Source organism: Pseudomonas sp. LRF_L74, assembly GCF_965644255.1.
Taxonomy (GTDB): domain Bacteria; phylum Pseudomonadota; class Gammaproteobacteria; order Pseudomonadales; family Pseudomonadaceae; genus Aquipseudomonas.
Genome location: NZ_CBFFRH010000009.1, coordinates 1 through 56,880, shown reverse-complemented (window position 1 = coordinate 56,880; position 56,880 = coordinate 1). Strand labels below are relative to the sequence as shown.

53 protein-coding genes and 1 other RNA gene (1 of these 54 only partly in view) are annotated in these 56,880 nt (G+C 62.9%); 18 read left to right on the top strand and 36 right to left on the bottom strand.

Annotated features, from left to right (window positions below):
* The 4 genes from ACSZPK_RS21125 to ACSZPK_RS21110 form a co-directional block, all read left to right on the top strand.
* Positions 1–481 carry the final stretch of an imelysin family protein gene (locus ACSZPK_RS21125; RefSeq protein ID WP_437883517.1) on the top strand. Its footprint begins 869 nt before the window's first position, so 481 of the gene's 1,350 nt are visible here — the last part of the coding sequence; the start codon falls outside the window, past its left edge; its stop codon occupies positions 479–481.
* Positions 482–654: 173 nt separating this feature from the next.
* Complete coding sequence (locus ACSZPK_RS21120) at positions 655–2,067, top strand: di-heme oxidoredictase family protein (protein WP_437883516.1); 1,413 nt, start codon at positions 655–657, stop codon at positions 2,065–2,067.
* An 11-nt stretch (positions 2,068–2,078) separates the two neighbouring features.
* Complete coding sequence (locus ACSZPK_RS21115; protein ID WP_437883515.1) at positions 2,079–3,140, top strand: imelysin family protein; 1,062 nt, start codon at positions 2,079–2,081, stop codon at positions 3,138–3,140.
* A gap of 1 nt (position 3,141) precedes the next feature.
* Positions 3,142–4,215 (top strand): DUF1513 domain-containing protein, encoded by a 1,074-nt coding sequence (locus ACSZPK_RS21110; RefSeq protein ID WP_437883514.1) that lies wholly within the window; start codon positions 3,142–3,144, stop codon positions 4,213–4,215.
* A gap of 81 nt (positions 4,216–4,296) precedes the next feature.
* Here the strand turns inward: ACSZPK_RS21110 and ACSZPK_RS21105 are convergent, their stop codons facing one another.
* The 3 genes from ACSZPK_RS21105 to ACSZPK_RS21095 all read right to left on the bottom strand — a co-directional run bounded on the left by ACSZPK_RS21105 (position 4,297) and on the right by ACSZPK_RS21095 (position 6,562).
* Positions 4,297–4,509, bottom strand: coding sequence for a hypothetical protein (locus tag ACSZPK_RS21105; RefSeq protein WP_437883513.1), 213 nt, complete (start codon positions 4,507–4,509; stop codon positions 4,297–4,299).
* A 69-nt stretch (positions 4,510–4,578) separates the two neighbouring features.
* A complete protein-coding gene (locus ACSZPK_RS21100; RefSeq protein WP_437883512.1) occupies positions 4,579–5,889 on the bottom strand; it encodes a sensor histidine kinase in 1,311 nt (436 codons plus the stop codon).
* The gene (locus tag ACSZPK_RS21095; RefSeq protein ID WP_437883511.1) at positions 5,879–6,562 is read right to left on the bottom strand and encodes a response regulator transcription factor; all 684 of its coding nucleotides are present in this window, start codon (positions 6,560–6,562) and stop codon (positions 5,879–5,881) included. The genes ACSZPK_RS21100 and ACSZPK_RS21095 overlap by 11 nt, the downstream gene beginning before the upstream one ends.
* 147 nt (positions 6,563–6,709) lie before the next feature.
* Between ACSZPK_RS21095 and ACSZPK_RS21090 the strand changes: the two genes are divergently transcribed.
* Both ACSZPK_RS21090 and ACSZPK_RS21085 read left to right on the top strand, forming a co-directional pair.
* Positions 6,710–8,650 (top strand): LTA synthase family protein, encoded by a 1,941-nt coding sequence (locus ACSZPK_RS21090; protein WP_437883510.1) that lies wholly within the window; start codon positions 6,710–6,712, stop codon positions 8,648–8,650.
* A gap of 10 nt (positions 8,651–8,660) precedes the next feature.
* A complete protein-coding gene (locus ACSZPK_RS21085) occupies positions 8,661–9,389 on the top strand; it encodes a phosphatase PAP2 family protein (RefSeq protein WP_437883509.1) in 729 nt (242 codons plus the stop codon).
* A 318-nt stretch (positions 9,390–9,707) separates the two neighbouring features.
* Here ACSZPK_RS21085 and groL read toward each other — a convergent pair whose 3' ends face one another.
* From groL to ACSZPK_RS21065, 4 genes are all read right to left on the bottom strand, one after another.
* Complete coding sequence (gene groL / locus ACSZPK_RS21080) at positions 9,708–11,348, bottom strand: chaperonin GroEL (protein WP_437883508.1); 1,641 nt, start codon at positions 11,346–11,348, stop codon at positions 9,708–9,710.
* 47 nt (positions 11,349–11,395) lie between these two features.
* Entirely contained in the window at positions 11,396–11,689 is a 294-nt protein-coding gene (locus tag ACSZPK_RS21075; protein WP_437883507.1) for a co-chaperone GroES, read from the bottom strand.
* 203 nt (positions 11,690–11,892) lie between these two features.
* A complete protein-coding gene (locus ACSZPK_RS21070; RefSeq protein WP_437883707.1) occupies positions 11,893–12,348 on the bottom strand; it encodes an FxsA family protein in 456 nt (151 codons plus the stop codon).
* A 90-nt stretch (positions 12,349–12,438) separates the two neighbouring features.
* The gene (locus ACSZPK_RS21065; RefSeq protein WP_437883506.1) at positions 12,439–13,194 is read right to left on the bottom strand and encodes a HugZ family protein; all 756 of its coding nucleotides are present in this window, start codon (positions 13,192–13,194) and stop codon (positions 12,439–12,441) included.
* Between the two features lie 62 nt (positions 13,195–13,256).
* On the opposite strand from ACSZPK_RS21065, the gene ACSZPK_RS21060 reads away from it, so the two are divergent.
* The gene (locus ACSZPK_RS21060) at positions 13,257–14,015 is read left to right on the top strand and encodes an SDR family oxidoreductase (protein WP_437883505.1); all 759 of its coding nucleotides are present in this window, start codon (positions 13,257–13,259) and stop codon (positions 14,013–14,015) included.
* Between the two features lie 62 nt (positions 14,016–14,077).
* Here ACSZPK_RS21060 and ACSZPK_RS21055 read toward each other — a convergent pair whose 3' ends face one another.
* Complete coding sequence (locus ACSZPK_RS21055) at positions 14,078–15,082, bottom strand: DUF481 domain-containing protein (protein WP_437883504.1); 1,005 nt, start codon at positions 15,080–15,082, stop codon at positions 14,078–14,080.
* Positions 15,083–15,245: 163 nt separating this feature from the next.
* Here ACSZPK_RS21055 and ACSZPK_RS21050 point away from each other — a divergent pair, with 163 nt between their 5' ends.
* Both ACSZPK_RS21050 and ACSZPK_RS21045 read left to right on the top strand, forming a co-directional pair.
* Positions 15,246–15,596, top strand: a complete 351-nt coding sequence (locus ACSZPK_RS21050) for an MGMT family protein (protein ID WP_437883503.1) — start codon at positions 15,246–15,248, stop codon at positions 15,594–15,596.
* Positions 15,597–15,665: 69 nt separating this feature from the next.
* A complete protein-coding gene (locus ACSZPK_RS21045; protein ID WP_437883502.1) occupies positions 15,666–17,381 on the top strand; it encodes an AmpG family muropeptide MFS transporter in 1,716 nt (571 codons plus the stop codon).
* Between the two features lie 118 nt (positions 17,382–17,499).
* Here ACSZPK_RS21045 and ACSZPK_RS21040 read toward each other — a convergent pair whose 3' ends face one another.
* Positions 17,500–18,345, bottom strand: coding sequence for a mechanosensitive ion channel family protein (locus ACSZPK_RS21040; protein WP_437883501.1), 846 nt, complete (start codon positions 18,343–18,345; stop codon positions 17,500–17,502).
* A gap of 113 nt (positions 18,346–18,458) precedes the next feature.
* Positions 18,459–18,938: a YajQ family cyclic di-GMP-binding protein gene (locus tag ACSZPK_RS21035; RefSeq protein ID WP_437883500.1), complete on the bottom strand. Its 480-nt coding sequence runs from the start codon at positions 18,936–18,938 to the stop codon at positions 18,459–18,461.
* 160 nt (positions 18,939–19,098) lie between these two features.
* Here ACSZPK_RS21035 and ACSZPK_RS21030 point away from each other — a divergent pair, with 160 nt between their 5' ends.
* From ACSZPK_RS21030 to ACSZPK_RS21015, 4 genes are read left to right on the top strand one after another with little or no spacing between them, the layout of a single operon-like run.
* Positions 19,099–20,061 carry a response regulator gene (locus tag ACSZPK_RS21030; RefSeq protein WP_437883499.1) on the top strand — a complete coding sequence of 321 codons (963 nt, stop codon included), beginning with the start codon at positions 19,099–19,101 and terminating at the stop codon, positions 20,059–20,061.
* Positions 20,058–20,969 (top strand): putative 2-dehydropantoate 2-reductase, encoded by a 912-nt coding sequence (locus ACSZPK_RS21025; protein WP_437883498.1) that lies wholly within the window; start codon positions 20,058–20,060, stop codon positions 20,967–20,969. Before ACSZPK_RS21030 ends, ACSZPK_RS21025 begins: the two co-directional genes overlap by 4 nt.
* A gap of 53 nt (positions 20,970–21,022) precedes the next feature.
* Positions 21,023–23,035: an ATP-binding protein gene (locus tag ACSZPK_RS21020; RefSeq protein ID WP_437883706.1), complete on the top strand. Its 2,013-nt coding sequence runs from the start codon at positions 21,023–21,025 to the stop codon at positions 23,033–23,035.
* 3 nt (positions 23,036–23,038) lie between these two features.
* The gene (locus tag ACSZPK_RS21015; RefSeq protein WP_437883497.1) at positions 23,039–23,629 is read left to right on the top strand and encodes a cob(I)yrinic acid a,c-diamide adenosyltransferase; all 591 of its coding nucleotides are present in this window, start codon (positions 23,039–23,041) and stop codon (positions 23,627–23,629) included.
* Positions 23,630–23,843: 214 nt separating this feature from the next.
* Here ACSZPK_RS21015 and ACSZPK_RS21010 read toward each other — a convergent pair whose 3' ends face one another.
* From ACSZPK_RS21010 to secA, 3 genes are all read right to left on the bottom strand, one after another.
* Positions 23,844–24,794, bottom strand: coding sequence for a Nudix family hydrolase (locus tag ACSZPK_RS21010; protein ID WP_437883496.1), 951 nt, complete (start codon positions 24,792–24,794; stop codon positions 23,844–23,846).
* Between the two features lie 76 nt (positions 24,795–24,870).
* Positions 24,871–26,088 (bottom strand): bifunctional glutamate N-acetyltransferase/amino-acid acetyltransferase ArgJ, encoded by a 1,218-nt coding sequence (argJ, locus tag ACSZPK_RS21005; protein ID WP_437883495.1) that lies wholly within the window; start codon positions 26,086–26,088, stop codon positions 24,871–24,873.
* A gap of 110 nt (positions 26,089–26,198) precedes the next feature.
* Complete coding sequence (gene secA / locus ACSZPK_RS21000) at positions 26,199–28,940, bottom strand: preprotein translocase subunit SecA (protein ID WP_437883493.1); 2,742 nt, start codon at positions 28,938–28,940, stop codon at positions 26,199–26,201.
* Between the two features lie 231 nt (positions 28,941–29,171).
* Here secA and ACSZPK_RS20995 point away from each other — a divergent pair, with 231 nt between their 5' ends.
* The gene (locus tag ACSZPK_RS20995; protein ID WP_437883492.1) at positions 29,172–29,627 is read left to right on the top strand and encodes a DUF721 domain-containing protein; all 456 of its coding nucleotides are present in this window, start codon (positions 29,172–29,174) and stop codon (positions 29,625–29,627) included.
* Positions 29,628–29,733: 106 nt separating this feature from the next.
* On the opposite strand, the gene lpxC is transcribed toward ACSZPK_RS20995, so the two are convergent.
* The 18 genes from lpxC to rsmI form a co-directional block, all read right to left on the bottom strand.
* Positions 29,734–30,645 carry a UDP-3-O-acyl-N-acetylglucosamine deacetylase gene (gene lpxC / locus ACSZPK_RS20990; protein WP_437883491.1) on the bottom strand — a complete coding sequence of 304 codons (912 nt, stop codon included), beginning with the start codon at positions 30,643–30,645 and terminating at the stop codon, positions 29,734–29,736.
* A gap of 106 nt (positions 30,646–30,751) precedes the next feature.
* On the bottom strand, positions 30,752–31,948 hold the full coding sequence (ftsZ, locus tag ACSZPK_RS20985; protein WP_437883490.1) for a cell division protein FtsZ: 1,197 nt from the start codon (positions 31,946–31,948) through the stop codon (positions 30,752–30,754).
* 51 nt (positions 31,949–31,999) lie between these two features.
* Positions 32,000–33,247: a cell division protein FtsA gene (gene ftsA, locus ACSZPK_RS20980; protein ID WP_437883488.1), complete on the bottom strand. Its 1,248-nt coding sequence runs from the start codon at positions 33,245–33,247 to the stop codon at positions 32,000–32,002.
* Positions 33,248–33,269: 22 nt separating this feature from the next.
* The gene (locus tag ACSZPK_RS20975) at positions 33,270–34,133 is read right to left on the bottom strand and encodes a cell division protein FtsQ/DivIB (RefSeq protein ID WP_437883705.1); all 864 of its coding nucleotides are present in this window, start codon (positions 34,131–34,133) and stop codon (positions 33,270–33,272) included.
* Positions 34,134–35,075: a D-alanine--D-alanine ligase gene (locus ACSZPK_RS20970; protein ID WP_437883486.1), complete on the bottom strand. Its 942-nt coding sequence runs from the start codon at positions 35,073–35,075 to the stop codon at positions 34,134–34,136.
* Positions 35,072–36,529 carry a UDP-N-acetylmuramate--L-alanine ligase gene (gene murC, locus ACSZPK_RS20965; protein ID WP_437883484.1) on the bottom strand — a complete coding sequence of 486 codons (1,458 nt, stop codon included), beginning with the start codon at positions 36,527–36,529 and terminating at the stop codon, positions 35,072–35,074. Before murC ends, ACSZPK_RS20970 begins: the two co-directional genes overlap by 4 nt.
* Positions 36,522–37,592 carry an undecaprenyldiphospho-muramoylpentapeptide beta-N-acetylglucosaminyltransferase gene (murG, locus tag ACSZPK_RS20960; RefSeq protein ID WP_437883483.1) on the bottom strand — a complete coding sequence of 357 codons (1,071 nt, stop codon included), beginning with the start codon at positions 37,590–37,592 and terminating at the stop codon, positions 36,522–36,524. The genes murC and murG overlap by 8 nt, the downstream gene beginning before the upstream one ends.
* Entirely contained in the window at positions 37,582–38,805 is a 1,224-nt protein-coding gene (gene ftsW, locus ACSZPK_RS20955; RefSeq protein WP_437883482.1) for a putative lipid II flippase FtsW, read from the bottom strand. Before ftsW ends, murG begins: the two co-directional genes overlap by 11 nt.
* On the bottom strand, positions 38,802–40,148 hold the full coding sequence (gene murD / locus ACSZPK_RS20950) for a UDP-N-acetylmuramoyl-L-alanine--D-glutamate ligase (RefSeq protein ID WP_437883480.1): 1,347 nt from the start codon (positions 40,146–40,148) through the stop codon (positions 38,802–38,804). The genes ftsW and murD overlap by 4 nt, the downstream gene beginning before the upstream one ends.
* Positions 40,149–40,154: 6 nt before the next feature.
* Positions 40,155–41,237 carry a phospho-N-acetylmuramoyl-pentapeptide-transferase gene (gene mraY, locus ACSZPK_RS20945; protein ID WP_437883479.1) on the bottom strand — a complete coding sequence of 361 codons (1,083 nt, stop codon included), beginning with the start codon at positions 41,235–41,237 and terminating at the stop codon, positions 40,155–40,157.
* Entirely contained in the window at positions 41,237–42,604 is a 1,368-nt protein-coding gene (locus ACSZPK_RS20940) for a UDP-N-acetylmuramoyl-tripeptide--D-alanyl-D-alanine ligase (RefSeq protein ID WP_437883477.1), read from the bottom strand. The genes mraY and ACSZPK_RS20940 overlap by 1 nt, the downstream gene beginning before the upstream one ends.
* A complete protein-coding gene (locus ACSZPK_RS20935) occupies positions 42,597–44,060 on the bottom strand; it encodes a UDP-N-acetylmuramoyl-L-alanyl-D-glutamate--2,6-diaminopimelate ligase (protein ID WP_437883475.1) in 1,464 nt (487 codons plus the stop codon). The genes ACSZPK_RS20940 and ACSZPK_RS20935 overlap by 8 nt, the downstream gene beginning before the upstream one ends.
* Positions 44,060–45,805, bottom strand: a complete 1,746-nt coding sequence (locus ACSZPK_RS20930) for a peptidoglycan D,D-transpeptidase FtsI family protein (protein WP_437883473.1) — start codon at positions 45,803–45,805, stop codon at positions 44,060–44,062. Before ACSZPK_RS20930 ends, ACSZPK_RS20935 begins: the two co-directional genes overlap by 1 nt.
* Entirely contained in the window at positions 45,802–46,095 is a 294-nt protein-coding gene (ftsL, locus tag ACSZPK_RS20925) for a cell division protein FtsL (RefSeq protein ID WP_437883472.1), read from the bottom strand. The genes ACSZPK_RS20930 and ftsL overlap by 4 nt, the downstream gene beginning before the upstream one ends.
* The gene (rsmH, locus tag ACSZPK_RS20920) at positions 46,092–47,033 is read right to left on the bottom strand and encodes a 16S rRNA (cytosine(1402)-N(4))-methyltransferase RsmH (protein ID WP_437883471.1); all 942 of its coding nucleotides are present in this window, start codon (positions 47,031–47,033) and stop codon (positions 46,092–46,094) included. Before rsmH ends, ftsL begins: the two co-directional genes overlap by 4 nt.
* Positions 47,034–47,035: 2 nt before the next feature.
* Positions 47,036–47,491, bottom strand: a complete 456-nt coding sequence (mraZ, locus tag ACSZPK_RS20915; protein WP_437883470.1) for a division/cell wall cluster transcriptional repressor MraZ — start codon at positions 47,489–47,491, stop codon at positions 47,036–47,038.
* A 295-nt stretch (positions 47,492–47,786) separates the two neighbouring features.
* An RNA gene (gene rnpB, locus ACSZPK_RS20910) (RNase P RNA component class A) lies at positions 47,787–48,136 on the bottom strand.
* Between the two features lie 52 nt (positions 48,137–48,188).
* Positions 48,189–49,052: a 16S rRNA (cytidine(1402)-2'-O)-methyltransferase gene (rsmI, locus tag ACSZPK_RS20905; protein WP_437883469.1), complete on the bottom strand. Its 864-nt coding sequence runs from the start codon at positions 49,050–49,052 to the stop codon at positions 48,189–48,191.
* A 389-nt stretch (positions 49,053–49,441) separates the two neighbouring features.
* Between rsmI and ACSZPK_RS20900 the strand changes: the two genes are divergently transcribed.
* The 4 genes from ACSZPK_RS20900 (at position 49,442) to ACSZPK_RS20885 (ending at position 52,832) form a co-directional block, all read left to right on the top strand.
* Positions 49,442–51,238: a penicillin-binding protein activator gene (locus tag ACSZPK_RS20900; protein WP_437883468.1), complete on the top strand. Its 1,797-nt coding sequence runs from the start codon at positions 49,442–49,444 to the stop codon at positions 51,236–51,238.
* Entirely contained in the window at positions 51,210–51,596 is a 387-nt protein-coding gene (locus ACSZPK_RS20895) for a YraN family protein (protein ID WP_437883467.1), read from the top strand. Before ACSZPK_RS20900 ends, ACSZPK_RS20895 begins: the two co-directional genes overlap by 29 nt.
* Positions 51,597–51,708: 112 nt before the next feature.
* Positions 51,709–52,302 carry a phosphoheptose isomerase gene (locus tag ACSZPK_RS20890; protein WP_437883466.1) on the top strand — a complete coding sequence of 198 codons (594 nt, stop codon included), beginning with the start codon at positions 51,709–51,711 and terminating at the stop codon, positions 52,300–52,302.
* Positions 52,299–52,832: a BON domain-containing protein gene (locus ACSZPK_RS20885; RefSeq protein ID WP_437883465.1), complete on the top strand. Its 534-nt coding sequence runs from the start codon at positions 52,299–52,301 to the stop codon at positions 52,830–52,832. The genes ACSZPK_RS20890 and ACSZPK_RS20885 overlap by 4 nt, the downstream gene beginning before the upstream one ends.
* Positions 52,833–52,881: 49 nt before the next feature.
* Here ACSZPK_RS20885 and ACSZPK_RS20880 read toward each other — a convergent pair whose 3' ends face one another.
* The 5 genes from ACSZPK_RS20880 to petA form a co-directional block, all read right to left on the bottom strand.
* On the bottom strand, positions 52,882–53,304 hold the full coding sequence (locus ACSZPK_RS20880; protein WP_437883464.1) for a ClpXP protease specificity-enhancing factor: 423 nt from the start codon (positions 53,302–53,304) through the stop codon (positions 52,882–52,884).
* Between the two features lie 15 nt (positions 53,305–53,319).
* Entirely contained in the window at positions 53,320–53,937 is a 618-nt protein-coding gene (locus tag ACSZPK_RS20875; protein ID WP_437883463.1) for a glutathione S-transferase N-terminal domain-containing protein, read from the bottom strand.
* Between the two features lie 89 nt (positions 53,938–54,026).
* A complete protein-coding gene (locus ACSZPK_RS20870; protein WP_437883462.1) occupies positions 54,027–54,809 on the bottom strand; it encodes a cytochrome c1 in 783 nt (260 codons plus the stop codon).
* A complete protein-coding gene (locus ACSZPK_RS20865; RefSeq protein ID WP_437883461.1) occupies positions 54,809–56,020 on the bottom strand; it encodes a cytochrome b in 1,212 nt (403 codons plus the stop codon). The genes ACSZPK_RS20870 and ACSZPK_RS20865 overlap by 1 nt, the downstream gene beginning before the upstream one ends.
* The gene (gene petA, locus ACSZPK_RS20860; RefSeq protein ID WP_437883460.1) at positions 56,020–56,613 is read right to left on the bottom strand and encodes a ubiquinol-cytochrome c reductase iron-sulfur subunit; all 594 of its coding nucleotides are present in this window, start codon (positions 56,611–56,613) and stop codon (positions 56,020–56,022) included. Before petA ends, ACSZPK_RS20865 begins: the two co-directional genes overlap by 1 nt.
* Between the last annotated feature and the right edge of the window lie 267 nt (positions 56,614–56,880).

The following is a 56,880-nucleotide window of genomic DNA, read 5'->3' as shown; positions in this document are numbered from 1 at the left end:
GCTGTTCGGCATGGGCAGCCTGTCCCTCGGCGAACTGGCCGGCGAGCGCATGAAGGTCGCGCTGGAAGCCAACTCCACTGAAGACGAGCACGATTGCTTCAGCGACAACACCCATAACTCCAACTTCTACAATGGCCTGGGCATCCGCAACATCTACCTGGGCGAGTACAAGCGTGTAGACGGCACCACCGTCAGCGGTCCGAGCCTGTCGTCGCTGGTCGCCAAGGGCGATGCCGAAGCGGACAAGACCCTGAAGGCCGATCTGGACGCCACCCAGGCCAAGCTGCAGGTGATGGTCGACAAGGCCGAGAAAGAAAACGTCCACTTCGACCAGTTGATCGCCGCCGACAACGCCGCTGGTCAACAACTGGTGCGTGATGCCATCGCCGCCCTGGTCACCCAGACCGGTGCCATCGAGAAGGCCGCCGGGGTACTGGGCATCAACGACCTCAGCCCGGACAACGCCGATCACGAGTTCTGATATCCCGGAACTCCAACGGACGGGGCGCCCACAAGGCGCCCCGTTTTTTTATCTGGCATGCATCCCGTGAAACACAATCAGGCAATATGCCGCGCCTCGCAAATGCCAATACCTCTTATTCGAAAGCCGCTGGCCTGATAAAATCGCCGGCTCGTTTTTCAGGTCGCCGCTCGATGTCTCTACCGTTCCGCCTCTGCGTATTCGCGCTGGCCATCGGCCTGGCGGCTTGTGACAGCGAGCCACCACCAGCCGAACCTGGCGAAGCCCTGTCAGGCGGCTCAGCTTCGAGTACGCGCACGGACCGTGGCGCGTTCTCCATGCCGTCGGCCAACCTGCCTGCGGCGCGGCGCCTGGACTTCAGTGTCGGCAACAGTTTTTTCCGCAACCCCTGGGTGATCGCCCCGACCACCACCACGGCGCGCGATGGTCTGGGCCCGCTGTTCAACACCAACGCCTGCATCAACTGCCATGTGCGTGACGGCCGCGGTCATCCTCCCGAGCCCGACGACAGCAACGCCGTATCGATGCTGGTGCGCCTGTCGATCCCATCCGACGGCTCGCCGCAACACCTGCGCCTGCTGCAGACCCTTGGTGTAGTGCCTGAGCCCACTTATGGCGGCCAATTCCAGGACATGGCGATTCCGGGCGTGACTCCCGAGGGCAAGGTGCGGGTGAGCTACGAGAGTGTGCCGGTACGGCTGGCCGATGGCACCACGGTGGAACTGCGCAAACCCAACCTGCAGATCAGCCAGCTCGGCTACGGCGAGATGCACCCACAGACGATGCTCTCCACCCGCATCGCCCCGCCGATGATCGGCCTGGGCCTGCTCGAAGCCATTCCAGAGGCGGCGATCCTGGCCAATGCCGACCCGGACGATCGCAACGGCGACGGCATCCGTGGCCGCGCCAATAGGGTCTGGGACGCCAGCCAGGGCAAGCAGGCGCTTGGCCGCTTTGGCTGGAAAGCCGGCCAGCCCAGCGTCAATCAACAGAATGCCCATGCCTTCGCCAACGACATGGGCCTGACCAGCACCTTGCTGCCTCACGATGACTGCACGGCCAGCCAGGTCGACTGCCTCGATGCCGTGAACGGCGGCGAGCCCGAGGTCAGCGATAACATCATGCGCCTGGTGCTGTTCTATACCCGCAACCTGGCCCCGCCGATGCGCCGCCAGGTCGATGACCTACAGGTCCGCCAGGGCAAGCAGTTGTTCCTCCAGGCCGGTTGCCAGGGCTGCCACGTGCCCAGCTTCACCACCGCAGCCGACGCTGCGGAACCTGAATTGGCCAACCAGCGGATCCGTCCTTACAGTGACCTGCTACTGCATGACATGGGCGACGGCTTGGCCGATAATCGGCCGGAGTTTCTGGCCAGCGGGCGCGACTGGCGCACACCGCCACTCTGGGGCATCGGCCTCACCGAACGAGTCACCGGACACACCCAGTTCCTCCACGACGGCCGCGCCCGCAACCTGCTCGAGGCCATTCTCTGGCACGGCGGAGAGGCCGAGCGAGCCAGGCAACGGGTCATCGATTACGACGCCGGGCAGCGTACCGCGCTGCTGGCCTTTCTGAATTCACTCTAGGGAGCCCCCGCATGTTCCGACCAAAACTGCTCTTGACCAGCCTCGCCATTGCCCTCGGCGCCTGCGCCCCGCAGGACCCGCAGGCCGTCACCAGCGCCGCCATCGCCAAGCAGGTGATCCTGCCGACCTACAGTCGCTGGGTCAAAGCCGACAAGCAACTCGCCGCCAGCGCCCTCGCCTATTGCTCCGGCAAGGAAGACCTGGCCAAGGCCCGCGCCGACTTCCACGTCGCGCAGAAAGCCTGGGCCGAGTTGCAGCCGCTGATGGTCGGGCCGATCGCCGAAGGCAACCGCGCCTGGCAGGTGCAGTTCTGGCCGGACAAGAAGGATCTGGTCGGGCGCCAGGTCCAGCAACTGGTCAAGTCCAAGCCGGATATCGACGCCGAGGGCCTGGCCAAGTCCAGCGTGGTGGTCCAGGGCCTGTCGGCCTATGAGTACATCCTGTTCGACAGCAAGGTCGACCTGGCCAACGCCGAGGAAAAAGCCCGCTATTGCCCACTGCTCGAAGCCATCGCCCAGCACCAGCAGAAGCTCGCCGAGGAAATCCTCGCCAACTGGAACAACAAGGACGGCATGCTCGACCAACTCAGCGCCTTCCCCAACGCCCGCTATGCCGACTCCCACGAGGCCATCTCCGACCTGCTGCGCGTACAGGTCACCGCACTCGACACCCTGAAGAAGAAACTCGGCGCACCGATTGGCCGCCAGAGCAAGGGCACGCCGCAGCCATTCCAGGCCGACAGCTGGCGCAGCGATGCATCGCTGAGCAACATCGGCGCCAGCCTGGCCAGCTCGGAAAACATCTGGAACGGTGTCGACCAGAAAGGCCTGCGCGCCCTGCTCGGCAGCGGCGACAAGGAACTGGCCCAACGCATCGACGCCGCCTATGCCGATGCCCGTAGGCAATACGAAGCGCTCAAGCCGCCGCTCAGCGACCTGCTGAAAACACCTGAAGGCCTCAAGCAACTGAATGCCTTCTATGACAGCCTCGACGTGGTCCATCGCCTGCATCAGCTCGACCTGGCGCGCGTGCTCAACGTCCAGCTCGGCTTCAACGCCAACGACGGTGACTGACATGCTTCGCCAACTGCTGCGCGGTGTGGCCTCCCTCGGCGGCTGGACCTTCAGCCGCAAGGGCTCCGTCCCCTTGCTGCTGTCGGCCCGCGATGACCATGATGGCGGCCACTACGCCGTCGCCTACCGACTCGACGGCAGCCAGGTGTTCGCCACCCGCGTCGCCCTGCGCTGCCACGCGATCATCGAGCACCCCGTGGAAGACGTGGCGCTGTTCGTCGCCCGTCGTCCCGGTACCGAAAGCTACTTGATCGACCTGCGCGACGGCGCCCTGCTGCAGACCATTCGTTCGCTGCCCAACCGCCACTTCTATGGGCACGGGGTGTTCCACAAAAGCGGCGAATGGCTCTACACCACTGACAATGACACCAGCGATCCTGGCCGTGGCCTGCTCAGCGTCTACCGCTACGAGAATCGCCAACTGGTCCATAGCGGCGAATTGTCGACCCACGGCCTTGGCCCCCACGAAGTGGCCTGGATGCCGGACGGCGAAACCTTCGTGGTGGCCAACGGCGGCATCCGTACCGAGGCGGAAAGTCGCGTGGAAATGAACCTCCACGCCATGGAGCCGAGCCTGGTGCTGATGCGTCGCGACGGAAGCCTGATCTCCAAGGAAACCCTGGCCCAGCAGATGAACAGCGTGCGTCACCTGGCCGTGGCCCGCGATGGCACCATTCTCGCCGCCCAGCAATACATGGGTGACTCGGCCGACCGTTCGGAGTTGCTGGCAATCAAGCGTCCAGGCGACGCGTTCCAAGCATTCCCGGTGGCCGACCGGCAGAGCCTGGCGATGACGCACTACACCGCCAGCGTCGCGGTGCATGACGACCTGCGCCTGGTGGCGCTGACGGCACCGCGTGGCAACCGGTTCTTCATCTGGAACCTGGATACTACCGAGCTGCGGCTCGATGCCCCGCTGGCCGATTGCGCCGGCGTAGGCGCGGTGAAGGACGGTTTCGTCGTCACCTCCGGCCAGGGCCGCTGCCGCCTGTATGACTGCCGCTCGCAGGAAATCGCGGCCCAGCCCCTGGAACTACCGGCAGGACTCTGGGACAACCATCTTCATCTCACCTGAGATAGAGCCTTATCGTTCTGTCACCAGCCGCTCCTGTGGCTGGCGGCAGAGCTTAGGTTGCGCTTTCCTTCCCGCCCTCCATCAACGCCTGCTCTGCATTCCAACCAGGAACAGCAGCAAGTCGGAGTCCGGCCGTACTAGCGTCAGCGACTTACCGCGAAGTAGCTGAGGCTGCGCACAATACTGCGTATCGAGAATCTGCGGGCTCGGCACATGCCAGGCGACCGCTGCCAGGGTGGTCACGCCAAGGGCACAGGCAAGAAACAGGCACCGAGCGATTATCAGCTTCGTCATCAGTGAGTTATCCAGCGCGGAGAATGAAAATAGACAAGACGTGCGCGAAGACCCGCTCTGTCGCCAGCATCATTCACTGAGGATCGCATCCGCGGCCTGCTCTTCGCGCAGTTCCATGCGCACCTCGAAGCGACAACCTCGCGGCTGCGCATCATCCAGGGTCACCAGCCAGCCCTGGCTCTTGCAGATCCTGTCGACCAGAGAGAGGCCAAGCCCCAGGCCTTCTCCACGCGCCGCGCCGCCACGCACGAACGGCTGGAACACTGCCTCACGCTCGGCTTCGGGGATCCCCACGCCACTGTCTTCGACGACGAACGCATCTTCCAGCAGGCGCAGGGTGATATGCCCCGACTCGGTGTAATGCAGCGCGTTGCGTAGCAGGTTGTTCATCACTGAACTCAGCAGCGGCGCGTTGTGACGACGACCGCCAGCAAGCTCCGGCTGGTAATTGAACTGCAGGCCCTTGGCGACGATGGCCTGGCGCCAATGCTCCACGACATCGTTGGCGATACTCGCCACATCGCCCAGCGGCGCCATGCCCGGCTCGTTCTGGCGCGCCCTGGCGAGAAGCAGGAATATCTGCACCAGGGCGCGCATCTCTTCGGTTGCCCGGTGGATGCGTTCGACCTGGCCACGGGCCCGCTCGTCCAAGTTAGGAATGACCTGCAACAGCTCGCATGAGCTGGCCAACACCATCAACGGCGTGCGCAGCTCATGACTGACGTCGCTGGTGAACAGGCGCTCACGCATCAGGGCCAGGCGCAGCTCGCTCAGCGTGCTGTCGAAGGCCGCCGCCAGTTCCCCGACCTCGTCCTGGGCATAATCCGGTGCCATTGCCGGCGCCTGCTCGATCAGTAGCTGGTCACGATGCCGTACCTGGCGGGCCAGGCGGCCGACCGGCTCGATCACCTTGCGCGCCAGCAGCCAGCCCAGCAGCCCTGACAGGGCGACACTGATCAGGAAGCCCGTCAGTACCACGGCGAACAGCAACTGCTCGCGGTCTTCGAACTCGGTCTGATCCTGCAACAGCGCATAACGGCGCCCGTCGACGATCTCGACGAAAGCGTGGTACGAATGCTCGCCGCGAAACACCTCATGAAACCCACGGGGCAAATGCTCCAGGTCGCTCGGATAAGCGAAATCTCCTGGCCCGCCGCTGAAGTAGAACAATTGGCCAGGCACCGGATGATGCCGCCAGTCCTCTCGCGTGCCCATGCGCAACAGGCGGCCCAGATCACCGCCCAGCCCGGTGGAGATCAGGCGCTCCTCGACCAGGTGGGTAGTCTCGACGATACCAACGGCGAAGGTCCCGCCCACCAACACCGTCATCAGTACGAAGGCGATGACGATACGCCGGGAAAGGCTCTGCTTAAACTCCATCGCGCTGCTCCGCCAGGCGATAGCCGACGCCATGGACGGTATGCAGCAACGGGGTGGTGAATGGCTTGTCGATCACTTGGCGCAACTGGTGGACATGGCTGCGCAGACTGTCGCTGTCCGGGCAATCATCGCCCCACAATGCTTCTTCGAGCATCTCCCGGCGCACCACGTGCGGGCTTTTCTGCATCAGCAGCGCCAGCAGCTTGAGGCCGACCGGGTTGAGCTTCAGCGGGCGATCGCCACGACTGACCTCCAGGGTATCCAGGTCGTACTCCAGCTCGCCGACCTTGAGCATGCGCCGTCCACCGCCAAGGCTGCGCCGCAGCACCGCCTCGATACGCGCGGCCAGTTCGGACAGGGCGAAGGGCTTGACCAGATAATCGTCGGCCCCCGAGCGGAAGCCTTGCAAGCGATCATCCAACTGGTCGCGGGCGGTGAGCATGATCACCGGGGTGTCGCGCCGGGCATCTTCGCGCAGGCGCTGGCACAGGGTGTAGCCGTCGATACCGGGCAGCATGATGTCCAGTACCAGCAGGTCGTAGTGTTCAGTGGCGGCCAGGTGCAGGCCGGACAAGCCGTCCTGGGCGCAGTCGACGGTGTAGCCCTTGATGCCGAGGTAGTCGGCCATGTTGGCCAGGATGTCGCGGTTGTCCTCGACAATGAGAATGCGCATGGGGTGTTCCTCACAAGAAGGCGATAACGATAACCCGTCCTGCGTGGAACAGCGTTTGCTTTGACGCTTTTTTCACTCGTGATTCACCGCTCGGCGACAGCAGCCGGCAGAAACTCCGCGCACTTCTCCACCGCACGGACTTCCACCATGCCATTGCCTCGCTCCGCCCCGATGCGCTACCTGCTGCTGTTGCTGACCACCTGGCTGGCGATCTTCGTCCTGACCCGTAGTGTGCTGCTGGCCAGCCATTGGCACGACGCAGGCAACCCATTGGCCATCTACGCCATCGGCCTGCTTTATGACCTGGGCTTCCTGGCCTATGCGGCGGCGCCGCTGGGGCTGTACCTGGCGATCTGTCCCGAACGACTCTGGCGGACCCGCACTCATCGAATGCTGCTACGAGGATTGTTCGTGCTCAGCCTGTTCGCCATGCTCTTCACCGCCACAGCCGAGTGGCTGTTCTGGGATGAGTTCGGCGTGCGCTTCAACTTCATCGCCGTCGACTATCTGGTCTATTCCGACGAAGTACTGAACAACCTGCGCGAATCCTACCCACTCGCCACACTGCTCTCAGGGCTGGCCGTCATTGCCCTGGGCGCGACCTATCTCTTGCGCAAGCCATTGGAGCTGACCCTCGACGCGCCGCCCGCCGAGCGCAAGGCGCGCCTCGGCATGGCCATGTCGCTGACCCTGGGCGTTATCGCCAGCCTGCTCCTGCTCGATCAGGACAGCCCGCGCGACCTCGGCGACAATGCCTACCAGCATGAACTGGCCAGCAACGGCCCATACCAGTTCTTCGCCGCCTTCCGTAACAACGAGCTGGACTACAAACAGTTCTACAGCACCCTGCCGGTCGCTACTGTCGCCAAGCAACTGCGCCAGGAAATCGCCGAACCCAATGCCCGCTTCATCGGCAACGATCCACTGGACATCCGTCGACAGGTCGATAACGACGGCACGCCACGTACCCCCAATATCGTGCTGGTCACCATCGAGAGTCTGTCGGCCAAGTACCTCGGCAGCTTCGGTGACCCGCGCGGCCTGACGCCCAACCTCGATGAGCTGCGCAAGCAGAGCCTGTTCTTCAACAACTTCTATGCCACCGGCACTCGCACCGACCGCGGCCTGGAAGCCATCACCCTGTCCGTGCCGCCGACGCCTGGCCGTTCCATCGTCAAGCGCATAGGTCGCGAAAGCGGTTATGCCAGCCTCGGCCAGCAACTCGACGTGTATGGCTACGACAGCGTGTTCGTCTACGGCGGACGCGGTTACTTCGACAACATGAATGCCTTCTTCAGCGGCAATGGCTATCGCGTGGTGGACCAGAGCAGCGTCGACGAGGCCGACATCCACTTCAAGAACGCCTGGGGCATGGCTGACGAAGACCTCTACGCCCAGGCCCTCAGGCTCGCCGACGCGGATCACGCCGCCGGCAAGCCCTTCCTGCTGCAACTGATGACCACCTCGAACCACCGCCCCTATACCTACCCGGACGGCCGCATCGACATCAAATCCGGCGAGGGCCGCGATGGCGCGGTTAAATATACCGACTGGGCCATCGGCCAGTTCCTCGCCCAAGCGCGCAACAAACCCTGGTTCGACGACACCCTCTTCGTCGCCGACCACTGCGCAGGCAGCGCCGGCATGCAAGACCTGCCAGTCGCCAACTACCACATCCCGCTGTTCATCTACGCCCCCAAACTGATCCAGGCCCAGGAAAACGACAGGCTGGCCAGCCAGATCGACATCGCCCCAACCCTGCTGGGCCTGCTGCACATGGACTACCAATCGACCTTCTTCGGCCGCGACCTGCTGCTCGATGACACGCCACCACCACGCGTGCTGATCGGTAACTACCAGCACCTGGGCCTGTTCGATGGGCACAACCTGGCAATCCTCAGCCCTCGCCAGCACATGCGCCGCCATGACGATGCGCTCGGCAATAGCCGCGAATCGCAGAGCGACAGCGACGATCCGCTGCTGGTCCGGGACATCGCCTACTACCAGGCCGCCAGCCACGATTTCAAACAGCATTTGCTGGCCTGGCACGCGCCAGCCGCAGTGCCTGCACACCTGAGCCAGCGCTGAGGAGACGAACATGCCCAGCCCGACACTCGACCGCCGCCTTCTCTATGGCATTCCCCTGGCACTGGCTGCCTTGCTGCTGATCATCGAACCGACGCACCTGGACTTCGCGCTGGCCGATCTGTTCTACGTGCGCGGCCAGGGCTTCATCGGTCGTCGCAACGATTTTCTCGAAGATATCCTGCACGACCGCGCCAAGCAGATGACCATGCTCATCGGCCTGATCGCGCTGGGCGGCTATCTGCTCAGCCTGCTGCCCACTCGGCTGCGCCCGCTGCGTAAACGCCTGGGCTACCTGGTACTGGCCATGACCCTGAGCACAGGGTTCGTCGTGCCGCTGAAAAAAATCACCCGCATGCAATGCCCGTGGAGCCTGGAGCAGTACGGCGGCGTCGAGCACTTCTCGCCACTGCTCGGCCCGCGTGCCGAACCGGTAAAGACCATCGGCAACTGCTGGCCTGGCGGACATGCGTCATCGGGCTTCGCCCTCATCGCCCTGTTCTTTTTCTGGCGTGACAATCACAGCGGCCGCGCCAAGGGAGCACTGGTCGCCGCGCTGGCCCTGGGCTCGCTGTTCTCCGTCGTGCGCATGGCCCAAGGCGCGCACTTTCTTTCGCACAACGTGTGGACCGCGTTGATCTGCTGGCTGGTCTGCCTGGGACTCTACGATCTGCTGCTGTACCGGCCTGCCCGACAGCAGCAATCGGCCCGGGCAGAAGGCTTGGAGAAGAGCCCGCGTTGACGTTTTTTTCACCTTGCATTCACTGACTGCTGACAGGCCTGGGATAAGAATGAACGCATCTCATCTGCAAGGCCTGCCTCATGTCACTCACACGCCGATTGATTTACGGTTTCCCATTGGCTCTGATCGTTCTGGTGCTGGCGGCTGAACCAATCCGCGTCCACTTTCTGATCCCCGATCCACTCTATATCAGGGCTCCAGCGGCAGGACCCAATACGCCCTCGAAAAAGCCCTTCGCCAGCGGCAAGAACTGAACGCCCACGAAAAAGCCCCGCACTAGGCGGGGCTTCTTCTTACAGCTCAGGGGCCCGGGTCGGCTTACATCATGCCGCCCATGCCACCCATGCCGCCCATGTCCGGCATGGCCGGAGCGGCTTTGTCTTCCGGCAGGTCGGCAACGATCGCCTCGGTGGTGATCAGCAGGCCAGCGATGGAAGCAGCGGCTTGCAGCGCGCTACGGGTAACCTTGGCCGGGTCGATGATGCCGAACTCGATCAGGTCGCCGTATTCGCCGGTGGCGGCGTTGTAACCGTAGTTACCGGAACCTTGCTTGACCTTGTCCAGAACCACGGACGCTTCGTCGCCGGCGTTGGCGACGATCTGACGCAGCGGCGCTTCGATGGCACGACGCAGGATGTTGATACCGGCGTCCTGCTCCTGGTTGATGCCTTTCAGGCCGTCCAGAGCGGACTGAGCACGAACCAGGGCAACACCACCGCCAGGTACCACGCCTTCTTCGACAGCAGCGCGGGTAGCATGCAGGGCGTCTTCAACGCGGGCTTTCTTCTCTTTCATCTCGACTTCGGTGGCAGCGCCAACCTTGATCACGGCAACACCGCCAGCCAGCTTGGCCAGACGCTCTTGCAGCTTCTCTTTGTCGTAGTCGGAAGAGGTGTCTTCGACCTGCTTGCGGATCTGCGCCACGCGCGCCTCGATGTCCACTTGCTGGCCAGCGCCGTCGATGATGGTGGTGTTTTCCTTGTTCAGGACCACACGCTTGGCTTGACCCAGGTGCTCCAGGGACGCGCTTTCCAGGCTCAGGCCGACTTCTTCGGAGATGACGGTACCGCCGGTCAGGATGGCGATGTCCTGCAGCATGGCCTTGCGACGATCACCGAAGCCCGGTGCCTTGACGGCAGCGACCTTGACGATGCCACGCATGTTGTTCACGACCAGAGTGGCCAGGGCTTCGCCCTCGACGTCTTCGGCCACGATCAGCAGCGGACGGCCGGCCTTGGCGACGGCTTCCAGGACTGGCAGCAGCTCGCGGATGTTGGAGATCTTCTTGTCGACCAGCAGCAGCAGCGGGCCTTCCAGCTCGGCAACCATGGTGTCCGGCTTGTTGATGAAGTACGGCGACAGGTAGCCACGGTCGAACTGCATGCCTTCTACGACGGACAGTTCGTTTTCCAGGCCCGAGCCTTCTTCGACGGTGATCACGCCTTCTTTACCGACTTTTTCCATGGCTTCGGCAATGATGTTGCCGATGGAGTCGTCGGAGTTGGCGGAGATGGTGCCAACCTGGGCAATCGCCTTGCTGTCGGTGCACGGTACGGACAGACGCTTCAGTTCGGCGACGACGGCCGCGGTGGCCTTGTCGATGCCGCGCTTGAGGTCCATCGGGTTCAGACCGGCAGCGACCGACTTCAGGCCTTCGGTAACGATGGCCTGGGCCAGGACGGTGGCGGTGGTGGTGCCATCACCGGCAGCGTCGTTGGCCTTGGAGGCCACGTCTTTCACCAGTTGGGCGCCGATGTTCTCGATCTTGTCCTTGAGCTCGATTTCCTTGGCGACGGAAACGCCGTCCTTGGTGATCAGCGGCGCGCCGAAGCTGCGCTCCAGGACTACGTTGCGGCCTTTCGGGCCGAGGGTCGCTTTGACGGCGTCAGCCAGAACGTTGACACCAACGAGCAGTTTCTTGCGAGCGGCGTCGCCGAATTTTACGTCTTTAGCAGCCATGTTCTTGTTTCCTCAAATTCTTGACGATTAACGGAGATTCGCGGGAATCAGGCTTCGATGACGGCGAGGATTTCGTTCTCGCCCATCACCAGCAGGTCTTCGCCATCGACCTTGACGGTGTTGCTGCCGGAGTAAGGACCGAACACCACTTTGTCACCGACCTTGACGGCCAGGGCACGGACTTCACCGTTGTCCAGCACGCGACCGGTGCCAACGGCGACGATCTCGCCACGGTTCGGCTTCTCGGCAGCGGAACCCGGCAGCACGATGCCGCCAGCGGTCTTGGTTTCTTCTTCGCTGCGACGGATGACGACGCGGTCATGCAGAGGACGAAGCTTCATTGTCGATCTCTCCTGATAGTTGTTTTACGGGCCGGTGACTGCACCGGCGGGTTTGACGAATCCGGCGGGGCCGGTCGCGATGCGCCAGGGGCACACCGCGGAAGACTGCTCTGCCCTCGGGCAGAAACCTTGCGGTGAACGCTAGATAGGGGCGTATCAGGGTATTTCAAGGGCGCCACGGAATTTTTTTGCGAGTGAACCCATCACTCACGGCGCTCGTACTCGCCTTCGATGACGTTCGGACGGGCATGCCCAGGCGGCACATCGTTGGCGGCGTCCCCCATGAAGGCTCGTTGCCGCGCCGCCTGCTCTTGCGCACGACGACGCAGGCCAGCAATCAACAGGCGCCGGGTGAATGGAATCAGGCAGACCAGGCCAAACAGGTCGCTGATCAAGCCGGGCAGGATCAGCAGGCCGCCACCGACCGCGATCAGCAGCCCTTCGAGCATTTCCTGCTCGGGCATTTCACCACGAGCCAGGCGCTCGCGGGCACGCCAGGCGGTGTTGAAGCCCGCTACACGCAGCAGGAAACCGCCAAGGATCGCGCTGCCGATGATCAGCAGCAGGGTCGGCAAGACGCCAATCACGCTGCCGACCTTGATCAATACAGCCAGCTCGATGAGCGGGAACAGCAATAACAGGAACAGAAAAGCACGCATCATGATTCCCTCGGAAGAACTGCTTCCGGTCAGTCATGTAGATGTTGGCGAGCGCCATTTAATTCAAGCCTCGTCAGCTCGCCAGCCCCCTCAATGACTGGCGCGAGCCAGTGCCACCAGGGCCTGGCGCACGTCCAAGGCAGTGTTACAGGATGTTGGAAATGGCAACCAGTACAGCCCCCGGCCGATGCGCAGGTGGAAGCCTTCGCTGTCGATCCCAACCATTCGCGCCGCCTCATGCGTGGGCAAGCCGGCCTGTTCGACATAATGGGCAATCGCGGCGGCATGGTCTGCGTTCATGTGTTCGACCATGCTGTGCTCACCATCCCCGCCACTGACGGACGCTGCGAACGGGTTGGCCAGGTTGACGCCATCCAGCCAGTGAATGGCACCGAACCCACCGATATAGCGCCAGCGCACCGGTTCCAGGCACCAGAAGTCGAAGTCATGGGCCTTGTGGTAGTCGGCCGAGTCCGGAAAGTAACGGTAATAACGGGTCGCCGCGGCCGCCACTTCCTCGTCACGCAGCGGACGCGCCTCGGCGAGCAGAGTCAGACGCCCGACGGCCTGCACGTCTTCGGCCTCACGTTCACCGACCAGCAACGAGCATTTGGCATCCTTGTGCAGGTTCTGCGTGTGCTGGGCGATACGGCTGATCAGGATCAGCGGCCTGCCTTCGGCATCCAGGCAGTAAGGTACCACTGAGCCGAAAGGGAAGCCGGGCATCGCTTTTGAGTGGGTGGACAGTACGCCCCGGTATTCCTTGAGCAATAATTCTCGGGCATGCTTCACGACCTTTTCGCTCACGTTGTGACTCCTTAAGCTTATTTCGTCACGATCAATCATCGTGGCCAGCCAGCATAGCGGGCTCACCTGCCGTATTCATCCGATTCGAGAGGAGATCAATCATGGAATTGAAGGACAAGGTCATCATCATCACCGGTGGTTGCCAGGGTCTCGGCCGCGCCATGGGCGAATACCTCGCGGCAAGGGGCACCCACCTGGCGCTGGTCGACCTCAACCAGGACAAGCTCGACGAAGCCGTCGCCGCCTGCCGTGCCTTGGGTGCCCAGGCACGTGCCTACACATGCAACGTGGCCAACGAGGAACAGGTTCAGCAAACGATCGATCGGATCGCCGAAGACTTCGGCGCGATCAATGGCCTGATCAACAACGCCGGCATCCTGCGCGACGGCCTGACCATCAAGGTCAAGGACGGCGAATTGAGCAAGATGAGCCTGGCGCAATGGCAGGCGGTGATCGACGTCAACCTGACCGGCGTGTTCCTCTGCACCCGCGAGGTAGCCGCCAAGATGATCGAGCTGAAGAACGAAGGCGCCATCGTCAACATTTCCTCCATCTCCCGCGCCGGCAACATGGGCCAGGCCAACTACTCCGCCGCGAAAGCCGGGGTGGCTGCCGATACGGTGGTCTGGGCCAGGGAACTGGCACGCTACGGCATCCGTGTGGCAGCCGTCGCACCGGGTTTCATCGAAACGGAGATGACCGCCAGCGTGAAACCCGAACTGCTGGAGCGCGTGGCTTCGACCATCCCCTTGCAACGCATGGGTAAACCGTCGGAAATCGCCCACTCGGTGGCGTTTATCCTGGAGAACGATTACTTCACCGGACGGGTGCTGGAGGTCGATGGCGGGTTGAGGATGTAGACACGAGCTACAAGCCAGAGGTGATCAGCTCTCGGCTTGTAGCTTGAAACTCATCGTTGGCGTTACCAACCCACCCCAAAACCGAGCGTATAGCGCGTCGAATCGAGACTGCCTTCCGCACCGCTGACGACGTCGCGCTCGGCCTTCATGTTCAGCGAAGCCCAGTCGGTGACCTTGTAGCGCAGGCCGATATCGGCATCCAGTGAGTAGTCGGCATCACCGCTCAACGGCCGGCCCACCTCACCGGTGGAGAACAGTTCGACCGTCTTGCCGATCAGGTAGCGGTTGTAATCCCACTTCAAGCTGGCTTCGTAGAAGCTGTCCTTGCGCCCTGTGTCGTACTCGTAGTCGGAACGGTTGGCCAGGGCCGCCAGGGAGAAGGCCCCCAGTTCGTCATCCCAGAACTGATAACCGGGACCGGTACCGATGGTGCGCTGGCGGCGTAGCTCTTCGACCTTGTCGTTCTTGTATTCCAGGCGCCCCTGCCAGAAAAACTTGTCGGTGAAGAAGCGGTCGAGGGCGTATTCGGCCTTCCAGTTGTCCGTGGTGCGCACGTCGTCCTGGAACTCGCGGTTGTACTCGGCAGCCGCGTTATGCCGCCAGCGCCCGTGGCGCGCCTGGGTCTTGAGGTCGATGTCGTAGTCGTCGGTATCGCTCTCGGCACGCTTGTAGTCGAGCGCCAGGTCGACGTTGCCCTTCCACACGAAATCTTCGACGAACGGCTTGGGCTTGATGATCTGCTGGATGCTGGCCATCTCAACGGTCTTCGGCGCCTCGCCGTTGGCCAGGATCACCTTGCCGTCATCCGAACGCTGAATCGTCTTGGCTCGCTCGCCTGCGGTATCGCTTTGCTTGACCAGCAACTCCTGGGAGCTTTCCAGGGTGGCGATCTTGCTCCAGTCCAGCGGAATCGAGCCGCCGTAGTCGGTTTCCAGCAGCAATTTGCCGCCGTCGAACAGTTTGATGGTGCCGGTTAGGCGGTCGCCGTTCTTCAGCCAGACAGTATCGGCAAGAGCAGCACTGGAGGCCGAAGCCACGAGGAGACACAACAGGGTTCTGGAAAACATAGGCGGGATCGCAGCAGACTCGAGTTCACAGGAAACCGTGCATTATCCTTATGCCCGGCGGCTGAGCAAGAACTGACAGGGCGACAATCGGCAAGTTCCCCGATTGTCTGATCGCGCCGCAGAGCGGCAGAATCGACCTCCATCCCGCCACCGAGACCCCGTCATGCTCGATGTGCCCCTGACAACCCCGTCTATCGATCCACGTCGGGAAGCGCTTTACCTGACCCTGGCCCAGGTGCCGGAAGGCAAGGTCGTCAGCTACGGCCAGCTTGGCGAACTCGCGGGCATGGTTCGCGCCGCACGCTGGGTCGGCCGTACGCTCAGCCAACTGCCCGAAGGCACGCGCCTGCCCTGGCACCGGGTGGTCGCGGCCGGTGGTCGGCTCAGCCTGCAAAGCGGCACCCCCGGCGGCGAGGAACAACGTGCGCGGCTGCGGGCCGAAGGCATCCTGCTGCGCAACGACCGGGTCGATATGCGCCGTCACGGCTGGCATCGGGAGCCCGGCAACGGTTAGAGTGCGCCCTTTGTCGCGGTCTTCGGCAGAGCCATTGCCCGCCTCGTGCACACCTGGACATTCAGCCTGATGCCCCATCGTACCTGGCGCGCCGCACTGGGCGCCTACACCAGCCCGGCCGCCCTCGCCCTGCTCCTGCTCGGCTTCGCCGCCGGCCTGCCGTACATGTTGGTCTTCTCGACCCTGTCGATCTGGCTGCGCGAAGCCGGTATCGACCTCAAGACCATCGGATTCGCCAGCCTCATCGGCCTTGCCTACGCCTTCAAATGGATCTGGTCGCCGCTGCTCGACCAGTTCCGCCTGCCCTGGCTGGGCCGGCTCGGCCGACGCCGCTCCTGGCTGATCCTGGCTCAAGTCACCATCGGTATCGGCCTGGTCGGCATGGCCTTCTGCGATCCCCAGCGCCACCTGACCTGGCTGATCGTCATCGCCGTGCTGGTGGCCTTCGCCTCGGCCACCCAGGACATCGCAGTCGATGCCTATCGCCTGGAAATCGCCGATGACACCCGCCAGGCCGCGCTGGCTGCCAGCTATATGCTCGGCTACCGCATCGCCGCCCTGCTTGCCACCGCCGGTGCGTTGTACTTTGCCGAGTGGTTCGGCTCCACCACCGCCCGCTACGACTACAGCGCCTGGGCCAGCACCTACCTGGTGTTCGCCCTGATGATGCTGCCCGGCATGATCACCACGCTGTGGATGCGCGAGCCCCATGTCGATGTGCCGGTGCAAAACAGCACCTCGCGCTTCAAGCTGCGCGATCAGTTGTATTCGGTACTGGTGCTGCTGGTGATGCTGATCTCGCTGCCCGCCATGATCACCGCCCTGCTCGACCAGGCCTGGCCACGGGCAACGCTGTATGCCCTGTTCCTGCTGATCAGCCTCTCGCCTGCGGGACGTCGCCTGATCGCGCCGGTGCGCGACCTGCTCAGCCAGCAGCGCCGTCAGTTGCTGGTCGCCGCGCGCGGCAAGCTGATCCCCAATTTTGACTTCGTGCACCAGGCGGTCTCGATGATCGTCCTGATCGTCATCCTGGTAACCATCGCCGCTGCGGTGAAGGCCTACAGCACCGGCGCCTGGCCACGCGGAACCCTGTACGTGCTGATCGCCCTGGCGTGCATTTCAGCCCCCGGCCGCCTGCTCATGGCGCCGGTGCTCACACCGATCAGCGAATTCATCCAGCGCTACCGCTGGCAGGCCCTGGCGTTGCTCGGGCTGATCGCCACCTACCGCATGTCCGATACGGTCATGGGCGTGATGGCCAACGTTTTCTACATCGACATGGGCTTCACCAAGGAACAGATCGCCAGTGTCAGCAAACTGTTCGGCCTGATCATGACCCTGCTCGGGGCGGGTGCCGGCGGCATGCTGATCGTGCGCTTCGGCATCATGCCGATCCTGTTCATCGGCGCCGCCGCATCGGCGGCGACCAACCTGCTGTTCGTCTGGCTGAGCGACGTCGGCCCCGACCTGAACATGCTGATCCTGGCGATTTCATGCGACAACTTCAGCGCCGGCCTGGCCAGTTCGGCGTTCGTCGCCTACCTGTCGAGCCTGACCAACCTGAAGTTCTCCGCCACCCAGTACGCCCTGCTCAGCTCGATCATGCTCCTGCTGCCACGGCTGATCGGCGGCTCCAGCGGCGCCATGGTCGAACAATTCGGCTACCACCAGTTCTTCATCATCACCACCCTGCTCGGCGTTCCAACCCTGATCCTGATCGCCATGCAGTGGCGTGCCAAAGCCGCGCCACCGGAACAGCGGATCGATCTGGAGAAGAAGGGGTGAACGTCAAGAGCCTGGCTGGCGCGGTCAATGCGCCGCCAAGCCAGGCCAGCCCCATCCGACAGGTCATGGCTTTTCGCTTGTAGCTCGAAGCTCACGACGTGAGGCTGCTCTTTTCTTTTTACTGCTTCGGCACCTCGGCGATCATCCGTACCACCCGTTGTGGGAAAGCGATGTCGATATTCGCCTCGCGCAAGGCATCACGGGTTTTTTCATTGAGCATGAACGTCACCGGCCAGTAGTCGTCGTTACTGCTCCACAGGCGCAAGGAAACGGTGATCGAGCTGTCGCCCAGCTTGGCCACCACCACTTGTGGCGCGGGTTGCGTCAATACGCGGGGATCGTCGGCAAGCTTCAGCAACACTTCTCGGGCGCGTTGCAGGTCAGCCTCGTAGTCCAGGCTAACGTCGAACACGATCTGCCGCGTGGCCTGGCGCGAGGTGTTGGTGATGGTGCCGTTGGACAGCGAGCCATTGGGCACGATGACGGTCTTGTTGTCGCCGGTGCGCAGCACGGTGTGGAAGATCTGGATGCTGTCGACAGTGCCCACAACGCCCTGGGCTTCGATCAGGTCGCCGATGCGAAACGGACGGAACAGCAGGATCAGCACGCCACCGGCGAAGTTTGCCAGGCTGCCCTGCAACGCCAGGCCGATGGCCAGGCCGGCGGCACCAATGGCGGCGATGAACGATGTGGTCTCGATGCCGACCATCGACGCCACGCTGATCACCAGCAGCACTTTGAGCACCACGCTGCCAAGGCTCTCGATGAAGCCTTGCAGTGCCTGGTCGGTGTGACGCGAGGCGATCATCCTGCCGATACGCGCGGTCAACCGATTGATCAGCCACCAGCCAATCAGCAGTGTGATCAGCGCAAGCAGCAGGCGGCTGCCGTAGGCGAGAACCACCGGCCACCAGGCCTCGGATGCCTTGACCAGTTGATCGACGTTGATATTTGTCAGGTCCATACCCGGACTCCTTTTTCACGCTCGAATGAAAACGCCATGGCAAGCCATGGCGTCAGAGGGATGCAAGAACTGCGACGGACAAAGCCCAACAAGGGCTCCACCGTCGTGCCGGCTCAGTCGCGGAAATTATTGTATTGCAACGGCATGCCGAAGTCCTTGCCGCGTAGCGAGGCGATGCACTCCTGCAAGTCGTCGCGCTTCTTGCCGGTCACCCGCACCTGCTCGCCCTGGATCGCGGCCTGGACCTTGAGCTTGGCATCCTTGATGTGGGCGACGATCTTCTTCGCCAACTCCTTGTCGATGCCTTCGCGGAAGGTGACCTCCTGCTTGACCACCCTGCCCGATGGGTAGGCGTCCTTCGTTTCCATGCACTGGCTGTCGATCTTGCGCTTGATCAGGCTGGCGCGCAGAAGGTCAAGCATCTGCTCCAGCATGAAATCCGCCTCGGCGGTCAGGGTGACGGTTTTTTCCTTGCTTTCGAAGCTGCATTTTCCGCGCAGGTCGAAGCGACGCTCCAGTTCCTTGGCCGCATTGTCCAGGGCGTTGGTGAGTTCGTGTTTGTCCAGTTCGGACACCACGTCGAACGATGGCATGGAATTCCTCCAGATGGACGGCGCAATCCAGATCATGGAAACCGCGCGCGTGGCTTGACGATAAAATTGGCTCGCTCATTATAACCACTCTGATACTCAGCGCTCGGCAACGTACCGGCGACCATCCCTCTACCTGTTTTATTCGCAAGCGAGCGCCTTCATGCCCAACCCCCATCTCAGCATTCTGGTGGTGGACGATGCCAAGTTTTCCAGCGCCATCATCGGTCGTGCGCTGAGCCAAGCCGGTTACCAGGACGTACGCTTCGCCAACAGCGCCGCACAAGCCCTGCAACAACTCGAACAGCGCCCGGCCAGCGTGCTGCTGGCCGACTGGCTGATGCCGGAAATGGACGGACTCGAGCTCACCTCGCGGGTCCGTCAACTGGACGAAACCGCTGACCACTACACCTACACCATCCTGCTCACCGGCAAGGAAGGCGATAACGTGCTGATCGAAGCCTTCGACCGTGGGGTCGACGATTTCATCAGCAAATCGGCGATGAACGAACAACTGGTGCCACGCGTCTACGCCGCTGATCGCCTGTGCGGCACCTTGCAGCGCCTGCTGCAGGAAAACCGCCTGCTCGCCAGTTCCGTGGACAGCCTGGAGCAGCGCAACCTGGTCGACCCGCTGACCGGACTCGGCAACTTCCGCTACCTCAAGCAGAAACTGGCCGACAGCCTGCGCCAGGTCGAGTCCCGTGGCGGGGCCGTGTGCTACCTGCTGATCGGTCTGCAGGAAGGCCTGGCCCTGCGCAACCAATACGGCAATGCCTTCTACGGTGAGTTGCTGCATGGCGTGGCCCGGCGCCTGCAACAACTGGTGCGCCCGCTCGATGTCCTGACCCGGATCGACGACACCCACTTCGGCCTGATCACCCTGCTCGACAACCTGCAGGAATGTTCGCCAGGCAGTTTCCGGCGCCTGCATGAAGGCCTCAACCTCAAAGCCTTCAAGACCAGCGAAGGCTTCATCACGCTCAAGGCCGGTATCAGCCTGGTCGGCGTCGACGCCAAGTCGCTGCCACTGGAAGTCCCGGCATTGCTCGATCATGCCAGTGCTTACCTGGACAACGCCTACAGCAGCGGCCGGGTCAACGCCGTGCGCCTGCCCCTGTCGTGACCTGGCACATTCTCGGCGCCGGTAGCCTGGGCGGCTTGTGGGCTGTGCGCCTGGCCCGGGCCGCCGTGCCGGTCAGGCTGATCCTGCGCGATAGCGCCAAACTGGCGGGTTATCGTGCTGGCGGCGGCCTGACGTTGGTCGAGGATGGCCACGCCCACCTCTACCCGATTGCCGCGGAAACCGCGACCGCCAGCACGCCGATCAACCATCTGCTGCTGGCCTGCAAGGCCTATGACGCCGAAGAAGCCGCTGCCAGCCTGGCTCCGCGCCTGGGCAGCGATGCGCGGATCATCCTGCTGCAGAACGGCTTGGGCAGCCAGGAGGCAGTGGCCCGGCGTCTGCCACGTGCCGACTGCATCCTGGCGTCGAGCACCGAAGGCGCCTACCGTGACGGTCCCTTTCGGGTGGTTGCCGCCGGCAAGGGCACGACCTGGCTGGGGCGCAGCCAATCTTCGCCCGCGCCGGCCTGGCTGGACGACTTGCATCGGGCCGGTATTCCCCACGCCTGGACCGCCGACATCGACGCCCGCCTCTGGCGCAAGCTGGCCTTCAACTGCGCGATCAACCCGCTGACGGTATTGCATGACTGCGCCAACGGCGAACTGCGAGCCCATACCCTGGAAGTGGCAGGTCTGTGCGAAGAACTCGCCGAGTTGCTCGGCCACTGTGGCCATCCCTGCGATGTCCCGGCACTGATCGAAGAAGTCATGGCGGTGATTGATGGCACGGCGCCGAACTTCTCCTCGATGTTGCAGGACGCACGTGCCAGACGGCGCACGGAGATCAGCTTCCTGATCGGTTATGCCTGCCAGCAAGCCCAGGCCAATGGCCTCGCCTTGCCCCGCCTGGCAGCCCTGCACCAGCGCCTGAGCGAGCATTTGCGTCAGCGCGGATTGCCCACTACCTGAGTGCGCGCTAACCTGCCGGCTCCCAGAGCCCGGAAGCCGCGCCCTTGAACCGTTTGCGCCAGCGCCTCGACAACCTGCCGGTAGGCCGCAAGCTGCTCGCCGCCCTGCTGGTATTGCTGGCGACCGTGCTGCTGGTGGCCAACCTGGCCTTCATCAGCGCCGCCTACTGGATCTCCCAGGACAGTATGGCGCCCCAGGCGCTGCACACGCTCGGCCGCCTGATCGCCGCTCCCGAGCTGAGCCAGGACGCACTGTCGTCCCCCGAAGCCGCCCAGAGCGTGCTGAAACGCCTGGACAGCTATGCTCCGCTACGCGCCGCCGCCCTCTACGACAGCCAGGGCATGCGCCTGGCCGAGCTGCAATTGGGCACCGAACTCAAATTGCCGAACCATGCCGACCACCTGGAGCGCTGGCGCAATGGCGAATTCCGCGCCACCCAGGTGATCGAGTTGCCCCAGCAGGGGCGCCCGCCTGGCTACCTGCTGCTGGTCGCCTCCAGCGAACTGCCCGGCGCGTTCTACACCGGTACGCTCACCGCCAGCGGCGTGATCCTGGTATTCAGCGTGCTGCTCTGGACCCTGATCGCACGCCAGATTCGCCGGCTGATCACCCACCCGATCCGTCATTTGGAAGAACTCACGCGCCAGGTCACCCGCGAGGAAAACTACGCCCTGCGTGCCGGCCGCGGCAATCAGGACGAGATCGGCAACCTGGCCGACGCCTTCAACACCATGCTCGGCCGTATCGAAGCCCGCGAGCAACAGCTCAAGCGCGCCCGCGACGACGCCCAGGAAGCCTTCGACCAGGCGCATCGGCTGGCCGAGCAGACCCGCCACACCAATCGCAAGCTGGAACTGGAAGTCCAGGTGCGCGGCAAGATCGAAAAGAAGCTCACGGGCTTCCAGAACTACCTGAACAGCATCATCGATTCCATGCCGTCGGCGCTGATCGCCCTCGACGAGCAGCTCTACGTGACCCAGTGGAACCAGGAAGCCACCGCGCTTTCCGGCACGCGCATGGACGAAGCATTGAACCAGCCGGTGTTCCTCGCCTTTGCCCCGCTCAAGCCATTTCTCGCCCAGCTCAAGCGCACCGCCGAGCAACACCGGGTGGAGAAGATCGAGCGAGTGACCTGGAAACGCGGCGAGGAAACCTATCACTATGCCCTGACCTTCTACCCGCTGATGGGTGGCGCCGGGCGCGGGGTGGTCATCCGCATCGACGACATCACCCAGCGCCTGTCCCTGGAAGACATGATGGTGCAGTCGGAAAAGATGCTCTCCGTCGGTGGCCTGGCGGCTGGCATGGCCCACGAAATCAACAACCCCCTGGGCGCGATCCTGCACAACGTGCAGAACATTCGCAGGCGCCTGACCCACGAACTGCCACGCAACCTGTTGCAGGCCCGCGAGCTGGGCATCGACCTGGACGACGTCAACGCCTACCTCAAGGCCCGGGAAGTCCCGCAACTGCTCGACGGTATCCAACAGGCGGGCTCACGCGCCGCCAAGATCGTCAGCCATATGCTCAACTTCAGCCGCCTGAGCAACCGCCAGATGACCGCGTGCCTGTTGCCCGCACTGATCGACCAGGCCCTGGAAATCGCCGGCAATGACTTCGACCTCACCGACAACTTCGACTTCAAGACCCTCGATATCGTCCGTGACTTCGACAGCGCGCTCGGGCCAGTGCCAGCCACCGCCAACGAACTGGAACAGGTGGTCCTCAACCTGCTGAAGAATGCCGCCCAGGCCATCCACTTGCGCGACGACGAGCGCGAGCCTGGCCGTATCACCCTGCGCACACGACGCAACCCGCCCTGGGCGGAAATCCAAGTGGAAGACAATGGCATCGGCATGCCGGAAAACGTCCGCAAGCGCATCTTCGAGCCGTTCTTCACCACCAAGGAAGTCGGCCAGGGCACCGGCCTGGGTCTATCGGTCTCCTATTTCATCATCACCAACAACCACAAGGGGCAGATGGAAGTGCACTCGCTGCCGGGCCGAGGCACCTGCTTCACCCTGCGCATTCCACTCAATGCCCCACTCGACAATACGGGACGCTGAGGCATGGGCAATCGTCTGAGCAAGATCTATACGAAGACCGGCGACCAGGGCCAGACCGGCCTGGCCGACGGCCGCCGGGTGGGCAAGGATCATCCACGGATCGAAGCGATTGGCGAGCTGGACATGCTCAACAGCCAGTTGGGCCTGTTGCTCGCCGGCTTGTACGATGAACGACCGCTATCGCCCGGGCTGGGAGAGCTCATCGATGTACTCGCGCCCTGCCAGCACCGCTTGTTCGACCTCGGCGGCGAACTGGCGATGCCCGCTTACCAGGCGCTGCAAGAGCACGAGGTCGAGCGCCTGGAAGCCGCCATCGATCGCTGGAATGAAGAACTCGGGCCGCTGCAGAACTTCATCCTGCCCGGCGGCTCGTCATTGATCGCCCAGGCCCACGTATGCCGCGCCGCGGCCCGTGGCGCCGAGCGGCGCTGCCAGCAGTTGAATGCCAGCGAAGAATTGCGCCCGGTGGCCATGGCCTATGTCAATCGCCTGTCCGACCTGCTGTTCGTCGCCGCGCGCCTGATCGCACGACGTCAGGGCATCGACGAGGTGCTGTGGAAAGCGGCGGACAAGCCGAGCACGGCCGTCGATTGATGGTGGATTGGTGGCAGAAGCAAACACATGCCACAACCCGTTGAACGGTTCGTCATTCCCGCGAAGGCGGGAATCCAGAAGACTCGTAGCATTTGGATTCCCGCCTTCGCGGGAATGACGGCTACACGCACCGCGCAAGAACGCTCATCGTACGAACGTCCGCTTTTCCTCGAAACAGCCGCTCAACTTGAGCCGTCAACAAGCCTTGGACGATCTACGCCGCTTCCGTCGGCCAGAATGCGCGAATACCGGCCACACCCTGAGCGCCGATCTGCCAGGCGTTAGCCACATCCTGCGGGCCAAGCCCGCCAAGCAGGAACGCCGGCTTGTTGAAGTGCCTGAGCAATTCAGTCGCCGCATCCCAGCCCAAGGGCTGAGCATCGGGATGAGTCTGGGTCGGCAGCACCGGCGACAGGGTGACGAAATCCACCCCAAGCTGGATTGCCAGCTCCAGCTCTTCGGCCGAATGGCAGGACGCCGCCAGCCAGCGCTCGACCGGGAACGGTCGTCCGCGAGCAGCGTATTTGCGCAGTTGCTCGGCACTCAGGTGCCAACCTGCAGCCGGGAAATCACCCAGCCACTCCAGCGGCCCCTTGAGCATCAACTGCGCCTTGCCGGCGCACAGGCCCTGAATATCCACGGCCAAGTCGCGGTATTGTGCATCGAACATATTCGGTGCACGCAGTTGCACCAGACGCGCACCGCCAGCAACGGCCGTACGCACGCCTTGCAACAACGCGCCGGGCTCCAGTCCATCCGGGGTGATCAGATAGGTATCTGGCAAGCGCGCAGCGGCGATGATCGACTGATTCGCAGCCGGAAACTCATAGCGCTCCAGGTCGCGCGGCTCGACCCAGGCCAGAGGTTGCCCCTCGGCACCATGGGGTTCGCCATCGAATGCGCTGACCGACCAGACATCGAGCAGCACATGCTTGTCCGGATAGTCGTGACGGATCTGGATCAACGGACGTGCCTGCCGAGCCTGGATACCCAGTTCTTCGTTCAACTCACGCACCAGCGCGTCACGCACGGCCTCGCCATCCTCGACCTTGCCGCCGGGAAACTCCCACAGGCCGCCCTGGTGTTGGCCAGCGCTGCGCCTGGCGATGAGGATGCGTCCCACGGCGTCGTAGATGACCGCCGCGGCAACGTGTACTCGTTTCATCTGTTGCTCTCCGTTTCCTGCAACCCAGCCGGGTGCCCGCGCCGGCCAGCCCATGCTGGCCGGCTTCAGTGTCGGATCAGGTACGGTATTCCGCATTGATCTTCACGTACTCGTGGGACAGATCGGTGGTCCAGATGGTTTCGCTGACCGAGCCACGGCCCAGTTCGATGCGGATACCGATTTCTTCCTTGGCCATTACAGCCGAGCCCTGCTCTTCGGTGTAGGTGGCAGCGCGCCCGCCTTGGCTGGCGATGCACACTTCGCTGAGGAACACATCGATCTTGCTGACGTCGAGATCAGGCACACCGGCACGACCGACAGCCGCGAGAATGCGGCCCCAGTTCGGGTCGGAAGCGAACAGCGCGGTCTTGATCAACGGCGAGTGAGCCACGGCGTAGCCGACGTCCAGGCACTCCTGGGCATTGGCGCCACCATTGACCTGCACAGTGACGAACTTGGTCGCCCCTTCGCCGTCGCGGACGATGGCCTGGGCCACGTCCATGCTCACCTCGAATACCGCCTGCTTGAGCTTGGCGAACAGCTCGCCGCTGGCGCTGGTGACTTCCGGCAGGTTGGCCTTGCCGGTGGCGACCAGCATGCAGCAGTCGTTGGTCGAGGTATCGCCGTCGATGGTGATGCGGTTGAACGACTTGTTCGCCGCGTCGCTGAGCAGGTCCTGCAGCACCTGGCGGCTGACCTTGGCGTCGGTGGCGATGTAGCCGAGCATGGTCGCCATGTTCGGCCGGATCATGCCGGCGCCCTTGCTGATACCGGTGACGGTGACAGTCACGCCATCGTGCTGGAACTGGCGACTGGCGCCCTTGGGCAGGGTGTCGGTGGTCATGATGCCGGTGGCTGCCTCGGCCCAGTTATTTTCCGACAGATCATCCAGCGCCGCCTGCAATGCCGACTCGATCTTGGCCACCGGCAGTGGCTCGCCGATCACGCCGGTGGAAAACGGCAGCACGGCCGCTTCGCCCACGCCAGCCAGGGCCGCCAGGCTCGCACAGGTCTTGCGTGCGTTGGCAAGGCCATCCGGGCCAGTGCCGGCGTTGGCATTGCCAGTGTTGGTCAGGAAATAGCGCACATCACCGGCAACGCGCTCGCGGGAGATGATCACCGGCGCGGCACAGAAGGCGTTGAGGGTGAACACGCCGGCGACGGTCGAACCTTCGACGAAGCGCATCACCACCACATCCTTGCGTCCGGGTCGCTTGATGCCTGCGGAAGAAATACCGAGTTCGAAACCGGGGACCGGATGCAGTACCGGCAAAGGACCAAGACCGACAGCCATGGATGCGCTCCTTCAATCAATGATGCCGCGAACAGCGGCGGAAAGTGGCAAAACGCCGCGAGCGGCAGGGCCGGTCGCGGCGTCGTTAGATCAAGAAAGCCTGTCCGCAATCAGCTGAGCTGACCGTGGCAGTGCTTGTACTTCTTACCAGACCCGCACGGGCAGGGTTCGTTGCGACCGATCTTCGGCTCGGACCGCACAGGCTCGGGCACCACGGCCACGTCACCCACCGGCTCGCCGTCCTCGTCGATCGAGTCCGGCAGGGCCGAGACCTCGTCGTGCTGGAACTGCATGCGCTCGGCCATGGCCTCGGCCTCGCGGCGCAGGCGCTCTTCTTCCTCGGCCGGGTCTTCGCGGCGAATCTGGACGTGGGAAAGCACGCGAATGGTGTCGCGCTTGATCGAATCCAACAATTCCTGGAACAGGGTGAAGGATTCGCGCTTGTACTCCTGCTTGGGGTTCTTCTGCGCATAGCCACGCAGGTGAATGCCGTGGCGCAGGTGATCCATGGTGGCCAGGTGGTCCTTCCACAGGTCGTCCAGTACCCGCAGCAGCATCTGCTTCTCGAAGGTACGCAGGGCGTCGGCGCTGGCCAGTTCTTCCTTCTCGCTGTACGCAGCGGTCAGCTCGGCAAGAATGCGCTCACGCAAGGTCTCTTCGTACAGTTTGTCGTCTTCATCCAGCCACTGCTGGACGGGCAGGCGCAGGCCGAAATCGGTATACAGCGCGTCTTCCAGGCCAGCGATGTCCCACTGTTCCGGCAGCGATTGCGGCGGAATGTGCTGGCTGATGGCGGCTGCCAGGACCTCCTGGCGGAAATCGCTGATGGTTTCGCCGATGTCGTTGGCGACCAGCAACGTGTTACGCATGTGGTAGATCACCTTGCGCTGCTCATTGGCCACGTCGTCGTATTCGAGCAGTTGCTTGCGCATGTCGAAGTTGCGGCCCTCGACCTTGCGCTGCGCCTTCTCGATGGCGTTGGTCACCATGCTGTGCTCGATGGCTTCGCCAGCCTGCATGCCCAGGGCCTTCATGAAATTCTTCACCCGGTCGGAGGCGAAGATACGCATCAGGTTGTCTTCCAGCGACAGGTAGAAACGGCTGGAACCCTGGTCCCCCTGGCGACCGGCGCGACCGCGCAGCTGGTTGTCGATACGGCGGGACTCGTGGCGCTCGGAGGCGATCACATGCAAGCCACCGGACTCGATCACCTGTTGGTGGCGCTTCTGCCACTCGGCCTTGATCTGCGCGATCTGTTCGTCGCTCGGCGCTTCCAGGGCGGCGACTTCCACTTCCCAATTGCCGCCCAGCAGGATGTCGGTGCCGCGACCCGCCATGTTGGTGGCGATGGTCACCGCGCCCGGGCGACCGGCCTGGGCGATGATCTCGGCCTCTTTCTCGTGGTACTTGGCGTTGAGCACCTTGTGCTCGATGCCGGCCTGCTGCAGCAGTTGCGAAACGTACTCCGAGCTTTCGATCGACGCGGTACCGACCAGCACCGGGCGGCCATCGGCCTGGCACTTCTTGACGTCTTCGATGATCGCCACGTACTTCTCTTCCTGGGTCAGGTAGACCAGGTCGTTGAAGTCCTTGCGCGCCAGTGGCTTGTTGGTCGGGATCACCACCACGTCGAGGCCATAGATCTGACGGAACTCGAAGGCCTCGGTATCGGCCGTACCGGTCATGCCGGCGAGCTTCTTGTACAGGCGGAAATAGTTCTGGAAGGTGGTCGAGGCCAGGGTCTGGCTCTCGGCCTGGATCGGCAGGTTCTCCTTCGCTTCGATGGCCTGGTGCAGGCCTTCGGACAGGCGACGGCCGGGCATGGTGCGGCCGGTATGCTCGTCGATCAGCAGGACCTGGTCCTTCTGCACGATGTACTCGACGTTGCGATGGAACAGCTTGTGCGCGCGCAGGCCGGCATAGACGTGAGTCAGCAGGCCGAGGTTGTGCGCGGAGTACAGGCTTTCGCCTTCGGCCAGCAGTTCGGCGCCGGTGAGCAGTTCCTCGATGTACTGGTGACCGGCTTCGTTGAGCTCGACCTGGCGCGCCTTCTCGTCGATCTTGTAGTGGCCTTCCTGGGTGACCACGCCCTCTTCTTCCTCGATGTGCTGCTTGAGGCGAGGAATCAGCTTGTTGATTTCGGTGTACAGGCGCGAGCTGTCCTCGGCCTGGCCGGAGATGATCAACGGCGTACGCGCTTCGTCGATGAGGATCGAGTCCACTTCGTCGATGGTGGCGAAGTTCAGCTCGCGCTGGAACTTCTCGTCCTGGCTGAACGCCATGTTGTCGCGCAGGTAGTCGAAACCGAACTCGTTGTTGGTGCCGTAGGTGATGTCCGAGGCATAGGCCGCGCGCTTCTCGTCCGGCGGCATGAACGGCGTGACGATACCGACCGACAGGCCGAGGAATTCGTACAACGGACGCATCCAGTTGGCGTCGCGACGGGCCAGGTAGTCGTTGACCGTGACCACGTGCACGCCCTTGCCTTCCAGGGCGTTGAGGTAGACCGCCAGGGTACCGACCAGGGTCTTGCCCTCACCGGTACGCATCTCGGCGATCTTGCCTTCGTGCAGGGTCATGCCGCCAATGAGCTGAACGTCGAAGTGACGCATGCCCATCACGCGCTTGCCCGCCTCGCGAGCGACGGCAAAGGCTTCGGGAAGTATCTGGTCGAGGATCTCGCCCTTGGCCAGGCGCGCCTTGAACTCCTCGGTCTTGGCCCGCAGCTGCTCATCCGTCAGCGCGATCATGTTTTCTTCGAGCGCATTGACCGCCGCGACCGCCTTGAGCATGCGTTTGACTTCACGCTCATTCTTGCTTCCAAAGAGTTTCTTCAACAACGGCGCAAACATATCGGCAGATTCTTCCACTAAAAGGGATGAAGGACGGCAAAAACGCTGCCCTGCAGCCACTTGGCTGCGTGCAAAGGGGGCATTCTACCCGGAATCGTTCTCGATGAAAGTGCGGCGTGCCATCGCCGTGGCATACGTACACTTGCAAGCCGGTTCTATATGGGGATGTCCACCGACAGCTACAAGCCCCTCTGCTAAGATGTGCGCTCACCGGACGCTCAGTCATTCCACATGCGCAAACGCCCACACACCGCCCGCTCGCCCATTTCGCTGTTGAATCAGGCGAAACCGTTGCGGGCGATGCTCGATCAGGCGCAGCGACTGGGTCATCTGCAAACGCTGGTCGATGCGCAGATGGAGCCGGCGGCGCGGGAGCATTGCCGGGTTGCCAGTTGGCGCGAAGGCTGCCTGTTGATCCTGGTCAGCAACGGTCACTGGGCCACACGCATGCACTATCAGCAGCGCCGCCTGCAAAGCAAACTGCAGGTGCTGCCCGAGTTCGCCGGCCTTGTACGGCTGCAGATCAAGGTACGCCCGGCCGGCGGTCAGGTGGCCTACGTGGGGCACAAGGCAACGCTCTCCGAATTCGCCGCGGATACCTTGCAAAGCACGGCCGAGGGCATCAGCGATCCGCGCCTGCGTGAAGCCCTGGAACGGTTGGCACAGAAAGGTCGGTCGCAAGAATAGGCAGCGTTGAGCCAACAGCGTTCGCGATCACGGCCCCAGCCGAAACCCGCCATAAAAAAGGCCACCCGGAGGTGGCCTGAATAAAACGTAGGAAGGAGGGTATTGCTCAACCAGCCGCGGCCGGTCTCATGTAGGAGATAGGCGCCGTACTGGCGTCATCGAAGATCACGGTTTCCCAGGCATCCGGCTGCGCGATCAGGGCTCGCAGCAAACGGTTGTTCAGGCCATGACCGGACTTGTAGCCACGGAACTCGCCGATCAGGCTGTTGCCGAGCAGGTAGAGGTCGCCGATGGCGTCGAGGATCTTGTGCTTGACGAACTCGTCTTCGTAGCGAAGGCCGTCTTCGTTGAGCACGCGGAACTCGTCGACCACGATGGCGTTTTCCACGCTGCCGCCCAGTGCCAGGTTCTTCGAACGCAGGAACTCGATGTCACGCATGAACCCGAAGGTACGTGCGCGGCTGACTTCCTTGACGAACGAGGTGCTGGAGAAATCGACGCTTGCCGTCTGGGTACGACCACGGACCACAGGGTGATCGAAATCGATCTCGAAACTCACCTTGAAGCCGTCGAACGGCAGGAAGGTGGCGCGCTTGTCGCCATCCAGCACCGTCACTTCACGCAGGATGCGAATGAATTTCTTCGGCGCGTCCTGCTCCTCGATACCAGCCGACTGGATCAGGAACACGAAGGGACCGGCGCTGCCGTCCATGATCGGCACTTCGGAAGCCGAGAGTTCGACGTAGGCGTTGTCGATGCCCAGGCCCGCCATGGCCGAAAGCAGGTGCTCCACGGTTCCCACCTTGACATCACCGATGACCAGGTTGGTGGACATGGTGGTCTCGCCGACGTTTTCCGCGTAGGCGGGGACTTCCACCACGGGGTCGAGGTCGGTTCGACGGAACAGGATGCCCGTGTTCACCGGAGCCGGCTTCAGGGTCAGGTAAACCTTCTCTCCCGAATGCAAGCCAACGCCGGTGGCACGGATAATGTTCTTCAGGGTGCGTTGTTTGATCATGGCTTCGGCTGCGCTAGTTGCGAACTGTTTTCAACAAGTGACGGCGATGATAGCAGAACCGCCCTTTGATGAACACCAATCAACTTCATGCTCCTGATAGACCTCATCAATCAGCCTGGCGCCGCAGGAACGCCGGGATGTCCAGATAATCCAGATCGTCCTGGCTATTGAGCTTGGCCGCAGTAGCCGCGCCGGCATGGCTCTGGCGCTGGACGGTCGGACGCTCGTAGTCCTTGTAGTTGACGGTCGGTTGCTCTGGACGCGGAGTGGCGGCCGAGGTGCTGACCGGGTTGACTACGGCGGCCACCGGCACGGTGTTGTCGACCACCTTGACCGGCTTCTCGAGGCGCGCGCCCAGGCCAGTGGCGACTACGGTCACGTGCAGCTCGTCGCGGACGTCCGGATCGATCACCGCGCCGACCTTGACGGTCGCATGCTCGGAAGCGAAGGCCTCGATGATTTCGCCGACAGCGGCGTACTCGCCCAGGGACAGGTCCAGACCCGCGGTGATGTTGACCAGGATGCCACGCGCGCCATGCAGGTTGACGTCTTCCAGCAGCGGGTTGCGAATCGCCGCCTCGGTAGCCTCGCGAGCACGGTTCGGACCGCTGGCGCAGCCGGTGCCCATCATCGCCATGCCCATTTCGCCCATGACGGTTTTCACGTCGGCGAAGTCGACGTTCATCAGGCCCGGACGCTGCATGATGTCGGAGATGCCACGCACGGCACCGGACAGCACGTCGTCAGCCTTGGCGAAGGCGGACAACAGGCTGGCGTCCTTGCCGAGGATGGTCAGCAGTTTTTCGTTCGGGATGGTGATCAGCGAGTCGACGCATTCGGCCAGGGCACGGATGCCCTCGTCGGCGACCTGCATACGCTTGCGTCCCTCGAAGGGGAACGGACGGGTCACCACCGCAACGGTGAGGATGCCCATTTCCTTGGCCACTTCGGCGATCACAGGCGCCGCGCCAGTACCGGTACCGCCGCCCATGCCGGTGGTGATGAACACCATGTCGGCGCCTTGCAGCACTTCAGCGATGCGATCACGGTCTTCCATCGCCGCCTGGCGGCCGATTTCCGGGTTGGTGCCTGCGCCCAGGCCTTTGGTCACGCCAGGGCCGAGCTGCAGCACGGTGCGCGCACCGATGTTCTTCAGCGCCTGGGCGTCGGTGTTGGCGCAGATGAATTCCACGCCTTCGACGTTGCTCTTGACCATGTGGTTGACGGCGTTGCCGCCGCCACCGCCTACGCCGATCACCTTGATGACTGCGTTTTGTGGTGCGTTATCTACGAGTTCAAACATTTCCCCTCTCCTTCCTTTCTAGTTTTGCGCCTACTGCACCGCGGTTTCACATCAGAAATTGCCCTGGACCCAGCGTTTCAGCCGCTCCAGTACAGGTGTCTTGGTTTCTTCGTTGAAGAAATTGCTACCGGACATCGAGATGCCGTCGGACTGCTTCTGCAGGCCGTACATCAGCAAGCCGACAGCGGTCGAATAAATCGGGTTGCGCACCACGTCCGCCAGGCCCTTGACGCCTTGCGGCACGCCCAGGCGCACCGGCATGTGGAAGATTTCCTCGGCCAGCTCGACCGCGCCTTCCATCTTCGCCGTACCACCGGTGAGGACGATGCCCGCCGGGATCATGTCTTCGTAGCCGCTGCGACGCAGTTCCGCCTGGATCAGGGTGAACAGCTCGTCGTAGCGTGGTTCGACCACCTCGGCAAGGGCCTGGCGCGACAGTTCGCGCGGCGGCCGGTCGCCGACGCTCGGCACCTTGATGGTCTCGCCCGCACCGGCCAGCTTGGCCAGGGCGCAGGCGTAACGGATCTTGATTTCCTCGGCGTACTGGGTCGGCGTACGCAAGGCCATGGCGATGTCGTTGGTGACCTGGTCGCCGGCAATCGGGATCACTGCGGTGTGACGGATGGCACCTTCGGTGAAGATCGCGATATCGGTGGTGCCACCACCAATGTCGACCAGGCACACGCCCAGTTCCTTTTCGTCCTCGGTGAGCACGGCATAGGCCGAAGCCAGTTGCTCAAGAATGATGTCGTCTACTTCCAGGCCACAACGACGTACGCACTTCTCGACGTTCTGTGCCGCGTTGACCGCACAGGTCACCACGTGCACCTTGGCTTCCAGGCGTACGCCAGACATGCCCAGCGGCTCGCGCACGCCTTCCTGATTATCGATCACGTAGTCCTGCGGCAACGTATGCAGCACACGCTGGTCAGCCGGGATCGCCACGGCCTGGGCGGCATCGAGCACACGCTCCAGGTCGGCACCGCTGACCTCGCGATCGCGAATGGCGACGATGCCGTGGCTGTTCAGGCTACGGATGTGATTGCCAGCCAGGCCGACGAATGCCGAGTGGATACGGCAGCCAGCCATCAGTTGCGCTTCTTCGATGGCGCGCTGGATCGACTGCACGGTCGACTCGATATTCACCACCACGCCTTTCTTCAGGCCGCGGGACGGATGGGTACCGATGCCGACGATTTCCAGCTGGCCGTCCGCCGCGACCTCACCCACCAGTGCCACCACCTTGGAGGTACCGATGTCGAGGCCGACGATCATCTTGCCGCTCTGCACGCTTGCCATGGTCCTTACCTTTCTCCTCGATTCATTGCATCGCGACGGGCTTGTCCGTCGCGGCTGGCGCTACCGGCTCACGCCATGCCACGGCCAGGCCGTTGGCATAACGCAGGTCGATGCGCGCGATGTTCTCTATCTGGTCCTTCAGCACCTTGTCGTAGATGCTGCCGAAACGACGAACCTTCTCCAGTACGTGGTCCCTGCCGAGCAGCAGCTCGACGCCCTGCCCCGTGGTGAGAAACCAACTGCCATGGTCACGCAATTCCAGGCGCGTGATGGAAAACCCCATCGGCCGCAACATTTGGCTGAACACCTGGTACTGCTGCATGACTTTCTGCTGCGCACGCTTGGGCCCGGACAAGAGCGGAAGGTTCTCGTAGTTGGCCAACTCACGTGGAGCGAAGGCTTGTCCCTGGTTGTTGAGCAGCGCCTCGTTACCCCAGCGCGCCACCGGCAATTGCTCTTCCAGGCGAATGCTTACCTGATCGGGCCATACCCGGCGGACTTCGGCGTGGGCGATCCACGGCATCTGCTCCAGTTCGGTACGCATGCCAGCCAGGTCGACCGTGAAGAAACTCGCCGATACATAAGGCGCGATCCGATCCTGAACGGCCTGCTGGCTGATGTAGCTCAACTCGCCCTGCACGCTGACGCGGGCGATCGGGCGATCGGCATAGGGCAGCAGACGCTGTGCCAACTCATAGGTTCCAAAACCGAGCAGCAAAAGCATCAACGGCCAGAGCAAGCGTTTGAGGCCACTGAAATCCGGCTTGGGCAGACGTGCCGACAACGGCTCCTTGGGCACCATTCGGCTGGCGCCGCGCGCAGCCGCGGCCTTGCGCTGGGGCGCACGACCGATGGGTTGCGAATGACGGAGCGTGGCGACCATGATTCAGCCCCTCGCCTCGACGCTGTCAGCCAGAATCGCCAGCACCAGTTGCTGGAAATCCAGACCGGCGGCACGCGCCGCCATTGGCACCAGGCTGTGATCGGTCATGCCGGGAACGGTGTTGACTTCCAGCAGCCAGAATTTGCCGTCGGCGTCCTGCATCACGTCGGCACGGGCCCAGCCCTGCGTACCGACGGCCTCGCAAGCGCGGGCGGTCAGACTCTTCAGTTCCTCTTCCTTGGCGGCCTCCAGACCACAGGGAATGCGGTACTGGGTATCGTTGGAAACGTACTTGGCCTCATAGTCGTAGAAAACGTTGGTAGTACCCAGGCGAATCGGCGGCAGCACCTGGCCACGCAGCACGGCGATGGTGAATTCAGGGCCGCTGATCCATTGCTCGACCAGCACTTGCGAATCGTATTGCGCCGCATCCTTCCAGGCCGCAACCAGCGCCTCGAGGTCGGCAACCTTGGCCATGCCAATGCTCGAACCTTCATGAGCCGGCTTGACGATCAGCGGGAAGCCAAGTTCCTGCGCGGCAGCCTCGCAATCGACCACCGAGGCCAACGCGGCGTGGCGTGGCGTCGACAGGCCGAGGCTCTGCCAGACCTGCTTGGTGCGCAGCTTGTCCATCGCCAGCGCGGACGCCAGCACGCCACTGCCGGTGTAGGGAATACCGGCGCACTCCAGCAGGCCCTGCATGGCGCCATCTTCGCCGCCACGGCCGTGCAGCACGATGAAGGCACGGTCGATCCGCTCGGCAGCCAGGCGTTGCAGGATGTCGTCGCCGACGTCGATGCCGAATGCATCCACGCCACCGGCTTGCAGCGCATCGAGCACGGCAGCGCCGGATTTCAGCGAGACCGGACGCTCGGCACTGGTGCCACCGTACAGCACGGCGACGCGGCCGAAGGCCTTGGGATCGAGGGTGGAATGCAGGCTCATTTCGTCTCACCTTGAAGCGCATCGCTTCGGAACAACGGGTGCTTGATCAATTGCGGGGCCAGGCCGCCGATATCGCCGGCGCCCTGGCACAGAAGGATGTCGCCGGCGCGCAACAGCGGCTTGACCAGCGGTGCGATATCGACGCCCCGTTCGACGTAGATCGGGTCGAGCTGGCCGCGCTGGCGGATGCTATGGCACAGCTGGCGACTGTCGGCACCGGGGATCGGCTCTTCGCCGGCCGGGTAGACCTCCATCAGCATCAGCACGTTGGCGTCGGCCAGGACCTGGACGAAGTCGTCGTACAGATCGCGCGTGCGGCTGAAGCGATGCGGTTGATAGACCATCACCAGACGCTGATCCGGCCAGCCGCCACGCACGGCCTTGATCACTGCCGCGACTTCGCGCGGGTGATGGCCGTAATCATCGACCAGCATCACGCTGCCGCCTTCGACCGGAAGGTCGCCGTAGACCTGGAAGCGCCGGCCGACGCCCTGGAAGCCGGAGAGGCCCTGGACGATAGCCGCATCGTCAATCCCTTCATCGGTGGCGATGGCGATGGTCGCCAGGGCATTGAGCACGTTGTGGTTGCCCGGCATGTTCACCGACACGTCCAGCGGCTCATGGTCGGGACGCAGCACGGTGAAGAACGTCTGCATGCCCTGCTGGCGCACATTGATCGCGCGGACGTCGGCGTCTTCGCTGAAGCCATAAGTGACGGTCGGCCGCGCCACCTGGGGCAGCAGCTCGCGGACCACCGGATCGTCCACGCACAGCACGGCCAGACCGTAGAACGGCAGGTTGTGCAGGAACTCGATGAAGGTCTTCTTCAGTTTGTTGAAATCGCCGCCATAGGTGCTCATGTGGTCGGCGTCGATATTGGTGACCACCGAAACCATCGGCTGCAGGTGCAGGAAGCTGGCGTCGCTCTCGTCGGCCTCGGCGATCAGGTAACGGCTGCTGCCCAACTGGGCATTGGTGCCAGCGGCATTCAGGCGGCCACCGATGACGAAGGTCGGGTCGAGTTTGCCGGCGGCGAATACCGAAGCGATCAGGCTGGTGGTGGTGGTCTTGCCATGGGTGCCAGCGACGGCGATGCCGTGGCGATAACGCATCAGTTCGGCGAGCATCTCGGCGCGCGGCACCACGGGAATGCGGCGCTCCAGCGCGGTGGCGACTTCCGGGTTGGCGGTATTGATCGCACTGGATACCACCAGCACATCGGCCTGCTCGGCGTTCTCCGCGCGATGGCCGATGAATATCTGCGCACCGAAACTCTCCAGGCGCTCGGTCACCGCCGAAGCCTTGAGGTCGGAACCGGAGACTTCGTAGCCAAGGTTGAGCAGCACCTCGGCGATGCCGCACATGCCGGCACCACCGATGCCGACGAAATGAATGCGGCGAATGCGGCGCATGCGCCGCACTTCGGCCTGGACGGCGGCGGGAGACTTAGCCATGGGCCACCTCCAGACAAGTATCCACGACGCTACGGGTGGCGTCAGGTTTGGCCAGGCTGCGCGCGGTGCGGCCCATGGCTTCGAGTCGATCAGGGTGCATCAGTACCTCGGTCAGCTGCGCGGCGAGTGCATCCGCGTCAGTCGTATGTTGCGGCAGAAGGACGGCGGCGCCGTCCTTGGCCAGGTATTCGGCGTTGAAACGCTGGTGGTCGTCGATCGCATGGGGCAGCGGGACCAGGAACGACGGCAGGCCGGCGGCGGCCAGTTCGCTGACGGTCAGCGCGCCGGAACGGCAGATCACCAGGTCGGCCCAGGCGTAGGCGCGAGCCATGTCCTGGATGAACGGTGCGACCTCGGCCTCGACCCCGGCGTCGCGGTAACGCTCGGTAGTGATCTGGTGGTGCTGCTTGCCAGCCTGGTGGAACACCTGTGGACGCAGCTCGCTCACCACCTTGGCCAACGCCACAGGCAACAGTTTGTTCAGGGGCTCGGCCCCCTGGCTGCCACCGAGCACCAGCAGGCGCGGCTGACGGCCGGCCAGGGCATTGCGCGGCGTTTCCAGGAACAGCTCCTCACGCACCGGGTTACCCGTGGTGCGCAACTTGGCGCGCTCGATGAAAGTCCTCGGGAATGCCTGGCAGACACGCTTGGCGAACAGGAACAGGCCACGGTTGGCAGTACCGGAAACAGCATTCTGCTCATGGATGATCAACGGCACGCCGCTCATCCACGCGGCCACGCCGCCAGGGCCGGTGACGTAGCCACCGAAGCCGAGCACGCACACGGGCTTCAGTTCGCGCATGATGCGGCGAGCCTGGAATACCGCGCGCATAAGCTGGAACGGCGCCTTGAGCAACGACAGCTTGCTCTTGCCGCGCAGACCGCTGATGTCGATCAGGTGCAATGGCAGGTCATTCGCCGGTACCAGCTCGTTCTCGATGCCACGCGGCGTGCCCAGCCAGTGCACGCGGTAGCCTCGGGCGATGAACTCGCGCGCGCAGGCCAGCGCCGGGAAGACGTGCCCGCCAGTGCCGCCGGCCATGATCAGGATGTTACCGGGCACGGGCCACCTCCTCGACGTCAGCGAAGTCTTCTTCGCTGAATTCGATTTCCTCGTTGCCCAGGGAGGTACGACGCTCCCATTCGATGCGCAGCAGGATCGCCAGGCTGACACAGCAAATGACCAGCGAGCTGCCGCCGTAGCTGAGGAACGGCAGGGTCAGGCCCTTGGTCGGCAGGCGACCGATGTTCACGCCGATGTTGATCACGATCTGGCCGATCCACAGGAACGACAGGCCGTAGGCCACGTAGGCGGAGAAATACTGCTTGGCCTTTTCGGCCCACAGGCCGATGCACAACGCCCGCACGCTGACGAAGACGAACAGCGCCACGGTGACCAGCGCACCAACCATGCCCAACTCCTCGGCCAGCACCGCGAAGATGAAGTCGGTGTGCGCCTCGGGCAGGTAGAACTGCTTCTGGATGCTGTTGCCCAGGCCGACGCCGAACCATTCGCCGCGGCCGAAGGCGATCAGCGATTGGCTCAACTGGTAGCCCGCGCCGTACTGGTCGGCCCAGGGGTCGATGAAGTTGGTCAGGCGTTGCATGCGGTAGCTCTGGCTGGTCATGACCAGCACGCCCGCGCCAACCACCGCACCAGCCAGCAGGACGAAGCGAATCAGGTTGGCGCCGCCAAGGAACAGCATGGCAATGCACGAACCGACCAGCACCACGGTCGCACCGAAGTCCGGCTCGGCTAGCAGCAGCACCGCGATCGGGCCCAGGACCATCATCGGCTTGATGAAGCCCATGAGTTTTTCCTGCACCTCGACCTGGCGGCGCACCATGTAGCCGGCGATGAACATCACGGTGAACAGCTTGGCCAGCTCGGACGGTTGCACGTTGAACATGCCGAAGCCGATCCAGCGCTTGGCGCCGTTCACTTCACGACCGATGACTGGCAGCAGCACCATGACCAGCAGGGCAAACGCCAGCATCATCAGCTTGGCGCCATTGCGCTGCCAGAACGACATGGGCACCAGCAGGGTCAGGAACGCCGCGCCAAAGCCGATGCTCAGGTAGACCAGGTGGCGAATCATGTAATACAGCGGGTTGCCGGTGGACGCGGCGGCCACTTCGGACGACGCCGAAGTGATCATCACCAGGCCCAGGCCGAGCAGCGCCAGGCTGCCTGCCAATAGCGGGAAGTCGATATCCATGCCACGCCGGGTACGCAGCGGCGAGGGTGCGGAAAGCAGTTGGAGGAGCCAGTTCATATCAGGCCCTCCACCGCTTGGGCGAACAGCCGGCCACGCTCTTCGTAGTTCTTGAACATATCCAGGCTGGCGCATGCCGGCGACAGCAGCACGGCGTCGCCGGGTTGTGCCAGCTCGGCGCAACGCAGGGCCACGTCATCGAGATTGGCGGCGCGCACCAAGGGCACGTCGTCACCCAGCGCTTGGGCGATCAATTCGGCATCGCGACCGAGGAGCACCACGGCGCGGCAATACCGCGCGACGGGCGCACGCAGGGCCGAGAAGTCCGCGCCCTTACCATCGCCACCAGCGATCAGCACCAGCTTGCCGTCGATATCGGCCCCCAGTCCGTCGATGGCCGCCAGGGCCGCGCCGACATTGGTGGCCTTGGAATCGTCGTAATAATCAACGCCATTGCGTTCACGCAGCCACTGGCAACGATGCGGCAATCCGGCGAAACGGCGCAGGGTCTGCAGCATCGGCTCGAACGGCAGGCCCACGGCATGGCCGAGCGCCAAGGCAGCCAAGGCATTGGCCTGGTTGTGGGCGCCACGGATCTTCAACTCGCGGGCCGGCATCAGCGTTGCGAACTGGAAGGCCAGATATTTCTCGCCGCCCTCTTCGATCAGGCCGAAACCTTTGAAATCAGGACGGCCCAGACCGAAGGTCCAGCGCGGCACTTGATCGCCGACCAGCGGCCGCGACAAGGCATCGTCACGGTTGACCACCACCTGGTGCGCACCACGGAAAATACGGTGCTTGGCCAGATGGTACTGCTGCATGCCGTCGTAGCGATCCATATGGTCTTCGCTGACGTTCAGGCAAGTCGCCACCTCGGCGCTCAGGCTTTCCGTGGTCTCCAACTGGAAGCTGGAGAGTTCGATCACATACAGCTCGACATCGGCAGCCAGCAAGTCGAGCGCCGGCTCGCCCAGGTTGCCACCGACAGCCACCTTCAACCCGGCGACCTGCGCCATTTCCCCGACCAGCGTGGTCACGGTGCTCTTGGCGTTGGAACCGGTGATGGCAACGATCGGCGCCTTGGCGTGACGGGCGAACAGGTCGATATCGCCTGACATCCGCACACCCCGGGCAGCGGCCTCACGCAGGGCGGGCGTGGCCAACGCCAGGCCGGGGCTGACGTAAAGCTCGCTGGCGCGGCAGAGGAAGTCCACATCGAGTTCGCCACAACGGACCTCCACCTGTGGATAGTCTCGCTGCAGGGTCGCCAGCTCCGGCGGGTTCGCGCGGGTATCGGCCACGGCAAAGCGCACGCCCTGGCGCGCGAGGAAGCGCACCAGGGACATGCCGCTCTTGCCGAGGCCGACAACGATGCGGAACTGGTCGGAAGCGATCAGCGACACTCTCTATTACCTCAGTTTCAACGTGGCAAGACCGATCAGCACGAGGATCACCGTGATGATCCAGAAACGTACGATCACGCGGGGTTCGGGCCAGCCTTTCAATTCGAAGTGGTGGTGGATCGGCGCCATGCGGAACACGCGCTTGCCGGTCAACTTGAACGACGCGACCTGGATCATCACCGACAGGGTTTCCATGACGAACACGCCGCCCATGATGAACAGCACGATTTCCTGACGCACGATCACGGCGATGGTGCCCAGCGCGGCGCCCAGCGCCAGCGCGCCAACGTCGCCCATGAACACTTGCGCCGGATAGGTGTTGAACCAGAGAAATCCGAGCCCGGCACCGACAAGGGCGGCACAGAACACGATCAGTTCCCCCGCGCCCGGCACGTAGGGGATCAGCAGGTAGTCGGCGAACTTGATGTTGCCCGACAGGTAGCAGAACACCGCCAGGGCGCCAGCGACCATCACCGTCGGCATGATCGCCAAGCCGTCGAGGCCATCGGTCAGGTTGACCGCGTTGCTCGAACCGACGATGACGAAGTAGGTCAGCACGATGAAGCCGATGCCCAGCGGGATGCCGACGTTCTTCACCATCGGCAGGATCAGCGTGGTCTCGACCGCGCTCTCGGCAGTCACATAAAGGAAGATCGCCGCACCGAGACCGAATACAGACTGCCAGAAATACTTCCAGCGACTCGGCAGGCCGCGCGAGTTCTTCTCGATCACCTTGCGGTAGTCGTCGACCCAGCCGATGGCGCCGAACAGCAGGGTGACGGCCAGTACGGTCCACACGTAGCGGTTGCTCAGGTCAGCCCACAGCAGGGTACTGATGGCGATGGACGACAGGATCAGCGCGCCGCCCATGGTCGGCGTGCCTTTCTTCGACAGGTGCGATTGCGGCCCATCGTTACGCACGGCCTGGCCGATCTGGCGAATCTGCAGGGTGCGGATCATCCACGGGCCGAGCGCCAGCGACAACGCCAGCGCGGTCAGCACACCAAGAATCCCGCGCAGGGTCAGGTACTGGAATACGCCGAATCCGGTGTAGAACTGTTGCAGGTACTCCGCCAGCAGCAGCAGCATTAATGACTCTCCCCTGATGCACAGAATGCCGCGACGATGTTTTCCATCGCCGCGCTGCGCGAACCTTTGACTAGAACGGTGATACCGCCCGGCTCGCCACGCAGAGCGGCGATCAGGCTGGCTTGATCGTTGAAATGAAAACCCTGCTTGCCGAAGGCCGCCACGGCGTGCGCCATCCACGGCCCAACGGCATAGAGCGCATCGACTTTGCCCGACGCATAGGAACCGACATCGCGGTGCCCCTGCTCGGCCCAATCGCCCAACTCGCCCATATCTCCCAGCACCAGGACGGTGCGGCCGGAGAAGGCGGCGAGTATATCAACGGCGGCGCACATCGAAACGGGATTTGCGTTGTAGGTATCGTCGATCCACACGCTGCCATTGCTGGCCAGTTGCGCCACCGCGCGGCCCTTGACCGGCTGCAGGCTTTCCAGGCCCTGGCGAATCCCGACCAGCGGCACGCCCAGTACGTGGGCGGCGGCGGCGGCGGCCAAGGCATTGGCGACGTTGTGCTCGCCCAGCAGATTCAATTGGATCTCGGCCTCACCGGCCAGACCTTGCAGGGTAAAGCGCACACAACCGCGCGCGTCACGCCCCAGGGCGCTGGCATGGAAATCGGCGGCCGTGTTGCCTAGAGCAAAGCTCAGGACCTTGCGCTGCCCAGCCCGGGCCTTCCAGACCGGGAACGCCTTGTCATCCAGGTTGAGAATCGCCGTGCCGTCAGCGGGCAACCCTTCGATGATCTCGCCCTTGGCCTCGACGATCTTGTCCGGGCCACCGAACTCACCGACATGGGCGAAGCCTGCGTTGGTGATGATCGCCACCTGGGGCCGGGTCAGGCTGACCGTGTAGGCGATTTCGCCGACATGATTGGCGCCCAGCTCGATGACTGCACCCACGTGTTCTGGCGCCAGCTCAAGTAGAGTCAGCGGCGCGCCCAGGTCGTTGTTCAGATTGCCACGGGTAGCAAGCACCGGGCCTTCGAGTGCGGCACGCAGGATGCTCGCCAGCATTTCCTTGACCGTGGTCTTGCCGGCCGAACCCGTCACGGCGGCCAACGGGCCGTTGTAGGCCTGGCGATTCAGAGCGCCCAGTTGGCCGAGGGCGATGCGCGTATCGCTCACTACCAGCTGTGGCAGGTCGACGCCCTTGACCTCATGCTCGACCAGGGCGGCGACAGTGCCCTTGGCCTTCACCTCAGCCAGATAGTCATGGCCATCGAAGTTCGGGCCGACCAGGGCGATGAACAACTGACCCGGCTCGATCCTGCGGCTGTCGGTGGAAACCGCCGAGAACGCGACGTCAGCCCCGGCTACGCGAGCGGAGAGCGGCAGGGCCACGCGCGAAAGCGACATCGGCTCAAGCATGGGCGACCTCCCAACCTTGCAGAGCGCGCACGGTCTGCTCCAGATCGGAGAACGGACGCCGCACGCCATCGACCTCCTGGTAATCCTCGTGCCCCTTGCCGGCCAGCAGGATCACATCATCGGCCTGTGCCGAAGCGATCAGCGCTGCGATGGCCTGCTCACGGCCATGAACGAAGTCCACCGCATCCGGGTCGGCGAAGCCGGCACGAATGTCAGCGAAGATTTTTTCTGCGGCCTCTGTGCGCGGATTGTCGTCCGTGACCAGCACGCGATCTGCCAGCCGCTCGGCCACGGCCGCCATCAGCGGGCGCTTGCCGCTATCGCGATCGCCACCGCAGCCAAACAGACATAGCAGGCGACCGTTGGCATGAGGGCGTAGTGCCTCCAGGACTTTCTCCAACGCATCGGGCGTGTGGGCGTAGTCGACCACCACCAGCGGCTGCTCGCCGCCGCCGAAACGCTGCATGCGCCCAAGCGGACCATTCAATCCAGGCAGGACACGCAGGATTTCATCCAGGCCATAGCCCAGGCCGAGCAGGGCACCGACCACCGCGAGCAGGTTGCTCAGGTTGAAGCGACCGAGCAACGGACTGCGCAACAGGCCTTCGCCTTGCGGCGTGACCAGATGGGCACGAACCCCGTTGTCGTCGAAATGCATTTCGCGGCAGAACAGGTAGGCCGAGCTGTCGCTCAGGCTGTAGCTGATCAGGCGCGACTCATGCGCTTCGCTCGCCAGGCGGAGGCCGAAGGCGTCGTCGATATTGATCACCCGGCAACGCAGGCCGCTGCTGGCAAACAGCTTGGCCTTGGCAGCCCCGTAGGCTTCCATGCTGCCGTGATAATCGAGGTGATCACGCGACAGGTTGGTGAACACCGCGATGTCGAAATCCAGCCCGGCGACGCGACCTTGTTCGAGCCCATGGGAAGAGACCTCCATGGCCAACGCCCGTGCCCCGGCCTGTTTGAGATCGGCGAGAACGGCCTGTACCGCGACCGGGTCCGGCGTGGTGTGACGACCACTCTCCAGTGCATCGTAGAAACCATTGCCAAGCGTGCCGATGATGCCGCAACGCTCGCCAAGCTGGTCCAGGGCCTGGGCGACCAACTGGCTGACACTGGTCTTGCCGTTGGTGCCGGTGACGCCGACCAGATGCAAGGCGCGGCTCGGCTCGCCATAGAAGCGCCCGGCAATCGCTGACAACTGCGCTGCCAGCCCGCGAATCGGCACCAGTTCGGCGGTCACGGCACGCACCGCTGGGGCACCTTCGCTCTCATAAGCGACAGCACTGGCGCCACGCGCCAGCGCGTCTTCTATATAGGCACGGCCGTCCTGACTGATCCCCGGAACGGCCAGGAACAGATCGCCCGGACGCACCCTGCGGCTATCCAGGGTCAGCTCGCGAATCAGCGTGGCCGATTGTGCCTGCAGCAGCAATTGATTCAATGGCATGGGCATCAGCGCTGCCCTCCTTGGCCAGAGACCGCAACGGTCTTGCCTGCCGCACCCGGATCGAGCGCAGGCGGCAGGTTATCCGGGGTGATGTTCATCAGACGCAATGTGCCACCCATGACCTTGCTGAACACGGGCGCAGAGACCAGGCCACCGAAGTAGCCCGCCTTGCTCGGCTCGTCGATCACCACGACCATGGCGAAACGCGGGTTGCCACTGGGCGCGAAGCCAGCGAACAACGAGCGATAGGCGTTTTCGGTGTAGCCCTTGGTGCCGACACTGGCTTTACGCGCCGTACCACTCTTGCCAGACACGTGATAACCGGGAACCTGGGCGCGGTACACACCACGCGGCGCCTCGACCACCTGCTGGAGCATGCCCTGCATGGTTTTCGCGACATCCTCGGGGAGCACCTGGACGCCTTCCGGCTTGTTATCCACGCGGGTCATCGACAACGGCACGGCACGGCCGTTATTGGCCAGCGTGGCGTAGGCATGCGCCAGTTGGACGGCGGTTACCGACACCCCGTAGCCATAGGAAAGCGTCGCCGTCTCGGCCTGGCGCCATTCGCGATGACTCGGCAGATTACCGACCCGCTCCCCGGGGAAACCCAGGCCAGTGTCCTGACCGAAGCCAAGCTTGGCCATCAGGTCATGAATGGCCTCGCCGCCAATATCGAAGGCCACCTTGCTCATGCCGACGTTACTGGAGTTGATCAGGATGCCGGTCAGATCCAAAACGCGCCCTTCGGTCTTGGACACGTCCTTGATGGTGTAGCGGCCGATCTGCAGCGAACCAGGCCAGACCTCGACCATATTGCTGGGTTTCCAGCGACCGGTTTCCAGCGCGGCGCTCATCGACAGCGGCTTGACGGTAGAACCGGGTTCGAACACGTCGATCATCGCCCGGTTGCGCATGGCCGCCGGCAACAGGTTGCGACGGTTGTTCGGGTTGTAGGTCGGCTGGTTGGACATGGCGAGCACTTCGCCAGTCTTGACGTCGACGATCACCAGGCTGCCCGCCTTGGCGCCGTTCTCGATCAGGGCATTGCGCAGTTCACGATGAGCCAGGTATTGCAGGCGCAGGTCGATGGATAGCGCCAGGGTCTTGCCCGCCTTGGCGTTGCGCGAGACCTGTACGTCCTTGATCAGGCGGCCGCGACGATCCTTCAGCACCTGGCGCTTGCCCGGCACGCCAGCCAGCCACTCGTCGAAGGCCAGTTCCATGCCTTCGCGGCCTTTGTCGTCGACATCAGTGAAGCCGATGACATGGGCGGTGACATCGCCTGCCGGATAGAAACGACGAAACTCCTCGATGCCATAGACGCCAGGCACCTTGAGGTCGAGCACGGCCTGGCCCTGCTCGGGCGTCAGGCCACGCACCAGATACATGAATTCACGCTCGCTGCTCTGCTGCAAGCGCTGGGCGAAACCTTTCGGCTCCTGGCCCAGCACCCTGGCCAGATCGGCCCAACGTTCGGGCGCCTTGCTCAGTTCCTTGCCATTGGCCCACAAGGTGGTGACCGGCGTACTCACGGCCAGCGGCTCGCCGTTGCGATCGGTGATCAGGCCGCGGTGGGCGGGAATCGGAATGTGCCGCACGCTGCGCGCATCGCCATGGGCCTGGAGGAAATCATGGTCGATCACGTGCAGGTCGATGATGCGCCAGGAAATGGCAGCGACCATCAGCGCCAGGGCGGCCAGCACGACGCGGAAACGCCAGGGATAACGAGCGCCTTCGAGATTGATCATGGCGCCACCATCCGGATTTCGGCCGGTTCGGGGATGCGCATCTTCAACTGCTCGGTGGCCAGCGTCTCGATCCGGCTATGCGCGGTCCAGGTGCTTTGCTCCAGAATCAGGCGTCCCCACTCGGCCTGGGCCTTGTCGCGAATGCTCAGTTCGCCATAAAGGGCATTGAGTAACTGGCGATTCCAGTAGGCGCTGTAGGACACGGCAATGGCCGAAAACAGCACGCCAGCGAACAGCACGGCGAGCAGGAAGCTGCCCGGTGGCAATGGCTTGGCGAACAGGCGGCTCATCGCAGCTTCTCCGCCACACGCATGACCGCGCTACGTGAACGCGGATTGGCCTTGAGCTCGGCCTCGGAGGCGTATTGGGGTTTGCCCAGCAGCTTCAGGCGCGGCTCGAACGCCTTGGGAATGATCGGCAGGTCACGCGGCAGCTTGTCTGCTTCACCCTTGGCATGACGTTTCATGAACTGCTTGACGATGCGATCTTCCAGGGAGTGGAAGCTGATCACTACCAGACGCCCGCCCACGGCCAGCGACTCCAGCGCCGCATCGAGGCCACGCTCGAGGTCGGCCAGCTCACTGTTGATATAAATGCGGATGCCCTGAAAGGCACGGGTCGCCGGATTCTTGCCTTTCTCCCAGGCCGGGTTGGCCTCGGTCAACACGGCGGCGAGGTCAGCGGTGCGCTCGAATGGCTTGGCCGTACGCCGGTTCACCACGGCTCGCGCCATACGCTTGGCGAAGCGCTCTTCGCCATAATCTTTGAAGACCCGCGCTATTTCCTCCTCGTCCGCCGTGGCGATCCACTGCGCCGCGCTGACCCCGGCATCGGGATTCATGCGCATATCCAGCGGGCCGTCATTGAGGAAACTGAAACCGCGCTCGGCATCGTCCAGTTGCGGCGAAGACACGCCAAGGTCCAGCAGGATGCCGTCGACGCGCTGAGCCAGGCCACGGGCAACGGCCTCTTCGCCCAGCTCGGCAAAGCTGCGCTGCACAACGACGAAGCGGCCGTCTTCGGCCGCCAGTGCATTTCCCGTCGAGATTGCCTGTGGATCCTTGTCGAAACCAAGCAGGCGACCGTTCGGCCCCAGCCCGGACAAGATCAGCCTGCTGTGCCCTCCTCGACCGAACGTACCATCCACGTAGCAGCCGTCCTCGCGCAAGGCGAGGCTCTCGACAGCCTCGTCGAGCAGTACGGTGATGTGTTGGTAGCTGCTGGTCATGTTCACAGGATCAGGTCACGCAAGTCGTCCGGCAGAGCGCCAGGTTGTTTGATGGCTGCCAGGTCCGCATCGGCAAGAGCGTTCCAGGCGTCTTCGTTCCACAGTTGGAATTTGTTCAGTTGGCCAACCAGCATCGCGTGCTTGTCCAGGCCTGCATGCGCACGCAAACGTGGCGGCACGAGGAAACGACCACTGCCATCGAGCTCGATGTCCACCGCGTTACCGATCAGCAGGCGCTGCAGGCGACGGGTTTCCTCTCGCAACGAGGGAAGTTCACGGAGTTTGGATTCGATCAGCTCCCATTCAGGGAGTGGATAAACACAGAGACAGGCATCGACGGCATCGATCGTGACAATAAGCTGGCCAGCACAACGCGTAACGAGCTCGTCACGATACCGGCTTGGCATCGCGAGTCGCCCCTTGGCGTCGAGACTGATGGCGTTCGCTCCACGAAACAATGTCGTGCCCCCAAAAAATTAGCTTTCTGTGCCCCTATGACCCACTTTCTTCCACTTTGTGCCACATCGGCACACTATAGAAATCCACCAACCCCACCGTCAAGGCACGGTTGAAGAGAAAAATCCCTTATGTGACGGAGATTTAGCGAACGAAGCGGGGGCTAAAACGAGGAGAAACGGACACTAGAAATCAAACACTTTTCAAGTCATGGAGCTAGGCTCAGAACTTAAAGTGATTTCTCATGATCGTGTCTTTTCTGAAATACGACGGACGGAAGTTTGTCCGGAAAGAAAGGAGGAGAGTCGATCTGTAAGCCGGGTTCTGTCGAGGACAGTCATTCCTCTACGACGTACATCACTGCACGCCTTTAGCAACCTACCCGGTTCCAGCGCGGGCCACGCCAATGGAACCCTATTTGGTCTTGCTCCGAGTGGGGTTTGCCTAGCCACGAACTGTTACCAGTCGCGCGGTGCGCTCTTACCGCACCTTTTCACCCTTACCGGCGCCGAAGCGCTTAGGCGGTTATTTTCTGTGGCACTTTCCGTAGGCTCGCGCCTCCCAGGCGTTACCTGGCACTCCGCCCTATGGAGCCCGGACTTTCCTCCCCCTTCCAGATGGAAGGCAGCGACTGTCCGATCGACTCTCCGGCGGCAAGGGTAACGATGCAGGCGCCGGGCTGCAAGCTGCAGCCGATGCTCAGCCTTTCCTCTCCAGACCGGCCTGGTAGAGCAGGTTCTTCCTGACTCCGGTGATTTCCGCCGCCAGGGCAGCCGCGCGCTTGAGCGGCAACTCGGCGAGCAACAGGTCGAGCACCCGCAGCGCCTCGGCGTTGATCGCCTCGTCGCCCTCCGGCGCCAGCCAGCCAGACACCAGCAAAACGCATTCGCCACGCTGCTGGTTGGCATCGGCCGCGACCCAATCGTGCAGTTCCCCGAGCGGCAGCCCTTTGATCGTTTCGAAGGTCTTGGTCAGTTCGCGCCCCAGCACCACATGCCGCTCGCCGCCGAACACATCGCGCATGTCGGCGATGCTTTCCAGCAAACGATGGGGCGCCTCGTAAAAGATCAGCGTACGCGGCTCCTCCAGTACCTCTGTGAGGCGACTGCGACGAGCCGTCGCCTTGGCAGGCAGGAAGCCCTCGAAGATGAAGCGATCGGACGGCAGGCCCGCCGCCGAGAGCGCCGCGATCAGCGCACAGGCTCCAGGCACCGGCACCACCCGGATACCGGCCTGGCGCACCTGGCGCACCAGATGAAAGCCCGGATCGGAGATGAGCGGCGTACCGGCATCGGAAATCAGCGCGACATCCGCGCCTTCTTGCAGACGTGCGAGAAAACGCCCGCCCTGGTCGCGCTCATTGTGATCATGGCAAGCCGCCAACGGCGTATCGATGCCGAAGTGCTGGAGCAGGCGCACGGAGTGCCGGGTATCCTCGGCGGCAATCAGCGCGACCTCCTTGAGCACCCGCAGCGCACGGGCACTGATGTCATCCAGGTTACCGATAGGCGTGGCCACCACATACAAGGTGCCCGCGGCACTGGGAACGGTGGATTGGCTCATCTGCACACCTCGGTCATGACGAAAAGCGCGCATTGTAGCCGCTACACACCCAAGGGTCTGTTGACGTTTCGTCGCGACCGCGCCGGAGCCAGTTTTTACACGAGGCGAGGCGCGAGATGCGAAGTTTAGTGGGCTAAATGAGCCATCGAGTAACGCTGCATCGTGTAAAAACTGGCCCGGCCCTGCGGGTTGTGCGAGAAATAACCCCCGCTGTCGTTGCAGGACTTGGTAAGGGAATGACCATTGCCTGCGTCCTACGCCTAACCGGGGGTTATTTCTCGCGACAACGCGGCTTGCGCCGAAACATCAACAGACCCTAGCATCGCGCCGAAGACGTGGCTTGGGTACAATCGCCGACTCAATTTTTGCTCAAGCACCGGGAACGTTAGATGATCGCCTGCCTGCGTCCGCTCTCCGCCCTCTGTCTCGCCGGCCTGCTGGCTGCCTGTGGCAGCACGCCGACCTCGACCCTCGGCGAACTGCCGCGCACCCCCGACGCCAGCATCGAACAGATGTTGCAACAGGCCATCGAAGCCAAGGACCCGCAACAAGCATCCTTGCTGCGCCTGTCGGCAGCCGACCAGGCATTCAGACAGAACAATGCGGGGCGCGCCACAGCCATCCTCAAGGGTGTGCAGGTCGACCTGCTCAAGCCGGCACAGCAGGTATTCGCCAGTACCCTGAGCGCCGAGCTGGCACTGAGCCGCAACGATGCCAAGGCAGCCCTGAAGGCCCTGACGCATCCCAGCCTGCAACACCTGGCAGAACTGCCCGTCGAGCAGCAGGTCCGCACCCAACTGGTACGCGCCAAGGCACTGCAGGCCGACGGCCAGACCCTGGCCGCGGCCCGCGACCGCATCTATATCGCGCCCCTGCTCAACGGCGACGCCGCCAAGCAGAACCACGAAGCCATCTGGGCATTGGTTTCCAGCCTGCCGCTGGACCAGTTGCAAGGTGACAGTGACGCTGACCTGAACGGCTGGCTGCAACTGGCGCGCATCGTCAAGAGCAACATCAACCCGATCCAGCAACTGAGCGCCATCGACACCTGGCGTGCGCAGAATCCGCAACACCCCGCCGCCGAGCAATTGCCGTCATCCCTGGTCAAGCTCAAGGAAATCGCCAGCCAGCCAGTGAACAAGATCGCCCTGCTGCTCCCCCAGGACGGTCAACTCGCCTCGGTGGCGAAAGCCTTGCGCGACGGTTTCATCGCCGCGCAACTGCAAGCCCAGCAGGAAGGCCAGAATCCGCCACAAGTCGTGTTCTACGACAGCTCGCGGCTGGCCAACCTGGACGAGTTCTATCGCAAGGCCCAGGCCGACGGCGTGCAACTGGTGGTCGGCCCTCTGGAGAAACCACTGGTCAAGCAGCTCAGCGAACGCCAGCAACTGCCAATCACCACCCTGGCCCTGAACTACAGCGACAGCAATCGCCAAGGTCCGGCACAGCTATTCCAATTCGGCCTGGCCGCCGAAGACGAAGCCCGTGAAGTCGCTCGACGCGCCTGGGCCGACGGTCTGCGCCAGGCCATCGCCCTGGTTCCATCCGGCGAATGGGGCGACCGCGTACTGGCCGCCTTCCGCCAGGAATGGCAATCGGCCGGCGGCACACTGATCGCCGCGGAGCACATCGCCCAACCCGTGGAAATGGCCAGACAGATCGGCGACCTGCTGAAATTGCGCCAGCAGGGCCCACGCACTCAACCTCTTGACGATACCCAGGGCAATGAGCCAACCGTCACGCCTGAAGGCGGCGACTTCATTTTCCTCGTCGCTACCCCGCAACAGGCCCAGCAGATAAAACCGACCCTGGCCTTCCAGTACGCTGGCGACATGCCCGTCTACGCGACCTCACACCTGTACACGGGCGGCAACAATCCCAGCCAATACCGCGACCTGGAGGGCATTCGCTTCTGCGAAACCCCCTGGCTGCTGGACGCCAACGACCCGCTGCGCCAACAGGTCGACCGCCAGTGGCCACAGGCGGCAGGCAGCCTCGGCCGCCTGTACGCCATGGGCGTCGATGCCTTTCGCCTGGCACCGCGCCTTAGCCAGCTCCAGGCCCTGCCTGAAAGTAGCGTCGAAGGCCTGTCCGGCACCCTCAGCCTGAACCCGACGCAACGCATCGAACGCAGCCTGCCCTGGGCCGAGTTCCGTAATGGTCAGGTCCAGCGACTCGGTCAATAAGCGTGACAGTGGCCGCGCCGTAGAGGCGCGTGCCGCTGCCCATCTGCAAAGCCAGGGGCTGCGCCTGCTGGCGCAGAACTGGTCATGCCGCGGCGGCGAGCTCGATCTGGTCATGCTTGATGGCGATACAGTAGTATTCGTCGAAGTTCGCCACCGCAGCCATGCGGCCTGGGGCGGCGCACTGGAAAGCGTCGATGCGCGCAAGCAGCAACGCATCATCCATGCCGCACAATCCTTCCTGTTGAAAGAAAAGCGCTGGACCAAGCATCCCTGCCGCTTCGATGTGGTCACCTCAGGAGCGGGCAGCGACGGCAAGGCGGGCGAACTCAACTGGCTGCGCAACGCCTTTGACGCATGAAACCCTTTTCGATTTGCCTTGAACACCTAGTGCCTGCTAGAAAGCCGCACGGGTGAAGAATCTCGTCACACCACTCAGGGCCCGCCAAGCCCGCACACTGAAGGTTTTACCGATGGACATGCAATCTAGAATTCGCCAGATGTTCCATGCCAGCATCGAGACCAAGCAGCAAGCCGTGGAAATTCTGGTGCCGTTCATCGAACACGGCAGCCAAGTGATGGTCAATGCATTGCTCAACGAGGGCAAGATCCTCAGTTGCGGCAACGGCGGCTCGGCCGGCGATGCCCAACACTTCTCCTCCGAGCTGCTCAACCGCTTCGAACGTGAACGTCCGAGCCTGCCGGCCGTGGCCCTGACCACCGACAGCTCGACCATCACCTCGATCGCCAACGACTACAGCTACAACGAAGTGTTTTCCAAGCAGATTCGTGCGCTTGGCCAACCCGGCGACGTACTGCTGGCCATTTCCACCAGCGGTAATTCGGCGAATGTGATCCAGGCCATCCAGGCCGCCCACGATCGCGAGATGATCGTGGTCGCCCTGACTGGCCGGGATGGTGGCGGCATGGCCTCCCTGCTGCTGCCGGAAGATGTTGAGATTCGCGTGCCATCCAAGGTCACCGCACGCATTCAGGAAGTGCACCTGCTGGCCATCCACTGCCTGTGCGACCTGATCGACCGCCAACTGTTCGGGAGTGAAGAATGACCCGCAATCCGCTCATCGTTGCCGCCCTGGCCCTCAGCGTCCTGCTGACGGGCTGCAGCAACCGCAGCCTGGGCAACAAGATCGATGACCAGTTCCTCGAACCCGAAGTCGCCAAGGCCGTTGCCGACGCTGCCCCGGATCTGACCAGCCCAACGTCGCACGTGGTCACCACCGCCTATAACGGCGTGATCCTGCTTGCCGGCCAGACCCCCCGCGCCGAACTCAAGGAAAAAGCCGAACAAGCCGCGCGCAATACCCGTGGTGTGCGCAAGGTGCACAACGACCTGCAGATCCTCAAACCCAACTCGGCCCTGGCACGCAGCAACGATGCGGCCCTGACCACCAAGGTCAAGAGCTCCATGCTGTTCGACAGCAGCGTACCCAGCAGTCGCATCAAGGTGGTGACCGAAAACGGCATCGTCTACCTGCTCGGCCTGGTCACCCGCCAGGAAGGCGCCAACGCCACCAACGTGGTCCAGGGCGTATCCGGCGTTCAGCGTATCGTCCAGTTGTTCCAATACACCGACTAAACGGCACGCAGCATGAAAAAGGCGATCCATCGGATCGCCTTTTTTCATTTCACTTGACCACTTTCAGGCTTGGGCGCCCACTCGGCCGCGGCGGCTCGCCACCGCCGGAAGGACCATCATCGTCCGGCCCCTGCTCGTCCGCCTCCGCCTCGCCCTCCAAAGACGGCTCCAGCTCGAAGACCATGCCCTGCCCGTTCTCCCGGGCATAAATGGCCAGCATCGCGCCAGCCGGCACGTACAGCGAGTGAGGAACACCACCGAAACGCCCCTCGAAGCTCACCGCCTCGTTGTCCATGTGCAGGTTGCGCACGGCGCTGGGCGAGACGTTCAGGACAATCTGCCCATCCTTGGCAAAGCCGGCCGGCACACGCACACCGGAAAAGTCGGAGTTGACCAGCAGATGAGGCGTGCAGTCATTGTCGACGATCCACTCATACAGCGCGCGCACCAGATAGGGACGACTGGAATTCATCGGGATACCTCCTATTCAGCGCATATTGCGTTCGGTAGCGGACAGGCTGGCCTGGAAACCTTCGCGAGCGAAATGCCTGTCCATGTAGTCCAGCAACGGCTTGGCCGGACGCGGCAACTCGATCCCCAGCACCGGCAGGCGCCAGAGGATGGGCAGCAGGCAGCAGTCGACCAGGCTCATTTCGTCACTGAGAAAAAACGCCTTCTCGGCGAACAGCGGGGAAACGCCGGTCAGGCTTTCGCGCAACTCCTTGCGGGCCTGGGCGCGCACGGCATCCTTCTGCCGACCATCGAGGATGACATCCACCAGGCGACACCAGTCGCGCTGGATACGATGGATCAGCAGACGGCTGTTGCCCCGTGCCACCGGATAGGGCGGCAGTAACGGCGGATGAGGATAACGTTCGTCCAGGTATTCCATCACCACGGTCGATTCGTACAACGCCAGATCACGATCAACCAGGGTCGGCACACTGGAATACGGGTTTACATCAGCCAACGCGGCCGGACAACGACCGGGCTCGACGTCGATGATATCGACCACCACGTTTTTCTCGGCCAGCACCAGGCGCACGCGGTGAGAGTAGTGATCGGCGGGGTCGGAATAACAGGCCAGTCTATTGGGTACGGCCACGGCGCCCCTCCTCGATTAAGCGAATTGCGGATGCAGAAAGACGCACGCGCCCCGAGGGGCGCGTGCGTCGAGCGGCATAGTGTGAAAGATCAGTGCACGTCCTTCCAGTACTCTCGCTTCAACAAGTAGGCAAATATGAAGAAAATCGCCAGGTAGATCAGCACATAGCTGCCGATTCGCTGCATGTTCAGCTTGTTGGGGTCCGCCGAGTAAGCGAGGAAAGCCACCAGGTTACGTACCTTCTCGTCGAACTCGGCCTCACTCAGCTTGCCGGTCTTGGGCTTGATCGTCAGTTGATCGCACGCCTCATGCGTCAGCGGTGCGCCGGTCAGCGGGTCATACTGCTTCTTGCCGCCCTCCACCACCTGGACCTGCTTGCAACCGAGCACCTGGCGCCCCTGCAGGCTCGCCAGCACGTTGGGCATGCCGACGTTGGGGAAGACCTTGTTGTTCACGCCCCAGGGGCGCGTCGGATCTTCGTAGAACGAACGCAGGTAGCCGTACAGCCAGTCGGTGCCACGTACGCGAGCCACCAGGGTCAGGTCTGGCGGCGCGGCGCCGAACCAGACCTTGGCGTCCTCCGGCTTCATGCCGATCTTCATGTGATCGCCGATCTTGGCCCCGGTGAATACCAGGTTCTCCATCATCAGCTCTTCGGGAATGCCCAGATCCTTGGCCACGCGCTCGTAGCGCTGGAACTTGGCACTGTGGCAGCCCATGCAGTAGTTGGCGAAGGTCCGCGCGCCATCCTGCAAGGCAGCCTTGTCGGTCAGGTCGATATCGACATGCTCCAACTCGACATCATGCCCGCCCGCGGCGAAGGACAGGGCCGGCAGTGCCGCGATAACGAATGCAGCGAATAACTTTCTCATCAGCCTGTCACCCTTTCCGGAACCGGTTTGGTCTTTTCCATCCGCGTGTAGAACGGCATCAGGATGAAATACGCGAAATACAGGATCGTGCAGATCTGCGAGACGAGGGTGCGCGTTGGCGTCGGCGCCTGTACGCCGAGATAGCCGAGGATGACGAAGGATGCACAGAAGACCGCCAGCCAGATGCGGCTCAGCCAGCCCTTGTAGCGCATCGACTTGACCGGACTGCGGTCGAGCCAGGGCAGCACGAACAGCACGGCAATGGCGGCGCCCATGGCGATCACGCCCATGAGTTTGTCCGGAACGGCGCGCAGGATCGCGTAGAACGGCGTGAAGTACCAGACCGGGGCGATATGCTCGGGCGTCTTGAACGGGTTGGCCTGCTCGAAGTTGGGCTTCTCGAGGAAGTAACCGCCCATCTCCGGGAAGAAGAACACCACGAAGCAGAACACGAAGAGGAACACCACCACGCCGACGATATCCTTCACCGTGTAGTACGGGTGGAAGGGGATACCATCCAGCGGAATGCCATTCTCGTCCTTGAGTTTCTTGATCTCGATGCCATCGGGGTTGTTCGAACCGACCTCGTGCAGCGCCAGGATATGCAACACCACCAAGCCGAGCAGAACGATCGGCAAGGCGATCACGTGCAAGGCGAAGAAGCGGTTCAGGGTGATCCCCGAGATCAGGTAGTCACCACGAATCCACTGGGTCAGGTCATCGCCGATCACCGGTATCGCCCCGAACAGCGAAATGATCACCTGGGCGCCCCAGTAGGACATCTGCCCCCAGGGCAACAAGTAGCCCATGAAGGCCTCGGCCATCAGGCACAGGTAGATCAGCATGCCGAAGATCCACACCAGCTCACGCGGCTTCTGGTAGGAACCGTAGAGCAGGCCGCGGAACATGTGCAGGTAAACCACGATAAAGAAGAACGACGCACCGGTGGAGTGCATGTAGCGGATGATCGCGCCGTACTCGACATCACGCATGATGCCTTCGACCGAGGCGAACGCCTCTTCGGCGGACGGCGTGAAGCTCATGGTCAGCCAGACGCCGGTCAGCAATTGGTTGACCAGCACCAGCAGCGCCAGGGAACCGAAGAAGTAAAAGAAATTGAAGTTCTTAGGCGCGTAATACTTACTCAGGTGGTCTTCCCACATTTTCGTAGCGGGAAAGCGCGCATCGACCCAGGACATGAATTTTTTCATCAGGCTTTCTCCTGGTCCACGCCAATCACGATGACATCGTCCGACTCATAGGTATGAGGCGGCACCGGCAGATTCAGCGGCGCGGGCTGCGACTTGTAGACACGCCCGGCCAGGTCATAGCGCGAACCATGGCAGGGGCAGAAGTAACCGCCCAACCAGGCTGGCCCGAGATCGGCCGGCGCCACTTCAGGGCGAAAGGAAGGTGAGCAGCCGAGGTGGGTACACAGCCCGACCAGCACCAGGATTTCCGGCTTGATCGAACGATTCTTCGGGTCGACGTATTGTGGCTGAACGGACGACTTGGATTCTGGATCGGCGACCGCCGCCTGCGTCTTTTCCAGGTTACTCAGGGTTTCCGCGGTACGCCGCAGGATGAAAACCGGCTGCCCCCTCCATTCGGCAACCATCTGCTGCCCCGCTTCGATCTTGGCAATGTTGACCTTGACCGGTGCGCCCGCAGCCTTGGCCTTGGCACTGGGGAACCACGACCCTACGAACGGAGTCGCTGCCCCCACCGCTCCGGCAGCCCCGACCACGGACGTGGCCGCCACCAGGAAGCGACGCCGGCCAGCATTCACGCCGTCATTGCTCATCAGTCCTCTCCCATCAGCTTCTTCTTATGGCCTTCAGGAGGCCTTTAATAAAGCACAACTAACCGTACAAATTATGCGGAAATGGTAGATAAAACCCCTATGACTGACAAGGTAATTGCCTGATACAAAATGCCGCAATCCCCCGAAATACCTGGCCTGCAGAGATGTGGCACGTTGTCGCATAAAAATCCAGGATCGGGTAGGAGGCGGGGTCGCCCCCGCCGTCCTCCCACACCACCGTACGTACGGTTCCGTATACGGCGGTTC

Bases quoted from the DNA above. Each gene is read 5' to 3' on its own strand.
- ACSZPK_RS21120 (WP_437883516.1), top strand. From the start codon at position 655: ATGTCTCTACCGTTCCGCCTCTGCGTATTCGCGCTGGCCATCGGCCTG.
- ACSZPK_RS21115 (WP_437883515.1), top strand. From the start codon at position 2,079: ATGTTCCGACCAAAACTGCTCTTGACCAGCCTCGCCATTGCCCTCGGC.
- ACSZPK_RS21110 (WP_437883514.1), top strand. From the start codon at position 3,142: ATGCTTCGCCAACTGCTGCGCGGTGTGGCCTCCCTCGGCGGCTGGACC.
- ACSZPK_RS21105 (WP_437883513.1), bottom strand. From the start codon at position 4,509: ATGACGAAGCTGATAATCGCTCGGTGCCTGTTTCTTGCCTGTGCCCTT.
- ACSZPK_RS21100 (WP_437883512.1), bottom strand. From the start codon at position 5,889: ATGGAGTTTAAGCAGAGCCTTTCCCGGCGTATCGTCATCGCCTTCGTA.
- ACSZPK_RS21095 (WP_437883511.1), bottom strand. From the start codon at position 6,562: ATGCGCATTCTCATTGTCGAGGACAACCGCGACATCCTGGCCAACATG.
- ACSZPK_RS21090 (WP_437883510.1), top strand. From the start codon at position 6,710: ATGCCATTGCCTCGCTCCGCCCCGATGCGCTACCTGCTGCTGTTGCTG.
- ACSZPK_RS21085 (WP_437883509.1), top strand. From the start codon at position 8,661: ATGCCCAGCCCGACACTCGACCGCCGCCTTCTCTATGGCATTCCCCTG.
- groL (WP_437883508.1), bottom strand. From the start codon at position 11,348: ATGGCTGCTAAAGACGTAAAATTCGGCGACGCCGCTCGCAAGAAACTG.
- ACSZPK_RS21075 (WP_437883507.1), bottom strand. From the start codon at position 11,689: ATGAAGCTTCGTCCTCTGCATGACCGCGTCGTCATCCGTCGCAGCGAA.
- ACSZPK_RS21070 (WP_437883707.1), bottom strand. From the start codon at position 12,348: ATGCGTGCTTTTCTGTTCCTGTTATTGCTGTTCCCGCTCATCGAGCTG.
- ACSZPK_RS21065 (WP_437883506.1), bottom strand. From the start codon at position 13,194: ATGATTGATCGTGACGAAATAAGCTTAAGGAGTCACAACGTGAGCGAA.
- ACSZPK_RS21060 (WP_437883505.1), top strand. From the start codon at position 13,257: ATGGAATTGAAGGACAAGGTCATCATCATCACCGGTGGTTGCCAGGGT.
- ACSZPK_RS21055 (WP_437883504.1), bottom strand. From the start codon at position 15,082: ATGTTTTCCAGAACCCTGTTGTGTCTCCTCGTGGCTTCGGCCTCCAGT.
- ACSZPK_RS21050 (WP_437883503.1), top strand. From the start codon at position 15,246: ATGCTCGATGTGCCCCTGACAACCCCGTCTATCGATCCACGTCGGGAA.
- ACSZPK_RS21045 (WP_437883502.1), top strand. From the start codon at position 15,666: ATGCCCCATCGTACCTGGCGCGCCGCACTGGGCGCCTACACCAGCCCG.
- ACSZPK_RS21040 (WP_437883501.1), bottom strand. From the start codon at position 18,345: ATGGACCTGACAAATATCAACGTCGATCAACTGGTCAAGGCATCCGAG.
- ACSZPK_RS21035 (WP_437883500.1), bottom strand. From the start codon at position 18,938: ATGCCATCGTTCGACGTGGTGTCCGAACTGGACAAACACGAACTCACC.
- ACSZPK_RS21030 (WP_437883499.1), top strand. From the start codon at position 19,099: ATGCCCAACCCCCATCTCAGCATTCTGGTGGTGGACGATGCCAAGTTT.
- ACSZPK_RS21015 (WP_437883497.1), top strand. From the start codon at position 23,039: ATGGGCAATCGTCTGAGCAAGATCTATACGAAGACCGGCGACCAGGGC.
- ACSZPK_RS21010 (WP_437883496.1), bottom strand. From the start codon at position 24,794: ATGAAACGAGTACACGTTGCCGCGGCGGTCATCTACGACGCCGTGGGA.
- argJ (WP_437883495.1), bottom strand. From the start codon at position 26,088: ATGGCTGTCGGTCTTGGTCCTTTGCCGGTACTGCATCCGGTCCCCGGT.
- secA (WP_437883493.1), bottom strand. From the start codon at position 28,940: ATGTTTGCGCCGTTGTTGAAGAAACTCTTTGGAAGCAAGAATGAGCGT.
- ACSZPK_RS20995 (WP_437883492.1), top strand. From the start codon at position 29,172: ATGCGCAAACGCCCACACACCGCCCGCTCGCCCATTTCGCTGTTGAAT.
- lpxC (WP_437883491.1), bottom strand. From the start codon at position 30,645: ATGATCAAACAACGCACCCTGAAGAACATTATCCGTGCCACCGGCGTT.
- ftsZ (WP_437883490.1), bottom strand. From the start codon at position 31,948: ATGTTTGAACTCGTAGATAACGCACCACAAAACGCAGTCATCAAGGTG.
- ftsA (WP_437883488.1), bottom strand. From the start codon at position 33,247: ATGGCAAGCGTGCAGAGCGGCAAGATGATCGTCGGCCTCGACATCGGT.
- ACSZPK_RS20970 (WP_437883486.1), bottom strand. From the start codon at position 35,075: ATGAGCCTGCATTCCACCCTCGATCCCAAGGCCTTCGGCCGCGTCGCC.
- murC (WP_437883484.1), bottom strand. From the start codon at position 36,529: ATGGCTAAGTCTCCCGCCGCCGTCCAGGCCGAAGTGCGGCGCATGCGC.
- ftsW (WP_437883482.1), bottom strand. From the start codon at position 38,805: ATGAACTGGCTCCTCCAACTGCTTTCCGCACCCTCGCCGCTGCGTACC.
- mraY (WP_437883479.1), bottom strand. From the start codon at position 41,237: ATGCTGCTGCTGCTGGCGGAGTACCTGCAACAGTTCTACACCGGATTC.
- ACSZPK_RS20940 (WP_437883477.1), bottom strand. From the start codon at position 42,604: ATGCTTGAGCCGATGTCGCTTTCGCGCGTGGCCCTGCCGCTCTCCGCT.
- ACSZPK_RS20935 (WP_437883475.1), bottom strand. From the start codon at position 44,060: ATGCCCATGCCATTGAATCAATTGCTGCTGCAGGCACAATCGGCCACG.
- ACSZPK_RS20930 (WP_437883473.1), bottom strand. From the start codon at position 45,805: ATGATCAATCTCGAAGGCGCTCGTTATCCCTGGCGTTTCCGCGTCGTG.
- ftsL (WP_437883472.1), bottom strand. From the start codon at position 46,095: ATGAGCCGCCTGTTCGCCAAGCCATTGCCACCGGGCAGCTTCCTGCTC.
- rsmH (WP_437883471.1), bottom strand. From the start codon at position 47,033: ATGACCAGCAGCTACCAACACATCACCGTACTGCTCGACGAGGCTGTC.
- rsmI (WP_437883469.1), bottom strand. From the start codon at position 49,052: ATGAGCCAATCCACCGTTCCCAGTGCCGCGGGCACCTTGTATGTGGTG.
- ACSZPK_RS20900 (WP_437883468.1), top strand. From the start codon at position 49,442: ATGATCGCCTGCCTGCGTCCGCTCTCCGCCCTCTGTCTCGCCGGCCTG.
- ACSZPK_RS20895 (WP_437883467.1), top strand. From the start codon at position 51,210: ATGGTCAGGTCCAGCGACTCGGTCAATAAGCGTGACAGTGGCCGCGCC.
- ACSZPK_RS20890 (WP_437883466.1), top strand. From the start codon at position 51,709: ATGGACATGCAATCTAGAATTCGCCAGATGTTCCATGCCAGCATCGAG.
- ACSZPK_RS20885 (WP_437883465.1), top strand. From the start codon at position 52,299: ATGACCCGCAATCCGCTCATCGTTGCCGCCCTGGCCCTCAGCGTCCTG.
- ACSZPK_RS20880 (WP_437883464.1), bottom strand. From the start codon at position 53,304: ATGAATTCCAGTCGTCCCTATCTGGTGCGCGCGCTGTATGAGTGGATC.
- ACSZPK_RS20870 (WP_437883462.1), bottom strand. From the start codon at position 54,809: ATGAGAAAGTTATTCGCTGCATTCGTTATCGCGGCACTGCCGGCCCTG.
- ACSZPK_RS20865 (WP_437883461.1), bottom strand. From the start codon at position 56,020: ATGAAAAAATTCATGTCCTGGGTCGATGCGCGCTTTCCCGCTACGAAA.
- petA (WP_437883460.1), bottom strand. From the start codon at position 56,613: ATGAGCAATGACGGCGTGAATGCTGGCCGGCGTCGCTTCCTGGTGGCG.